Source organism: Paraburkholderia sp. BCC1876 (assembly GCF_902833695.1).
GTDB lineage: Bacteria > Pseudomonadota > Gammaproteobacteria > Burkholderiales > Burkholderiaceae > Paraburkholderia.
Genome location: NZ_CADFGI010000004.1, coordinates 517,797 through 575,467 on the forward strand (window position 1 = coordinate 517,797; position 57,671 = coordinate 575,467).

Consider the following 57,671-nt stretch of genomic DNA (forward strand, 5'->3'; position numbering starts at 1 on the left):
CGCGCTGGTCGCCGCAGTCTCGAATGCCGGCGGCCTCGGTTTTCTGGCGGGCGCCGCATTGCAGCCGGAGAAGATCGCGAGCGAAGTCGCGGCGATTCGCGCGCTGACGGATCGACCGTTCGGCGTGAATCTGTTCGTGCTCGATCCGGCCGCGCCGGACGACGCCACCGTGCGGCGCGCGCTCGAAGCCATCGACCCGTTGCGCGCCGAGTTCGAGCTGCCGCCTGGCCAGCCGCTCGAACGCTACGCGCCGGATTTCCGCGCGCAACTGGAGATGCTGATCGAGTTGCGCGTGCCGGTGGCGAGCTTCACGTTCGGCTTGCTGCCGGCGCACGACATCGCGCGTTTGCATGACGCCGGTCTATATGTAATAGGCACGGCAACGCATACCGCCGAAGGCGTCGCCTGGCGCGACGTGGGCGCGGATGCGATCGCGGCACAAGGCGCGGAGGCGGGCGCGCATCGCGGCACCTTCATCGGCGCGTTCGAAGATGCGCTGGTCGGCACCCTCGCGCTCGTGCCGCAACTGGTCGACGCGACCGGGCTGCCGGTGCTCGCGGCGGGCGGCATCATGGACGGCCGTGGCATCGTCGCCGCGCTCGCGCTCGGCGCGCAAGCCGCGGCCATGGGCACCGCGTTTCTCACCTGTCGCGAGAGCGCAATTCCCCAGGCCTGGAAAACCCGCGTGCGCGACATGTCGGATACATCGACCTCGGTGACGCGCGCCATCACCGGTCGACATGCGCGCGGCATACGCAATCCATTGATGCAGCGTTTGAGCGATACGGCGCAAAAGGTCGCGCCGTATCCGGTGCAAAACGCATTGACGCAGGAGTTGCGGCAGAGTGCGGGTCGCGCGCAGAACGCCGATTATCTGTCGCTCTGGTCGGGGCAGGGCGCACCGCTCGGCCGCGCGCGCCCGGAGGGGATCGGTGCCGCCGAACTGATGGCGCAACTCGAACAGGAGTGGCATGCGGCGACGTCGCGGATCGCCGCGCAACAACGCTGATTCGGCATGCATCAGGCGCGCCCCGCGATGCCCGGCGGCGCGCCTTATTTTTAAGCACAAAGCCTATTTGAAACATTAACGGTTTAAGTCGCGAAAAGCTTTAGGCCGCGCGGTTAGACGAAAGCCCGACATAGCGGAAACCCGCATGGGCTGGTGCTCTCCAGCGAGTCTCTCCAGGCGGAATCGGCGCCTGTTGGATAAACGCTATTAGTGTTGATCCCACTTCCTCAAAAAAGTCCCACAATTTAATTTGATGGCCTACACTTGCGCGCAAGTACGGTTTGCCGCCTGCCACAAACAGGTTGGCGGGCGTGCTGGCCAAGTGCATGAACGATGCAACCGGCGTGGTCGTCCACGGGACTGAGCGACACGTGTAGGGGAAGCGGGGGCACAGGGCGATTACGTTGTTTTTGGGACCGAAACTGGAGACTTACATGAACATCAAGATTCAAAAGCTGTTGCCGATCAGCGCTGCGGCGATGCTGTTCGCAACGTTGGCAACTTCCGCGGCAGCTGACCAGGTCGTCAAGATCGGCCACGTTGCACCGCTGACCGGCGGTATCGCTCACCTGGGTAAAGACAACGAAAACGGCGCGCGCCTGGCGGTTGAAGAAATCAACGCCAAGGGCCTCACGATCGGTGGCCAGAAAATCACGCTGCAACTCGACGCACAAGACGACGCAGCCGACCCGCGTACTGCTACGCAAGTCGCGCAGAAGCTGGTCGACGATAAGGTCGTCGCCGTGGTTGGTCACTTGAACTCGGGTACGTCGATTCCGGCTTCGAAGATCTATAGCGATGCAGGCATCGTTCAGATCTCGCCGTCGGCAACGAACCCGGCTTACACGCAACAAGGTTTCAAGACGACGTTCCGCGTCGTCGCGACCGATGCGCAACAAGGTCCGGCACTGGCTAACTACGCAGCCAAGGGCCTGAAAGTGAAGAGCGTCGCCATCGTCGACGACTCGACCGCTTACGGCCAGGGTCTCGCCAACGAATTCGAAAAGACCGCCAAGTCGCTGGGCCTGAACGTGATGTCGCATGACGCGACGAACGACAAGGCTGTCGACTTCCGCGCGATTCTGACGAAGATCAAGGGCGAAAACCCGGACGCGATCATGTACGGCGGTATGGACGCAACCGGCGGCCCGTTCGCGAAGCAAGCCAAGCAGCTCGGCCTGCGTGCGAAGGTGCTGGCTGGCGACGGCGTGTGTACCGACAAGCTGGCTGACCTGGCGGGTGACGCAACCGACAACATCGTCTGCTCGGAAGCCGGTATGGCGCTCGAGAAGATGGCTGGCGGCCCGGCGTTCCTCGCCAAGTATCAGAAGCGTTTCGGTCAGCCGATCCAGATCTACGCACCGTTCACGTATGACGCTGTGTACATCATCGTCGACGCTATGAAGCGTGCTAACTCGACCGATCCGGCGAAGATCCTGGCAGCAATGCCGGCAACGGATTACAAGGGTGTGATCGGCGAAACCACGTTCGACTCGAAGGGTGACCTTCAACACGGCGTGATCTCGCTGTACAACTACAAGGCCGGCAAGAAGACGCTGCTCGACGTAGTGAAGATGTAAATTCGCGTGACCGAAGACGGCTTTGTGCCTGTCTTCGATCCGCTGATTAAAAGGCACGCGCGCCGCAAGGTTCGCGTGCCTTTTCTTTTGAGGGAGAGCGCCGTGACGACCGTGACCCGTTCATTCGACGACGACTGGCGCCGCTGGATCGCCGAGAATCTGATGCTCGACGCCCAGCCGGATGCATTGCATGGCGCGCTACTCGAACATGGTTTCGACGCGGAGGAATCGGCTCGGGAAATCGATGCGGTACTCGCGAGTCCTTATTTTCACGGGGCCGCGCGTTTGCGCAATCGTTTGCGTAAGCGCGACTGGATTTTGTCGGTGTACGGCACGCTCAATCGCATGCGTTCGGGTAGCGGCGAAATCGAGCGGCGCGAGCGTTTGCCGCGCGATGTGTTCTTCGAGCAGTACTACTGTCAGAACCGGCCGGTGATCATGACCGGTGCATTCGATTTCTGGCCCGCGCGCACGCAATGGCGGTTCGATTATTTCCGCGAGCGTTGCGGCGATTGCGAAGTGGAAGTGCAGTTCGGCCGCGAGTCGGATGCGAACTACGAAATCAATCAGCCGAAGCTCAAGCGCATGATGCGGTTCGCCGATTATGTCGATCTGGTCGAGCGCAGCGGCCCGACCAACGATTTCTACATGACCGCGAATAACACCTCGCATAATCGCGCGGCGCTCGCCGCCTTATGGTCCGATGTGCCGGTGATTGACGAGTATCTCGATCCCGCGTCGGCCGATACCGGATTCTTCTGGATGGGACCGGCCGGGACGCGGACGCCGTTTCATCATGACCTGACCAATAACTTCATGGCGCAGGTGATCGGCCGTAAGCGGATCAGGTTGGCGCCGTTGTCCGATACGCCGCATATGGCGAACCATCTGCATTGTTATTCGCAGGTGGACGGCGCCGCGATCGACTACGAGCGTTTCCCGTCGATGCAAAACACGCAGTTACTCGACTGCACGCTCGCGCCCGGCGAGTTACTGTTTTTGCCGATCGGCTGGTGGCATTACGTCGAAGGACTCGATGCGTCGGTGACGATGACGTTCACCAATTTTCTGCGTGGTAACGATTTGTCCCGTCATTACGCTACGTATCACGAGCTGTGATGCGACTCGGTGCTCACGGTGCCGACTGCGCGTGATGGGCTCTTAAGCCACGTGACTTGACCACTCGCGCTGGCACGCGCCGATAAAAAAACGGCGAACCGGTTGCCCGGTTCGCCGCCCCCCTTCGACGCTGTTTCTTTCGCGTCGTTATTTGCTGCCGTTATTCGTCTTCGTTACTTCTTGGTTCCGAGGCCGCCGAGACCGCCGAGCAATCCACCGCCCGTGGCGCCGCCGGCCGAAGTCGCCGCGCCGGTCAAGGTGCCGGTGACGCTGTTCAACAGACCGGTGACCGGCGCGAGCGGGTTGCCGCCACTGCCACCGCTGCCGCTACTACCGCCCGAGCCCGCTGCCGAGCCGAGCGCGCCCGTCAGCGATGACACTGCCGACGTCACAGGTGCAAGCAGATTGCCGCCGCCGGCCGCGCCGCTCAGTGCGCTGGTGACCGAACTCACCACGCCGGTCAGCGGCGCAAGCGGACTGCCGCTGCCTGCTGCGCCGCTCAACGCGCCGGTCACCGAACTGACGACGCCGGTCAATGGTGCAAGCGGACTGCCCGTCCCGCCGGCGCTGCCGGTCAAGGTGCTGATGACGTTGGTCAGCGGCGCGAGCGGGCCGCTACCGCTGCCGCCCGTCAGGCCGCCGCTCAGTGTGCCGGGCAACGCGGTGAGGATGCTGGTCAACGGCGCGAGCGGCGTGCCGCTCAGCGGATTGCCCGAGCCGCCGCTGCCGGGATTCAGAATGCCGGTGAGGCCGCCGAGCGGATTACTGCCGCTGGTGCCGCCGGCCGTCAGCAGACCGCCCGCCGACGTGACCGTGTCGCCGAGTTTGGTCACGACGTTGCCGAGGTTCTGGCCGATCGGATTGCTGGTCGCACCGCTGATCTGGCCGCCGGCACTGTCGAGGCCGTGACCGATGGTCGACAGCAGACCGTTCAGCGGCGCCCCGAGACCGGTCGTATCGCCGACGGTTTGCGTGGTCTGCGCGAGCGTGCTCGTGATCGGCGTGATCGTGGTGCTGAGGGTCTGCGTGACCTGCTGGATCGGGCCGTTCGTCAGTTGCGAACCGAGCTGCGTGCCGAGACCGCTAACCGCGTTGCCGACCGTCGAGACCGTGCTGCCGAGCGGCGTGGTCAGCGGGCTGAGCGGCGCGGTGGGGCCGCTGCCGAGACTCGTCACGAGCTGGCCGGCGCTGTTGACGGCCTGGCCGGTATCGACAACCAGATTGCCGCTGCTCGCGAGCGTGGTGCCGAGCGGATCGGTCGAATTGCCGAGCTGGCCGAGGCCGTTCGCCGCGCCCGTGCCGACCGCGGTGACGCCGTTGCCGAGATTCGACACGACATTGCCGAGCGCGGTGGTGGTGGCCGGATTCGTGCCGGGGATCGGCGTGAGGCCGATCTGGCTGCCGACCGCGGCGACGGTTTGGCCGGTGGCGGTGATCACGTTGCCGGTGTTCTGGACGACTACGCCGATGGGGTTGGCGCTGGTGGGTGTTGGTGTCGGCGTCGGTGTTGGTGTTGGCGTTGGCGTTGGCGTCGGTGTTGGGGTAGGCGTCGGAGTCGGAGTCGGCGTCGGCGTCGGTGTTGGGGTAGGCGTCGGCGTCGGCGTCGGCGTCGGCGTCGGCGTCGGAGTGGGCGTAGGTGTAGGTGTGGGTGTGGGTGTGGGTGTGGGTGTGGGTGTGGGCGTGCCACCACCCGATCCGCCGCCAGCTCCTCCGCCAGTTCCAGCCCCCGCACCAGCGCCCCCGCCAGCCGCCCCGGCGCCGGTCATCCCCGCGCCGGTCAACGTGCTGCCGCATCCTGTGAGGATGATCATCGACGACACGCACATAGCGATCGCCGACAGTTTGAAATTGCGATTCATGATTGGCTCCCCCGTAGTTTGAAGACTGTTGGGGAAGCTAACTGCAAGGCCTATGCCATTTTCATTTTCGCCGTTGCGTGGCCAAATAAATTCATATAAATCAACGACGTGTAGAAGCGCCGCCAGAATACGCAGTAGCCCGATATCCGCGATGTGTCGCGGAACAACTCAGGCCGTCGGCGGTGCGTAACGTAACGTAAGGCGCGTGTTTTCGCATGCCTGTCGCACGCGCCGACGCCTTCACGAGGCGCCCGCGCCTCAGATCTTCAAACGCCGCAGCACCTTCGGCCCGGCAATTGCGATCAACGCGGAACACACCGCCACCACCGACAACCCAATCGGCAAACTGGTCGCCTGCGTCACCGCGCCGATAATCACCGGCCCAAGCATCAGCCCGAAGTACGCCAACCCCGCGACGTGCGCGAGCCCTTCGGCCGCGTGGATGCCCTTGACGCTCGCCGCCGCCGCGAACAGCACCGGCATCATGTTCGCGAGGCCGAGTCCCATCAGCGTGAAGCCGATCAGCGCGGCCACCGAATTCGGCAGCAGGAGCGCGCCGACCATGCCGGCGCAGGCGAGCGTCGCGCTGGCCATCACCAGTTGCGGTGCGCCGAAGCGGGCGCGAACCACGTCGCCGGCAAAACGCGCGGCCGCCATGCCGCCGGAAAACGCCGCGTAGGCCGCACTGGCAAGCGCGGGCGTGGCAAGCACGACGTCGCGCATATAGACGGTCGCCCAGTCGTACATGGCGCCTTCGGCGATCAACGCGACCAGCGCCATCGCGCCGAGCGCCCACAGCGCCGGCGAGCGCCAGCGGTTGGCGCGCGGCGTCGCGGCATCGGGATGATTCTCGTGCGGCACGTGCGGCAACACCGACGGGCAGGCGACGACCAGCACCAGCGCGCTAACCGTCGCGGCCAGCGCGAGATGCACCGCGGGCGCCATGCCGTGCGCCAGCAAGGCACCGCCGACCGCTGCGCCGACCATCCCGCCGACGCTGAACATGCCGTGCAGCGACGACATGATCGGCTTGCCGAGCGCTTTCTCGACAGCACTGGCTTCGGCGTTCATCGCGACGTCGAGCGTGGCCATGCCCGCGCCGAAAATCGCCAGCACGATCAGCAGCATCCAGTAGGCCGGCACAACCAGAATCAGCGCTGCGCAGACCGCCATCACCAGCCCGCCGGTCAGGCACGCGCGCCGTGTGCCGACCCGCGCGATCCACGAAGCATTGGCCGCCATCGCGCCGATCGAGCCGCCCGCCACGGCCAGCAGCGCGAACGACAGCAGCGCCGCGTTCAGATGGAAGCGGTCGCGCACCGTCGGCACATGCACCCCCCACGACGCGTACATCATGCCGGCGATGAAGAACACCGCCATCGTGGCGACGCGCGCGCGTTGGCGAGCGGTGTCGGTGAGCTCGCGGTGAGCGGCGGGGAGGGCGGCGAATTCGGCGGAACGGTCGGACACGGACATCTCTTGGAGGGTTGAAGCGGGAGAAAGCGCTTTGAAAGCGAATTTTCGATTCTAACGAAGCGTGCTGTCTTATGCTTGGAACCGGATGATCCAACACTGACAAGAGGGCGGCTCGATGCGTTTCGAATCAAGGCGATTCGACTCCGCTTGAGTTGTCCTGAGTTGCCGTGACTACGACATTAAAAGAGCCGTCAGCCGTCAGCCGTCAGCCTTCTGTCTCGACGACCCGTCGGTCTCACCGATATCCGCCGCCTATCTATCGAGGAACGCGCACTTGAATATCCCCGCTCACGCTCCGCTCCATCTGTTGCACACGGCCGCTGTCGGCACGCTGGCCACTCACGCGCGCCAGCCGGAAGGTTTTCCTTATCCGTCGGTGTTGCCGTTCGCGCCTGACTTGCAGCATCGGCCGACGATTCTGGTGAGCCGGCTCGCCGAGCATACCCACAACCTGCACGCCGATCCGCGCGCCGGTTTTCTGGCGGTCGACGCACCCGACGGCGATGTACTGAGCGGCCAGCGCGTCACCCTGCTGGGCACCTTCGAAGCGATCGATTCGAGCCCTGAAATCGTGCGCCGCTACCTGCGCTATCACCCCGACGCGGAGCGCTATCTGGTGCTCGGCGATTTCACGTTCTGGGTCATGCGGCTTGAGCGTTTGCGTTATATCGGCGGCTTCGGCGCGATGGGCTGGCTGGGCGGCGCAGAACTCGATCCGTTGCCCCCGCTCATTTTCGATGAAGAGAACGCGCTAATCGATCACTTCACCCGGCATGCGGGACACGTCGACGGATTGGAATTGCTCGGTGTCGATCGATATGGCGCCGATCTGAAACGCGATGGCGCGCGCAGCCGGTTCGTCTTCGACGATGCCAAACTGAATACTGAATCCTTGCATGGGGCGCTAGAAGATTGCATCCAGCGCTACGCGAATTAGGTTTTATTGCGATTCGGGGAAAACACTCATGCGGCAATAACAGCGCGGCGCGCGGGCCGCAATATGTTCCGACATTTCATGTTGAAGCTCTCATGCCATGAAATGTTGATGCTGGATCGCCATCGTAATTTTCATGTTTTGCTAGTTAATCCCATAATTAAGGATGCGGACTAGGAACTTTTAGCGAAATACGGAATGGGCTAATTGAAAGGGAACATGTAACAGCCGCATGTCTTGGAAATTTTTTGAAACGTTTCTGGATTAATTTTACGCGGACGCTTTTGTAGTCTTTCTATTTTGTGTTAATCTCGCCATCAAATTCCGAGGCATGATCACCTTCAAAGGGCAAGCTGGCTTAAGACTGGCAGTCATTTATCCATACCACAAGGGAACCTATGTCTTCCTACAAGGAACTACTCGCTCAGCGCGAGAAGCTTGAAAAGCAGATCGAAGAAGCGAAGTCGCGTGAATACGCGGAAGTGTTGAATGAGATCAAGCAGAAAATGGCCGACTACGGCATTTCGCTGACTGAACTCGGCGGTGGCCGTGCCGCAAAGGGCGCTAAAGCCGGTCGTCCGCGCGCAGGCGTCGCACCGAAGTATCGCGATCCGGATAGCGGCAGCACGTGGTCCGGCCGTGGCAAACCGCCGCGTTGGATCGCAGGTCTGGATCGTGAGAAGTTTCTGATCCAGAAGTAATGCTCTGGGCTGGCGGCTAATTCCGCTGGTCTATAGGTATTACGAATCACGTCACTCAGTTGCGCCAATAGCGCGCAACGGTGACGAACCAGAAAACCGCGTACCTGTCAGGGCGCGGTTTTTTTATTGCGCTTGAAAACGCTGCGGGGGTTTTGTCACAAGCACTTCAAGGAACCGGAACGCGAATGCTTTTCATTTTGATAAGCGGCTGATTTAAAAGGATTTTTTAAGGTTATTCCGATGCTTTGCGAGATGCGCCGGGTAGAATGCGCGGATTGAGTTTCTGCTACGGCTTCTTCGATGCCTTCCCTCGCCGCCGGCCAGTCCGCCGAAAAACATCGCGTTGCGCGCAAAAGTACCTTCGTCAGTATTGCGCTCAATACAGGGTTGATGACGCTGCAAATCGTCGTCGGGATCGTTGCGCATTCGCAGGCGCTGGTCGCCGACGGGTTTCATTCCCTTGCCGATCTGATTTCCGATTTTGTCGTGCTGATTGCCAATCGGCATAGCGGCGTGAAGCCCGACGCGGATCACAATTACGGACATAGCCGCTATGAAACGGTGGCGTCATTATTTCTCGGCGCGCTGCTGATTGCGGTCGGCGTCGGGATGTTGTGGCGTGCCGGAACGCGCCTCGCCGATTTGCAGAGTATCCCGGCCGTGCATATGAGTGCGCTCGCGGTCGCGGTGTTCGTCCTGATTTCGAAAGAAGGACTGTTTCGCTACATGCTGCGTGAAGCGCAACGTGTGCGTTCCGCTATGTTGATTGCCAATGCATGGCATGCGCGTTCCGACGCCGCATCTTCGTTGGTGGTCGCGATCGGCATTATCGGCAGTCTCGCCGGCGTGCGTTTGCTCGATCCGATTGCCGCGGCCATCGTCGGTTTTATGGTGGCGCGCATGGGTTGGACCTTCGGTTGGGACGCGCTGCAAGATCTGTCCGACCGCGCGCTCGACGACGCCGCCACCGCCGACATGCGCACGCTTTTGCTGTCCACGCCGGGTGTACGCGATGTGCATGAGTTGCGCACGCGCAAGATGGGCGATTTCGCGCTGGTCGATGCGCATATCCTGGTCGATCCGCTGATCTCGGTGTCGGAGGGGCATTACATTGCCGAGTCGGCGCGCATGCGCGTGTTGAGCGACAGCCGCGTGCTCGACGCGCTGATCCATGTCGATCCGGAGAACGATGCGTTGGCGCGTCCGCCGGTCGATCTGCCGAACCGGGAGCAAGTGACGAGTGAGATCGATGCGGCGCTGGCTGGGGCCGGCCTGAAGGCCGCCGCAGTCGACATTCACTACCTGAGCACGGGGCTTGATGTCGATCTGGTGCTGCCTTCGCGCACATTGAGCGGTAGCGCGCCCGATCTCGCGAGCGTCGATCTGGCGGCGCTTAAGAGCCGCCTTGGCGCCCGCAAGCTGAACGTGCTACAGGAATGGGATGTGAGGCTGGATGAAAACGGTCCTGCGAGAGCGGCCGGTGCTGATCCGTCCGCCGATCTCGTCAAAAATCATTAAGCGCATAGCGCCGGGTAACTCACCGCTCAACCGGCGGCCGCCGCTCAAAGCGGCAATTGCGTATCGAACTTGATCTCGCGCAGCACGACGCTCGTACGCACCTGCGCGACCGCCGGAATCTTGAAGATGCGTTCGTGCAGAAAGCTGTCGTACGCCTTGATGTCCGGCGCGACGATCTTGAGGATGTAATCGGATTCGCCGGTCGTGCTGTAGCACTCGGTGACTTCCGGACAGGTGGCGATTTCCCGCTCGAACTGCTCGACGCCGCCCTCGGTGTGGCGCGTCAGGTGAATATGCGCCAACGCGCACACATGCAATCCCAGCTTCTCCCGATCGAGCAGCGCCGTGTAGCGCTGGATCACCCCCGACTGCTCCATGTCCTTGATTCGCCGCCAGCACGGCGTGCTCGACAGCCCGACCTGGTCGGAAATTTCTTGCACGGAGCGGCGTGCGTCGAGCTGCAGCAGGCGCAGGATTTTTTGTGAGAACGTATCGAGTGTCAACTGCGCCTCCGTTAGCGTCGCCTATCAACGCATGGTAGAGGGCTCGAAAACGAAACGCAATGTAAAACGGCCTGGTCGAGGGAGATTACCTAATTTGCCGGTTTCTCAGCGGCGTTTTGTCCTGAGCCGTCCCCATCTTTGGCGGCGGCCAACAAAGCCTGACCGGCCCGCAGGTCCTTGAGCATGTTGCAGAAGAGCGCGCCCTGTTCGATCGCGTCGTCGAGCGCGACGTGCGTGTGCGGATGCTCGTCGAACCAGTGTCTCGGGAAGCGCGGCTTGATGTTCTTGCGATACGGCAGGCCGGTCATCGCGAACGCGAGCGTCTTGATGTCGAGCGCCGACCACGAAAACGGGCAACGGCCGACAAAACGCATCATGTACCAGAACATATAGGTGAAGTCGAAGCCGGCCGGCATCGCGACGAACACCGGCTTGCCCGGCAGCGCTTCAACCCAATCCACATAGGCAGTCAGCGCGGCGGCGGGATCTTGCAGGTCCTTACGACAGGCGATCCACGCTTCGGGCTGCGTCTTCCACCACGCTTCCTGCACCGGATGCGGTCTCGCGCCGTTGAGCAACGCCAGGTTCGCCGAGAAAGTGGCGATCAGTTGCTTGTCTTCGGTATAGGCGGCCGAGGCGAAACTCAGCATGGAATGGGGACCGGGAATTGGGCCGTCCGCTTCGACGTCGGTGCTCACATAGATTTCGCTGCTCATGCCTCGACTCCGTCGGCGACGTAGGGATTGCTGCGGCGTTCGGCGCCGAACGTCGACGTGGGTCCGTGGCCCGGCACGAAGGTGACGTCGTCGCCGAGCGGCCAAAGTTTTTCGCGGATCGAGCGCACCAGATCCGCGTGATTGCCGCGTGGAAAATCCGTGCGGCCGATCGAACCGGCGAACAGCACGTCGCCGACCAGCGCGAGCCGGTGCGCGCGGCTGAAGAACACCACGTGACCGGGCGTGTGCCCGGGGCAGTGATAGACCTCGAGGGTTTCGTCGCCGAACCGCACGGTCTCGCCGTTCTGCAGCCAGCGGTCCGGCTCGAAAGCCTCGGCCGCGGGAAAGCCGAAGCGCGTGCTTTGGTCCGGCAGCTTGTCGAGCCAGAAACTTTCGTCCGGATGCGGGCCTTCGATCGGCACGCCGTAATGCGTGGCCAGCGTCTTCGCGCCGGCGCAGTGATCGATGTGGCCGTGCGTCAGGAACACTTTTTCGACCGTCACGTTCTGACGCGCGATTTCGCCCTGGATGACGTCGAGATCGCCGCCCGGATCGACGACGGCCGCGCGTCCGGTTGCCTCGCAAACGAGCAGCGAGCTGTTCTGCTGAAACGGCGTGACGGGGATCAAAGTGACTTTCATGGATGGGGGCGCCGCTGGAAAAACGTTGATTGTACCGGCCTGCGCGCTACGCCCGCCCAGGGCCCGAAACGCCCGGCCCAGCGGGCTTTGGCGCGCCTATTTTTGCAGCAAGCGTGAAAATTCATCAAGGTTTTCAAGCGCTTGTCATCTCAAAAATTTCTTTTGGGTATAATGCACCCCATGCCTAGGGAACTGGGCATGCCACAAGGCGATGCGTCCCCATCAAAAATGGGCACGCGGATCGCCACTCAAGTTTGGGCTGTCGCACTGCTGGACAGCCATCAAGTATCGAGCTTTCGATGCACACGTCTTGCCCAGCCAGGTGCCACGCGCCTGCTACGGACTTAACTGCCGTGACGCTGGGTGGGGCCTACGCCGCCGTTCCTGTGCGCTGAGTTCCGCGCGCAAGAACGTGTTTGCCACGTTCGATGGCGGCATGTGGGGTCTGGTCAGGCTGCCGGGGACAGGTTGCGCCAGACGTGAAAATTAACCGTGCGGTAGCGGCCGATTGGGCCGCATCCGGGCTTTGACGTTCTGCGCAGACTTGCGCGGCGCGTTGTCGTCCATTGCCGCCGGAGTCGCAGGCAACACGCTCAACTTCGCGTGATGCGGCTCGACATTGTGATTGCACGTCTTATGAAAACTCGGTTATCCCGTGGTCTGGGGACTCTTTTTGCCTTTTTTGTGCTGGCTGGTTGCGCCACGCCTCCGGGCACCGCGAACACGTCCGCCAACGACACGCCGCTGAGCACCAAAGCGGCGCAGGCAGGGTCCTTCGGGCCGCAAGCCTTCGGTAGCGCGCCGGCCTCCGGCGCAAGCGCTGCGGGCTCGTCGCTGGCCGACGCCAAGCCGCTAACGGACGATGGTTCGGACATTTCGGACTTTCATCAAACCGGTCGCGCTTCGTGGTACGGCCGCGGCTTCCACGGCCGTCGCACCGCCAACGGCGAACGCTACGACATGCATGCGCTGACCGCCGCGCATCGCACGTTGCCGCTCGGCTCGTATGTACGCGTGACCAACCCGGCCACGTCGCGCTCGGTCGTCGTGCGGATCAACGATCGTGGCCCGTATGCTCGCGGCCGTGTGATCGATCTGTCGATGGCCGCCGCAAGCGTGCTCGATATGCGTCATGCCGGCACGGCGCGCGTCAAGATTGAAGGTCTGACGCAGCAGGAAGCACGCGCCGAGATGAACGAAACGCTGGCGTCGAACTCGGGTTCGAGCAGCGATAAGTGATCGAAAATTGATGGTGAGGCTACGGGTGGGTGCGAGATGGGCGCGCTCGTAGCATGACGGCGGCGGCAGTCCATGCCATCTCTGTCAAAAAAGAAAGGGCCGCGAGGCCCTTTTCTTTTTGTCCGACTGCTTATTCCTCTTCGGGGTCGTCTTCGGCTTCGTCGTCTTTCTTCAATGCCAACGCGCGCGTGTACAGCGCGTTGCGCGACACCCCGGTGATTGACGCCGCCACCTTCGCCGCGCTGCTCACCGTCAACTCTTCTAGCAGGATGCTCAGCAACGCGTCGTGATCGTGTTCGCCGGTGGCCTCCGGCTGCGCGCCTTCTACTACCAGTACGAATTCGCCGCGCTGCCGGTTCGGATCCGCGGCGAGCCACGTTGGCCCTTCGGCCAGGGTGCCTTGGTGCAGCGCTTCGTGTAACTTTGTCAGCTCTCGCGCGATCAGCAGTTTGCGTTCGCCGCCGAACGCGTCGGCCAGCGCCTGCACCGTTTCGACGATCCGGTGCGGGGCTTCGTAGAACACCATCGCGTGAGGATGGCGCGCGAGCTCCTGCAATGCGGCGGCGCGGGCCTTCGGTTTGGGCGGCAGGAAGCCGAGGAACGAGAACGTCGCGACCCAGTCGCCGGCTGCGCTCAACGCCGTGGCGAGGGCGCTCGCGCCGGGCAGCGGAATCACGGGGAAGCCCGCTTCGCGCACGGCGTCGACCAGTTTTGCGCCGGGGTCCGAGATGCCGGGCGTGCCCGCGTCGGATACGTAGGCCACGCGTTCGCCTGCTTGCAGGTGTTCGATCAGGCGCTGCGCCGCGGCCCGCTCGTTGTGCTGATGCACCGCGACGAGCGGCTTCGAGATGCCATAGCGCGCGAGCAGTTGGCCGGTGTTGCGGGTGTCTTCGGCAGCGATACGGTCCACCAGTCCGAGCACATGCAACGCGCGCAGCGTGACGTCGGCGACGTTGCCGATCGGCGTGGCCACCACATACAGCGCGGCGGTGGGGTAATGCTGCCCTTGCGCGAGTTCGGAGAGAGGAGTCATGAGGCAGAAGACACAAACAGACGGAAAGAGGCCGCCATTGTGCCACGCAGCGCCGGGCGTTCTGGACGCTGCGGATGGTGAGCGGCGGGCGAGGGCATCGCCGTCCGCCACCCCGCACAACTTTTCAAGACCGGCGGGGTCCAAACTCGTCGGCGCGGCTTTCGAGTTGCGCGCGCAGGAGTTTTTGCAGCGGCAGCGTTTGCGGTTCGTCGCGCGTAATGTGTCGTGCCGCGGCGGCGAGATCGATCTGGTGATGAGCGACCGTGACGGCGCGCTGGTGTTCGTCGAAGTCCGCGCGCGGGCGCAAGGTCAATATGGCGGCGCGGCGGAGAGCATCGACTGGCGCAAGCGGCAGCGCATCGTGCGTGCGGCGCAGCATTATCTGGCCACTCGCGGCCGCTGTTCGCGCGATCAACCCGCGTGCCGTTTTGACGTGATCGCGTTCGAAGCCGGCCGGCTCGTCTGGTTGCGTGACGCGTTTCGCGCCGACGAAGTCTGAGGTCGCGCGCGGAGAACCCGCGTGAGTACGATAAACTTGCGCTCGCGTCCGGGCCACGGGGCGACGCGGATTACGCGACACGTAGGGTACTTTGCGATGCATCGACGCTACGGCACCACGTTACCGGCCAGCTTCAACGGCGCAACACGACTCGCAATACGACTTCACAACACGGCCGCGCAGTGCGGCTCATTCGCGGTAGAAGATAGAGACTCGATGTCAGTCGAACGCATTCAACAACACTTCCGCGACAGCGCGGCAGTCAAACTCGAAGCCCTCGAAACCCTGTCGATGCCGATCGCCGCAGCGATCGACACGATGTTCGGCGCGCTCGCCAACGGCAACCGTATTCTGGCGTGCGGCAACGGCGGCTCGGCTGCCGACGCGCAACACTTCGCCGCCGAGCTGATCGGCCGCTTCGAACGTGAACGGCCGGGCTTGCCGGCGATCGCGCTGAGCACGGATACGTCCGTGCTGACCGCCATCGCCAACGACTATTCGTTCGAGCAGATTTTCTCGAAGCAGGTCTGGGCGCTCGGCCAGCCGGGGGACGTGCTGCTGGCCATCACCACGTCCGGCAATTCCGCCAACGTGCTGGCCGCGATCGACGCCGCGCACGAACGCGAGATGATCGTAGTCGCGCTGACCGGCAAGGGCGGCGGCCGCGTGCAGGACGGGTTGAGCGATACCGACATTCACGTTTGCGTGCCGTCGGATCGCACCGCGCGTATTCAGGAAGTGCATTTGCTGACCATCCATTGTCTGTGCGACGGCATTGATGCCATGTTGCTGGGCGAAGACTGAGATTGATTCCGAAGGAGAGCTAGTTGATGAGCGTATTCCGCGTCAAGAAGACACTGGTGAGAACCGTGCTGGTGGTTGGGTTCGCGGCGGGCCTGTCCGCGACGTTGCAGGGTTGCTTTCTCGCCGTTGCCGGCGCGGCGGGCGGCGGCGCGCTGGTGGCGACCGACCGGCGCACGCTGGGCGCGCAGACCGAAGATCGCGAGTTGCAGGTGAAGGCGCTCTCGCAGATCAGCCAGAATCTGCCGGACAACGCGCACGTCAACGTCGCGGTGTTCAATCGTCGGGTGCTGCTGACCGGCGAAGTCGCCGGCGACGTGTCGAAGCAGCGCGCCGAGACAATCGTGCGTGGCTTGAACAACGTCAACACGATCGTCAACGAACTGGCGATCATGCCGGCCAGTTCGTTCTCGTCGCGCACCAACGATACCTATCTGGAAACGCGCGTGAAGACCGCGCTGATCGCCGAGAAGAATATTTCGGCGAACAACTTCAAGGTGGTGGCCGAGCGTGGCTCGGTGTACCTGATGGGTCTCGTCACGATGGACGAAGGCAATCGCGGCGCCGACGTCGCGAGTCGCGTGCCGGGCGTGGTGCAGGTCGTGAAGCTGTTCCAGTACATCCAGCCGCAGGAAGCTGCAGCGGCGGCTGCGGCAGCAGCGACTGCGCCGGCGACGGGCGCGTCGCAGCCGGACGCGAATGCGCCGACGGTCGGCGCGATTCCGGATTCGTCGGTGAGCTCGCGGCCGCTCGATCAGCAGGCGCCGGCGCCGGTCACCAATTCGAACGCGGTGCATCCGGGTAATCCGAAGGCGACTGCGCCATGAAGCGGGGTGTGATCGTTGTTGGGTCGGTATTGGTTGGGGCGGTGGTGGGACTGTTTGTGTCCAGCGCGCATGCTGCGGATGCGCCGGGTGGGCAGAGTATCGCTAATTCGAATGCTTGTATGGGATGTCATGCCGTGGACCGCAAACTGGTCGGCCCGTCGTTTCAGCAGATCGCCGCGAAGTACAAGGGTGACGCGCAAGCGCCGGCTAAGTTGGCGAGTAAGGTGAAGAACGGTGGGTCCGGTGTGTGGGGCATGATTCCGATGCCCGCGCATCAGTCGATGAGCGATGCGGATATTCGGACGGTGGTCGATTGGGTGCTGAAAGGGGCGCCGTCGAAGTGATGGTTTGGTGGGGGTTAGGGCTAGGCAAAAGGGAAAATGCCTGTGCTAGAATTGTTCGCACGTTGGGGGGGTAGCTCAGCTGGGAGAGCGTCGCGTTCGCAATGCGAAGGTCGGGAGTTCGATCCTCCTCCTCTCCACCACTCAAATCCTTTAAAACCGGCCACTTAGGCCGGTTTTTTCTTTGTGCGTCGCTTCCGTCGTCGTTGGCTCGACACCCCGCAGGGTGACATCAGGGTGACAAGACGGGTGTCGCCTGTCTAGTAGAAGGATGGCATACGCTTAACGACGGGGTCAACAGTTGGACCCGACTGTGGCGGTTGGCGGTGAATGGTGCGGGACCGGTGCGTCCCGGACTTTTGGCAATGGATCGCATAGAACTAACAGCCATTACACGCCGTTCAATAAGCGGCCAACGGCGGATAGCGAAAGGCCGACTGTCGGGCGGTTGGTCGAATCGAAGGTAGCATCCGCCGCTGTTTACGCCGACCGAAAATTCAGCCACATGTAGGGATCGCGCCGACTGAAAATTGAGCCGGGCAATCAACCTATCCTGCTAGTTTTTCTGGCAGGGTGTTTGGGGATGATCCCGATGACGATGATTGGCAAGGTGCGGCGGATGTTCCACCGCCAGAACAAGTCGGTACGCGAGATAGCGCGTCTCACAAGCCTGTCGCGCAACACGATTAGTAAATATCTGAACATGGATGTTCAGGAGGAGCCGAAGTATCAGCGGCGCTCGCAGCCGACCCGGTTGACGCCGTTTCATGAGGTGCTGGTGCAGGCGCTCAGTGTCGACGCGCGGCGACCGAAGAAGGAACGCCGCACCGCCTGGATGCTGTTCCAGGAGATCAAGGCTGGCGGCTACGACGGCTGTTACTCGCGGGTGACCGATTTCATCCGGGCCTGGCGGCAAGGCGAAGGCAAGGCGGTTTCGAAGTCGGCGTTTGTGCCGTTGCGATTCGAGCTGGGCGAGGCATTCCAGTTTGACTGGTCCGAGGAAGGACTGGTTGTCGGCGGCATTTACCGCAAGCTGCAGGTGTCGCACATGAAGCTATGTGCGTCGCGGGCGTTCTGGCTGGTTGCCTATCCGAGCCAGGGGCACGAGATGCTGTTCGACGCCCATACGCGCTCGTTCGCGGCCTTCGGCGGAGTGGCACGCCGAGGCATCTATGACAATATGAAAACGGCCGTAGACAAGGTTCACAAAGGCAAGGGTCGCACGGTCAATCCGCGTTTCGCAGTGATGTGTTCGCACTACCTGTTCGATCCGGACTTCTGCAACGTCGCCAGTGGCTGGGAGAAAGGCGTCGTCGAGAAGAACGTGCAGGACAGCCGTCTGCGTATCTGGATTGAGGCGCGTGCGCAACGCTTCGGCAGTTTCGCTGATCTGAATGCATGGCTGGCGACCCGGTGCCGGTCGTTGTGGGATCAGGTGAAGCATCCAGACTATCGTGAGCTGAGCGTCGCCGACGTGTTCGAGCAGGAACGCGCCCATCTGATGCCGATGCCAACACCGTTTGACGGTTATGTTGAGCGTGCGGCACGAGTCTCGTCGACCTGCCTGGTGGTGATTGGCCGCAATCGCTACTCCGTGCCATGCGAATTCGCAGGCCAGATGCTCAGTACGCGGCTCTATCCTGGCCGTGTTGTGGTGGTTGGCGACGATGCTGTGGCGGCCGAACACGATCGACTGGCCGACGAAGGACAGGTGCGATACGAGTGGCAGCATTACATCCCGCTGATCCAGCGCAAGCCAGGAGCCCTGCGCAACGGTGCGCCGTTCCATGATATGCCCGAGCCGCTGCAACGGCTGCGCCGGGCGTTACTACGCGAGCCAGGTGGCGACCGGGTAATGGCTAAGGTTCTGGCGCTGGTACCGGAAAGCGGTCTGGATGCCGTAGTGGTTGCAGTCGAACTCGCATTGGAGCAGGCACCGCCCTCCGGGCGCGTGAGCGTCGAGCATGTGGTGAACGTGCTGTCGCGCATGCGCAGCGTGCAGATGCCGCCGAAGATCGATACTGCGCTACAACTGACGACACCGCCGCTGGCCGACACATCGCGCTACGACGGGCTGCGCCCGGCACTGCAACAGCCGGAGGCCGATCATGCGTGATCTGATTGTCGAACTCAAACACTTGCGGCTGCACGGCATGGCTGCCGGCTGGGCCGAACTGCTCGAACAGGTGAATGTCGAGGCGGCGTCTTCGCAATGGCTGCTCGACCGGCTGTTGCAGGCCGAGGTAGCGGATCGGGCCGTGCGTTAGGTCAGCCACCAGATGAACGCGGCGAAGTTCCCGGTGCATCGCGACATCGCGGGCTTCGACTTCGATGCCTCGCCGGTCGACCGCCAGCTCGTCACGCAACTGGCTGGCATGACGTTCACCGAGGGCGCGCACAACCTGGTTCTGGTCGGCGGCCCGGGCTCGGGCAAGACGCATCTGGCGACCGCCATCGGCGTGTCCGGCATCATGCACCACGGCAAGCGGGTGCGCTTCTACTCGACGGTGGATCTGGCCAACGCACTGGAGCAGGAGAAGGCGCAGGGACGCGCCGGGAGGATCGCGGCGAGCCTGCTGCGTCTTGACCTGGTCATTCTGGACGAACTCGGATATCTGCCCTTCAGCCAGGCCGGCGGGGCGTTGCTATTCCACCTGCTGAGTCGCCTGTACGAGCACACAAGCGTTGCGGTGACAACGAATCTGGACTTCGCCGAATGGTCCAGTGTGTTCGGCGACGCGAAGATGACCACGGCGTTGCTGGATCGGCTGACGCACCACTGCCACATCGTGGAGACTGGCAACGAAAGCTACCGTTTCCGCCACAGCAGCGCCAGTGCAAAGAAGCGTATCCGCTTGCGTGAAGCGGCGCGCAGAGCCGACAGTGCAAGCGAGAACGAATCAGTCTGATCGTCGCTTGCCGCGCAGTGGAAGCCGCTACGGGCTACGCCCTTCGCAGCTTCCACTGCGCAATGAGGCCTCACACGAAAGAGGACAAGTACTCTCGAAACCCATACACTTATCCACAACCGGTCCTTCTTCAGACCGGTCTCCACCCCGGCTCAAAGCTCGGTCGGCGCGGTGGCTCAAAATTCATTCGGCGCGGACAGTACAGTCGCATCTGATGGGCGTCGTCGCGAGCCAGTATTCGAAAATGATGCCCGATCAGCCTTCGCCAGATGACGCGTACAACTTGTTTGGTAGAGCCGAAATTGTGATGGACTGGCGATACGCTCTATGGCTTAACAACACGCCCACTATTGCGAGGCGTGGCGCGTATCTTCGAGCCCCGCTTCTATAAGCGCTATTGCCATATGCATTGACGATCGGTGCGTTCACCGAGCGATTAGCGTGCACATTAGTGTGTATCTCGGAGGACTGCGATCATATTCGATGATCCCAACAGTCGCCCATTGATTTTCTGCCGCGAAGACGGCCCGTATCTTCGATCCCGTAGACTGCTGCGCGTCGGCATCACGCGCGCACGACATCAAGTACTGATGCTTTACCGCCCGTCCCAGTTATTTGACGGTGACCTCCTTTCGCGACAAAACATATGGGACCCCGCATGGCGTTTCGAAATTGCTATCAAGTACGTCCACTACTAGACTAGAGCGTCAGGCAGAAAATATTGCCAGCAGCCTGCGACACGCGGCAGCTATGCGTCTGAGTAGGTGAGCGAGTATGGCAACGATTCCGCGCAGACATTTCGAGGCGGTACGCATTGTGAAGCGGCCTCCGTTACAGATCGCGCCAATCATGCTGCGAAACAGATAGGAACTACGCCGTAGCTCCTGTGGAGAACGTTTCTCTATTGCTGCCAGCTTGGTCGTTGCGCCGGCGATCTTTCCGCCGATCACGAGAGAGAACAGCAGGTAGTAAATCCACCGGAAATGCTTTGTACGACGATCCTGTTCGACTTTTCCCCACAGCGCTTCCTGCTCGGTCCGGTACATAACCAGCGTCGGGATGATTCCCTCACTGTCTAGGGCGAGCGGAATCTGGAATGTGCTGTTATTTACCTTTCCGTCAAGAGGCTCATGGTAAGCGCGACTAAAATTGGCTGGAGTTGTGAGGCAATGCCTGGAAGGCGCGGCCAGTTGCTGAACCCCGTGACCAAGATCTGCCACTGGGCAGAGTTCGCGGTTATAGGCGGCAATCTCGAGGCGTATCTGTGTCATAGCCCGCTCGGTGATATTTCGTCTGGGAATCGAATAAACCTCTGCCGACGTGGTCGGTCCGAAGCGCCAGAACAGTGCGGGTTCTTGCCATGAATAGTCCAGTAGCTTTTGTTGTACTGTTGATGCCCAGCGGCAGGAAATCTGGTTTACGCGTCCGTTGTCTTCGCACCACTGCTCGTAGGCCGCTGTCTGCCCGCGCAGATACGCACTCGCCTGCCGTGAATACTGCGAACTCTCCTGCAATCTTCGCGCGTGTTCACTAACTTGGGAGTCTGCGACAAAAACTATCCCAGCCAGTAGGCCCGCTACATACCAGACGTGATCGTATGCGAGCCAGAAGCGTGATCCGGATGAAAACAGATCTGCGTAGATCAGTAGCAGACACCACCCCGCAGTAGCTCCTAGACACACGAGCGGAAGCATCCCCCAACCGCTACCTAACACGCCAGTCCCGTCGATAACGAAAGTGTCCGGCACGCTGGGTACGATCGGCCAAAGGCCCACCATATTAAGCACGCCAGGCAGAATTATTACGGCCAGGGCGACAAGTGCCCCTTTCTTTCTTGCCAGGATGTAGCCCGCCCAGAGAACACAAATGAACACGCAGATCATTGCGACGAACAGCAGACCGAAAATCGCCATGACGTGCACGCCAGGAGACCAGCTACTTACCAGTGCGGGACCGGTCGGGTCTGAGCTCACAAAATACGATGACGATACTCCTAGACCCTCGAGGCTTTGCTGGATATTCCACGCTGCGCCGTATAGCGGCAGAAGATATGGGGTGAAGAATGTGATGTGCATTCTGCTCTAGTGATTTTTCAAATTGGAGGCTTACTTTAGCACCCGATAGCCGACACTAATGACGACGTCCAAGTTGTAGAACTTCACTGGCTTATCCGAACCAGTAATGTGCAAACTTTGCACATTACTTACTTTAGTGGACGCGATGCCCCCAAGACCTTCAATGCAACTCAAGGTGGGTTGCCCGGACGCTTACCGTCCGCTGCATATTGGCAGAGACCCGTCGGAACACGTCATGAATGCCGGCCTCCGCTGGCACATCGATTTTTCTCTGCCAGATTCTTGGTATTACCTCAAGGTCATGAGGAGCCGTCTCAGCGCGGGAGGCCGTATGCTGGATTGGGCCGCATTGCATGAATATGATTGGATGCTGGCCGTCCCGGCGGATCGGCGTCGCCGTTAATCCCAAAACGTACCTCGCCTTGACCCGCTTGAGTAGTGCTTCGAACGAAACCGCCGATATGTGGTGGCACTCGTCCACAATCACGTGCCCATAGTGTTCGACCAACCTGCTGAGAGATTAACGCGAGGTGTCCGTCTGGCGTGCTGTGTTTGCGAAGGCGCTTGTCCGGGTGGATCAGGTTGCGTGATTCGCGCAAGGCCCGTGCATGCCGTGCAAGACTGGCATCGATGTATTCGAGTTCGGCCGCGACCGTGATCAAAGACTCCAACGACCAGCGCGAGAGTGGCAGCACTGTCTGCTTCTGTCTGTCACGCGTAGCGTTTATCGCGCTGTAGCGCTTGGGCTTCGTCGTGTAGTAGCAACCAATCGGGTAAAACTGCCTCAAGGATGGAGCCATAAAGTCCGGCAGCGGCTACCGGCGGGAACGGACACGCAGCGGAAAGCGCGCCCGGAAATTGTGCCAGTTCGCCGAGTCTACGTGCTCTTGATCTATACGTCGTAGCCAAGGTGAGAGTGATGTCTACTGGGCTCGTTCGTTACGCGCAACTGTCGCACGCCTCACGCTCTGCGGCTGAACAACAGCTCGCTCGTCAAACGCCATGACGATCATCAATCACACGGCGACACTGAGTGCGGGCGAGGGTTTCATCGGCAACAACTTCGGCTCGTTCCGGACCGTCGGTCTCAATGGCACGTGCAAATTTCTCTGCCATCGTTTCCCATCGTGGGCTGATAGGCATCCAGTCTCGGTAGCCGCCCGACCACATCTCCTTGATTCGGCTCACTATCCCCGCGTTGCCACTTCGGATGCAGCATGCAATTGCCGCATCAAGCATTGATACCATACGTGACATTTGAAGGTTGTAGTTATCACGTGATAGTGGCACAACGCAAACCTGTCCAAAGAGTCGGCAGGCAAGCTCGGTGTGCTTGTCGACCAGGTTCGACGATGACCACAACGCCAGTGTTCGAGAGAAGGAGTCGAGGTTCTCATTCAAGGCCCATAGCTCCCGAATTTTGTCGGGCTCAGATGTCCGTTCTATGTAGAAATTGGCCTCATTCGCCAGGCGGAAGACGGTATCCTCGGAGACCTTGGGCAGGTTGCGAACACAGAGAAGCTTGAGTGAGTGTGTTAGGGCTAAACCATTGAGCTGTGCGACAGACTCGCGCTGGTCTTCCGGGACGCTTGCAACGACCCTGAAAACGAACCTCATGGCACATGCAGCCCGCGTAATTACAGACTGCCAGGCATCCGGATGACGGCTCGAAGCGAACGGTATTGCAGTTATGCGATTGGATGCGCTGGCGATGCCGCTAACCAGATCACTAGTGCTTTTACCTACTCCGCGATTGACCGATTGATACAGCAAGACCGCGGATTGAGCGGCCCAGTCGGCAATTTTCCCAAAGCTGGCTTCCTCTGGAGAGAAGTAGTCTTTTGAGATCGCACCGGGGTCGCACTCCAGGCCAATAAATGTCCTTAGAAGCTCGACATTCCGCTTGAGCAACCAGGCACGATTCGCCTGATGCGAAACCTTGACTGCCAGCCGGTGTCGAACGTCCGCCGCATCCACAAACACCGAATCAAGGGCCTCCATTTGCTGCTCGTTGAGACCGTCGGTGGGCCAGTCTGCTGCGGTATCGACGAGCAGTTGCTCGAGTGTGACAACAAGCTTTTCGTAGTCTGCGGCATTTCGCTCAATCTGTTCTCGCAGCCTCTCCATTTCTTGCACGGCATACCGAAGGCCTCCGATAGCCTTCTCCGGAACCCGTTCTATATAGCCTAGTCTTGCAGCGTTCTGCTGACGCCCGTGTTCACTCCGATTGCGCGCGTACACAGCCTCTCTAATGCGTACCGCAGCCATCCAAATTGCATCCGCCGCTGTAAAGCCAGAGTTGATAAGCGTTCGGTGGCAGTCTCGAAGGTTCATCGGCTCCTGAACACCTACAGGAAACACGACTGCCGCAGCGCCGAGGTACTTGATGGCAACGTTACTGCTTCGAAGAAGCGACTGAACTGCAGTGTCTTCGTCGAACGGAAAGACCATGCTGAGGGCCGCGCCTCCGATGACGGAGCAGGCCGCATCATCCGGATTGGCCGATATCCAATCGTCGACGACAGAGGGATCCGCCTTGAGGACAATTCTGGTAACGAAGGTTAGGCCGTAGCCGCCGAATACGCGATCGGGATGCCCGAGTCGCGCGACCGCCAGTTGGAATGTCTCCCGCCCAGGTGTCGAATGGGAAATCCACTGTCCCAGGGACAGTTCGTCAACCCGAGTTTGACGACGAATTACATTGTTGCACTCGATTGCCGCTTCGAAGGCCCGAGCTAACGGAGTAAGTGCTTTGCGCTCCTCGATGGCGCATGCAATCAACTCGGAGAGTCCTTGTGCGTGGCAATGCGCGCGTATTTCCCCTAGGCCGTGGAGGAGTTGCCCGAGGCGTTCAGCGTCTGCGGGTAGTTGCTCAATTCCAGCTTCTGCTAGCCGCAATACAGCTTCGCCGTCAGCTGTCCAATGTGGGTCGCCATCCGGCAGAATCAGTTTTGCTGCCTGAGCGATCGAGAGGATGAGCTCGGCGGGGCTTCCCTCTTTAACGTCCAGCAACCAACCCAAGGCAACATGTACACTGGGCAACTCCTGCAGGGTAGGAATGTTAAGTCGCATTTGATGGCCATTCGAAGGTGATATTCAATGCCCTGTTTCGAGCGCTATCCGTGCCTGCCAGCAGCGCCTCAACATATCTCTGCACCTCACGCCCTACGTCGGGTGCAAGCAGGCTCATTGCAAACGGCCAATTCCCGGCGAGCTTGTTGATGCTGTTTGATAGCAGGAATGCCTTTGGCGGGGTTTCGTACGGATAGAGTACGAGATATCTGTCATGGAACGCTTGTGCCTTACCATCGACCACGTTAATGATTTTCAGGCTGGGTGCCAACAGAGGTTCGATTCTCTGAAGTACTGTCTCGAGCTTTGCCGTCGGACTCTTGTCCCGTTGGAAAGGGGTGCCGGTGTCGGGGTCTTCGCCGGTCCAGCTCGTGAGAATGGTAAATCGCACATCGTGGCTTCTAAGCCGCAACGCAAATCGTTGAAGCGCGTCGGCGCCGAACCATGGATCGACGAGAACGGCGTGGGTAACGCGCCCCCCGTCGATAAGACCAGCAATGTGTGCGATGGCACCGACCTCGCTATCTATGCCGCGCGTAAACCACTTGTCTTCGCCGGATTTTGGTAGCTGATCAGCCACCCGACGTTCCATATCTTCCACAAACTTCTGCCAACTTCCCTCGCGCGGAGCCCCGACAGCGGACCGATGCGATGAGTGTGTCACCACACTCGCCGCTTTCTTGCCTAGTTCCCTGTTTTGGCTCTTGGCGCGATGGGTTAGCTCATCCTCGATGGTTAGTTGGCGCGCAACCGGTGCCATGACAAAGTGAATGCGATTCAGAAACGTTTGCTGCTCGGAGTGAAGTAGCTTGTCTCCGCTCGCAGAGAAAAGGCGAAAGTGCAGGCGACTAGGGGTTTCGGGCAGCTCGAAAGATGTCTTTCGTTCACCTGCAGGGAGCTTGATGAGCTTGTCAAAAATGACTTCGCCGTTTACCTCGCTTACGAGGTGCGCAATGTGCTCGTCTCGGCAGAACTCGATGCTGCGAGAGATTTCTTGGGTCTGAGGCCCACTGCTATCTTTCTCCCGGTCTTGGGCTCCATCTACAAGAAATGGTATGGGCCTGTCCAACCAAGGGTGCAGTTCGAATATTTCAAAGTTCCCCAGATGCGTCGCATATCGCCCTTTGAAGGGAAGATTAAGCTGATCCTGCAGCGCGGTCAGAACGCAGTCGAGCGCACCGTCAGCCGTGCCGACGATGTCTTCGACATTCGGTAGGGTATGGTGGAGTCGCGTACGGACGCCTGATTGTCCGAAGCCTTCCTGAAATATGAATCGAGAGGCGCGAATTTTCGCGTGAACAACCTTCCCTGCATGCAGTGACTCTGTATCTACCACCCCGGCGTCAAGTGCACCCCGTAGCTTGACCCAAAGCTGCTCAGAAATAATGCACTGGTAGACGCATAGCTTGGCGTCCCCCGGAATGTCGATGCTCGTTGTCTCATGCCAATCCGAGCGCGCGGAGGCAGGCGACGCACATCCGTAGACGAACCCGCCGCCACCTTCGTATTCCGTCCAGGTAACGAAGACGAACCAAGAAGTGTCTTGGCCTGATGAGCCGTCTGCCGGGAACGACGGTGGTTGAATTTGCAATTTCTCTGTCCTTAGAGGATTGGGGCTGCAATGGGACGTGCCGATGAATGTTCTATCCCGACTTATGTGAGTCAAGCAAGGTCTATCGCTTCGCGTACCCGGTTAGCAAAAAACACATTAGAACAACCTTGTCACATTCCGGGCTGCACTTTGCGTAGTAGTCGTGCTGATGGCTACGCGATTCGGTCAAGAGGACGGCGACAACTCAAGAAATGCTCGTTGTCGTTAGCACGACCTGGCCCCGGATCATAATAGCTGCTCAGCCTGGCGCACGCTTTCTACCCTATACCCCATGGCTCGATAACCCGTCTGGCGCTTGTCCCACATCCGCAGCAGTCCCGGGTGTCCAGCGTCTACGAAGTCGATGACACGCACATCGACCTTGGTCGCATGTTCTCTGTGAAGGCGGCCGGCATATTGCTGCAGGGTCCCTTTCCACGAGATTGGCATCGCAAGAACGAGCGTGTCGAGTGGCGGATGATCAAACCCCTCGCCGACCAGCTTGCCTGTCGCGAGGAGCACCCGTGGTGCATCAGCCGGTAGCGCATCGAGTTCGGCGGTCACCAGATTGCGCTGCTTCTTCGACATCCGACCATGCAGCGTGAAAATCATTTCGACTCTTCCCACCAAGGCTTCCTGGATGGCCGCAATATGATCGGTGCGCTCAGTCAGAACGAGAATCTTCCGCCCGCGGGAAAATGCATCGGCGACCTCACTTGCAATGGCGATCGTCCTCTGAACATCGGCGGCGACCTGTCGGAACACGTCCTGAATGCCTGCCTCGGCAGGCAGGTCGATTTTGGCCGGCCGGATCCTCGGTATGACCTCAAGATCGTGCGGGGCCGTCTCCGCGCGGGAGGCCGTATGCCGGATTGGGCCGCACTGCATGAATATGATTGGATGCTGGCCGTCCCGGCGGATCGGCGTCGCCGTCAGCCCCAGAACGTACCTCGCCTTGACCCGCTTTAATAGTGTTTCGAATGAAACCGCCGATGTGTGGTGACACTCGTCCACAATCACGTGCCCGTACTGTTCGACCAACTCACTCGTCTCGCCCTGTCGCGACAGTGACTGCATGACAGCAATATCAATTTTCCCACTACGCTTCGCCTTGCCGCCACCGATTGTGCCGACGATGCCCTTGCCGACACCGAGAAACGACTGCAGCCGCTCACGCTCTAAGGGAGCCGCGCGACGAGAGGTTGATATGCTCGAGGACGTGTCTTTCCGACCGCGGCTTCTTCGTTTTGGGCGAGATCTTCGTTCGCAGATGCTCCGAGTAGTGCTCCCACGCTGCGCCGATCACTAACGCCCCGTCCTCCTCAATCTTCAAACTAGCTACTGGGTCAATCGATTGCCCAGGAAGATCGAACGCCTCATCAACGTAATACCCCAAGGGCCGCACCGCCTCTTCCTGTCACCCGTTCCAAAGGGGAGGTTGAGAGGGCGATCGAGAAAATCGGCTTTCGCTCACTCACGATCTGCAGACCGAGCCTCATGGGCGGAGAGCGAAATGAAGCGAGGTCGGCGGAAGGCGCGATGCTGGTTCGGCTGTTAGCTCCGATCCTGCCGAATAAATGCATTGAAGTCCTTACGCGAAAACCGCCTACGACAAGCCGGTTTTCGCATTTCTACCCAAGCGCTCTCAATCAGAACTTATCCCACCCATCATCGCCGCCCGCGCTCGCCCCAGCCAGCGCAACAACCGGCGCAACAACCGGCGCAGCGTTCCGCACAACCCGACGTACCGGCGCAACAGTCGTGCTCGCCATCACCGCGCGCCGCGGCGCCTCTCTATGCGAAGACGAAACCGAAACCGAACCCGAACCCCCGCCCCCCTCCCCACTCAAAATCTGAAAAAACGCCACCACCTCATTCAACTGCTTCCCCTGATCTTCCATCGACTTTGAAGCCGCCGCCGCTTCTTCCACCAGCGCCGCATTCTGCTGCGTAACATTGTCCATCTGCGTAATCGCGAGATTAACCTGCTCAATCCCACGGCTTTGCTCCGTCGAAGCCGCCGCGATCTCCGCCATGATGTCCGTCACCTGCGCGACCGCCTGCGTGACTTCGGTCATCGTCTTACCCGCTTCACCCGCCAGCGCGGAGCCATCGCGAATCTTCTCCACCGAGTTGGCGATCAGATCCTTGATCTCCTTCGCCGCACTCGACGAACGTTGCGCCAGACTTCTCACTTCGCTCGCCACCACCGCGAAACCACGCCCCTGCTCACCAGCACGCGCCGCTTCAACCGCCGCGTTCAGCGCCAGAATATTGGTCTGAAACGCAATCCCTTCGATGATGCCGGTGATCTCCGCGATCTTCGTCGAGCTATCGCTGATGTCGTGCATCGTGCTCACCACCTGGCCGACCACCGTGCTGCCCTTGTGCGCCACCGACGAAGCATTCGCGGCCAGCGTGCTGCCTTGCTGCGCGTTGTCGGCGTTCTGCTTCACCGTCGAGGTCAGCTCTTCCATGCTGGACGCCGTTTCCTGAAGCGACGCGGCCTGCTGCTCGGTGCGCTGGCTCAGATCCATATTGCCCGCCGCGATTTGCCGCGCCGCGCCGGCGATGCTGGCGCTGCTGTCGCGCACGCGCCCGACGATCGCCGTCAAGCGTTCGTTCATCTCGCGCAGCGCGCCGAGCAGCTTGCTGGTTTCGTCGCTACCTTCGACGGCGATACGCGTGCGCAGATCGCCTTGCGACACGGTGCGCGCCACGTCGATCGCAAAACGCAAGGGGCCGGTCACCGCGCGCGTGATCATCACGCAGGCGCCGATCGCGAGCGCCACAGCGATCAGGCAGATCGCGATCAACAGATTGCGCTGGCTCACGTAGTGCGCCGCGTAGTCGTTGATCATCTGTTCCTGACGGCTACGTGTGTACTCGGCGTACGCATCGGTCGAGCGGATCAGCGCGGCGAGCAGCGGCCGGCATTGGTCGTCCATCTTGACGATGGCGTCGTCGCGCTTGCTGGTCAGCGCGAGGTTGACGATGTCGGTGGCGACCGGGCCGTACAGGGCCTCCACGCGGTTGATCTCGGCGACGAGGCTGCGCGCTTTGTCCGAGGTATCGGACGCGGACGCGGTCATGTCGTTGAGTTTCTTCAGGTCGCTCTGCACGTCTTCATGCGCGCGCATCACGTCGGCCTTTTCTATTTCGAGGTCCTGAGGTTTGGTGACGAGCACCAGGTTGCGCGCGGCAATTGCGCGCCGGTCGACCGCGGTGCGTACCTGCACGGCCATGTCGGCGCGCGCGTTAATGCCGTGGACAAAGTCGGAAAAACCATCGGTCGAATCGCTCAGCGCCTTCAGAGACAGGCCGGAAACGGCGACGACGATAACGGAAAGCATGCCGAAACCGGCAATCAGTTTGGCTTTGATAGACAGGTGCTGAAGTGTCACGGTTGTTTCTCCAAAAACGAAACGTTAGAAAGCGTTCGCAATGGACTCTCAGGTCCGGGCATGGGAGCGTCTATGTGACCGCTTCAACTGAAAAGCGGCCCTGCGCGGTTGATTTCCCCAAAATGGGTATCCCATTTACCGGATATCGGACTGGAGGCTCGAGGACTTAAGGGGTATCGGGTATGTCTCTATAAGCTTGCACGCGATGAGCGAAGAAGACGTAATTTCCTCAGGAGATGAGTAAATTTAAGCACTCGGTGACAGCATTGGCACGAGGTTTCTTGCCTGCTGAAATGGGCGGCGGGGCGCAACCGTCTGTTCGAGAAACGCGAAGCGAAAAAAACGGCTTGAACAGGCGTCGCTTCGTCGTTATGATTGAGCAATCACTCATTTAATGCCGTTAGCCGGATCGACTCAGCATGGCCCGTCCCAAAAGCGAAGACAAACGTAACGCCATCCTTGCCGCCGCCGCTGCGGTGATCGCCGAGCAGGGGCTGGGCGCGCCGACCGCGCGCATTGCCAAGCTGGCGGGCGTGGCGGAAGGCACGCTGTTCACGTACTTCGACAGTAAAGACGACTTGCTGAATGCCTTATACCTCGACATCAAGGCTGAACTGCGCGAAGTGATGATGACCACGTATCCGCAACACGCGAGCGTGAAAGAGCGGGCGCAGCACGTGTGGAACCAGTTCGTCGACTGGGGCGTCGCGCAGCCGCAAAAACGCCGCGCCATGGCACAACTGGCGGTCTCCGAGCGGCTCACCGACCATACGCGGGCAACCGGCATGCAGTCGTTCGCCGACATCAACGGAATGATTCAGGCGAGCGTGGCGAGTGGTGCGTTGCGCGACCATCCGCCGGCGTTTCTGTCGGCGATCATGAGCGCGCTCGCGGAAACCACCATGGATTTCATTGCACGCGAACCGGACCAGGCCGCGCGCTATCGGGCGGCTGGTTTTGACGCGTTCTGGAACGCGATCGCCAGGCACTAAATTTTTTGTCTAATTAATGAGTGATTGCTTGCTCATTTAACTGAAAGGAACGCATCATGTCGAAAGTCTGGCTGGTTACTGGAAGTGCTCGCGGCCTAGGGCGCGAGATCGTCGAAGCCGCGTTGCAAGCGGGCGAGCGGGTCGTCGCCACCGCGCGCGATCCGGGCCGCCTGCAGGATCTGGTGGCGCGCTACGGCGAGCAGGTTCGCGCGGTCGCGCTGGACGTCACCGATCCGGCGGCGGCGCGCGACGCGGTGCAGAGCGCCGTCGACGCCTTCGGCCGCCTCGACGTGGTGGTCAACAACGCGGGCTTCGGCCATCTGGTGCCGTTCGAGCAAACCAGCGAGGACGATTTCCGCGCGCAAATCGATACGAACTTCTACGGCGTGGTCAACGTGACGCGCGCCGCGTTGCCGGTGCTGAGGCAGCAGCGCGCCGGGCACATCATCCAGATTTCGTCGGTCGGCGGACGCGTCGGGATCGCGGGGCTGGGTGCGTATCAGGCGGCGAAGTGGGCGGTCGGCGGTTTCACCGAAGTGCTGAGCCAGGAGCTCGCGCCATTCGGCGTCCACGTCACCGCACTCGAGCCGGGTGGCATGAAAACGGAATGGGGTAACGAGGCGTCCGGCGCGACGCCTGAATTGCTGCCGGACTATGAGCCGTCGGTTGGCGCGATCGTCGGGATGCTGAAGCAGTACATCGGTCGCGAAGCCAGCGATCCGGCGAAGGTGGCGCAAGTCGTGCTGAAGCTCGCCTATCACGACGCGCTGCCGGCGCATCTGTTGCTGGGCAGCGATGCGTTGCACTATTGCGGCGAAGGCGAGAAGGCGCGCGCGGCGAACGCTGAAGCGTGGCACGCCGTCAGTCTGTCGACGGATTTCTCCGCGCCGGCGCAACTGCCCGCGTTTCCTGTCGCGCCGGCGAAAGCCTGAGCGTCTATCGTGATGAGCGTGACCAGCGCGCAGGCCCCAGCGGCCGGCGCGGCACCTGATGCAACGACACAGGCTGGCGGCTGGCGTGGCGCCTGGCGCAACGACACAGGTCAGCGCATTCATCGCGGCAATCGGCACGGCGGCGTCGAATCGACGCCGCACCAATGAGGACACACTCCATGCCTAACTGGACCACTGCGGACATTCCCCGTCAGACCGGCCGCCTCGCGGTGATCACCGGCGCGACCGGCGGGCTCGGTTTCGAAACGGCGCTGGCACTGGCCGGCGCGGGCGCCGAGGTCGTGCTCACCGGACGCAACGAGCAAAAAGGCCAAGCCGCGCTCGACGCGATTCGCGCGCGGCATCCCGCCGCGTCGATCCGCTACACGCATCTCGATCTGGCGAGCCTCGCGTCCGTGCGCCAGTTCGCCGATCAATTCGCCTCCGGACACGCGGCGCTCGATCTGTTGATCAACAACGCAGGCGTGATGACGCCGCCCACGCGGCAAACCACCTCGGACGGTTTCGAACTGCAATTCGGCACCAACTACCTCGGACACTTCGCGCTGACCGAAGGCTTGCTGCCGTTGCTGCGTGCAGGACGCGAGCCGCGCGTGGTCAATCTGAGCAGCGGCGCGCACAAGATCGGTGCCGCGATTCATTTCGACGATCTGCAATGGCAGCACGGCTACAAGCCCTGGCCCGCGTACGCGCAGTCGAAGCTGGCGATGCTGATGTTCGCGCTCGAACTGCAACGCCGCAGCGATGCGAACGGCTGGGGACTGCTGAGCAACGCGGCGCATCCCGGCTACGCGCGCACCGATCTGATCGCCAACGGCCCGGGCGCCGACACGCTGCTGCAGGCGATCAACCGCATGACATTCGAGCCGCTCGCGAGCCAATCGGCCGCGGACGGCGCATTGCCGACGCTGTTCGCCGCGACTTCGCCCAACGCCGAACCCGGCGGTTACTACGGACCGACCGGCCTGTTTGAACTGAAAGGGCCGCCGGGCGACGCGCAGATTTCCCGCCTCGCACAAGACAAGGCGATCGCCGCGCGCCTGTGGGCGGTTTCCGAAGCACTCACCAACGCGCGCTGGCCTCGCGCGACCATGGAGCACGCATCATGAAGGTTCTGATTTTTGGCGCGACCGGCATGGTCGGACAAGGCGTCTTGCGCGAATGCCTGCGCGCACCGGACGTCGAGGTGGTCCAGACGGTCGGCCGCACGCGCAGTGGCCAGCTCGATCCGCGTCTCATCGAAGTGATCCAGCCGGACCTGATGGACTACAGCGCGCTGGAAAGCCAGCTCACCGGTTTCGATGCGTGCTTCTTCTGCCTCGGCGTTTCGTCGGCGGGCATGAAGGAGGCGGACTATACGCGCCTCACCTATGACCTGACGATGGCGGCGGCGCGCACGCTCGCGCGTCTCAACCCGCGCATGACCTTCGTCTACGTATCCGGCGCGAGCACCGACAGCACCGAGCGCGGCCGCAGCATGTGGGCGCGCGTCAAAGGCCGCACTGAGAACGCGCTACGGCAACTGCCGTTCAAAGCCGTCTACCTGTTCCGCCCGGGCGTGATCGAACCGCTGCACGGCGTCCGCTCGAAAACACGTTCATACCGGCTGTTCTACACGCTAGCCAAACCCATCCTGCCGATGCTGCGCGCGCTGCTGCCGAACTACGTGCTGAGCACCGAAGACATCGGCCTCGCCATGCTGACCGTCGCGCGCCACGGCGCCGCCAAGGCCGTGCTCGAAACTGTCGACATTCGCGCGCTCAGTCGCCCGGCGTCCGCCCCCGCGCTCGATCTGCACGCCGGCTAAGCGCTCCGGTTTTCGTTCAAGCCCGGAAAAAGCCGCCTATTCAATCGTTTGACGCATTGCCGTGTCTGGTACGCTACGGGCAAACGGGACGCGCTATTGCGGACGCGGCCTCCTTCTTCACGCGCGTGACTCAGCGCATGCTTGAACGAACCTGCCATGGTGACGCGCCGACCGAACATCGTGATTGCGATCAGTATCGTGCTGGCCAGCGCGATACTCGCGATCGCCGTGTGGGTGCTGGCCCAGATGCGCGATGACGCGCTGCGGCGCGCCCAGGACTCCGTCTTCAACGTTTCCCTGCTGATCGAGCGCGACGTGTCGCGCAATCTGGAGATCTACGATCTGTCGCTGCGCGCGGTGATCGACGGTCTGAAGCAGCCCGGCGTGCTGAACCTTGATCCCGCCATGCGCCAAATGGTGCTGTTCGACGGCTCGGCCAGTGCCAAAGACCTCGGCTCGCTCCTCGTCGTCGACGAAGCGGGCAACATACGCTTCGATTCGCAAGCCTCGCCGCCGCGCAAGATCAATGTCGCCGATCGCGACTACTTCAAGGTGCAACGCGATTCTCCCAACGTCGGCCTGTATCTCAGTCACCCGTTCATCCCGAAGGTGACCGGCAAGGAAGTCAGCATCGCGTTGAGCCGGCGGATTTCCAAGCCGGACGGCAGCTTCGGCGGCGTGGTGGTCGGCACGATGCGCCTCACTTACTTCCGCAGCCTGTTCGCCGGCATGAACCTCGGCACCGGCGGCTCCATGGCGCTGATGCTGAGCGACGGCACGATGCTGATGCGGCGTCCTTACGATCCGAAGATCATCGGTATCGGCCTCGCCGGCACCGCCAACTATTCGCGCTTTCTCACCCAGCCGAGCGGCGACTTCTTCGGCACGGCGGCGATCGACGGCGTCGAGCGCTGGTACGCGTTCCGCCATATCGACATGTATCCGCTGATCCTCGACGTCGCGCTGTCCACGCGAGACATCTACGTGGAATGGCGGCACCGCGCTTGGATCATCGGTTCGCTGATCGCCGCGCTCGATCTGACGATCATCGCGCTGGCTTTGCTGTTTTCGCAGCAGTTGCGGCATCGCCGCGCCGCCGAGGAAGAGTTGCGCATGCTGGCGCGCACCGACGGGCTCACCGGCCTGAACAACCGCCGCACCTTCGAAGAGGAGGTCGACGCGGAATGGCGCCGCGCGCAACGCAATGGCTGGGCGCTGTCGATGCTGCTGATCGACGTCGACAATTTCAAGGGTTTCAACGATCTGTACGGCCATTCGGCGGGCGACGATGCGCTCGTCACGGTGGCCCGCAGCATCTCGCAGAACGTGCGGCGTCCAGGCGACACGGCGGCGCGCTACGGCGGCGAAGAGTTCGCGGTGCTGCTGCCGGATACCGACGCGGCCGGCGCGGCGCACATCGCCGAGAAGATTCGCGCGGCGATTCACGCCCGCGAACTGCGCCATGTGGCGAGTTCGCATCATGTGCTGACGGTGAGCGTGGGCGTCGCCACGACCCACGGCCACGCCTTCGCAACGAGCCGCGCGCTGATCAACGCCGCCGACGAGGCGCTCTACGAAGCCAAAGACGCGGGCCGCAATCGCGTGATGGGTTATCGCGCGACGGTTCACACGCATGCTCGCCATGCGGCGGTGACGCCGGGGCACTAAAGCGATTAAGCGACTAGAAGCAACTAAGGCGACCTGAAGCGCGCGCGGTCAATCGCAGACCGCAAAGGTGTTCTTGAATTTCACCCGGATAATATGTTGCGTCCAAATTTCACCCGGGTATAATTCGGCAAATCCTCTTTCAGGAGTTTGTCGTGACCTCGTCCATCTCCACTTGCACCGCCTTTGAAGGCCATCGCCGCATCGCGTCGGGTTCACTGTCGGACGTCGCGCTAGCGGTCAAAGCGGTGCTTGCGCGCGGCGAACAGGCGCCCGTGCTGATCTTCGACGACATCACGAGCCAGCCGATCGAATTCGATTTGCGCGGCACGTCGGAGGAAATCGTGGCGCGGCTGGCCAGCCAGCAGCGAGACGGTGAACCGACCGCCGAACCCGCCGCCGAACCGACCGCCGCGACCGAGGACGGCACACCGCGTAGCCGTGGCCGGCCCAAGCTCGGCGTCGTGGCCCGCGAGGTCACTTTGCTGCCGCGTCACTGGGATTGGCTGAACGGACAATCGGGCGGCGCGTCGGTGGCGCTGCGCAAGCTGGTCGAGGCGGCGCGCGTCGCGGCTGAGGACAAGGATCGCCGACGCGCGGCGCAGGAAGCCGTCTATCGCTTCATGACCGCGCTGGCCGGCAATCTGCCGGACTACGAAGACGCGACGCGCGCGCTCTATGCGAACGACCAGCCGCGTTTTGCGGCGATCGTCGCGGCATGGCCGGACGACGTCGGCGCTCACGCGTTACGACTCGCCGAAAGCGCCTTCGCCGCGAGCGTATAACGCCAGACGAAAAAAAACCGCTCACGCCGGGGAAGCGTGAGCGGCAAGTCGGAGAGTTACAACATCGCATGCAGTTCATGGGGTGAACGCAGCAAACGCAGTCTAAGAGACCGGTTTACCCCAATACATCGGACGAATCCCAAACGCCCCTGCGGCGAGCGGCCGCACAGGCGTGGCGCCGCGATCCGGCCCCGCTCAACGGGCGTTGCTTACATCATCCTTTCCCGGTTATTCCTGCCATTTGTCTGATCAAGACTCCGCCCTGACAGCCGTAAAAGAGAAGGAGCGTCGCTACGTACCCAACTGATCTCGAACGGGGTCGCTACGGCGCGATGGCGAAACAGCCTGTCGAGACCTTGTGAAGGGATGATGAGATGAAGTGGTTCGACCGCATGACCGTATTCCGCAAACTGTTGCTGGCGTTCGCCGTGGTGATCGGCTTTTGCGTCGTGATCGGCGCGACGGCGTTAAGCACGCTGTCGTCGATGCATGACATTACGACCGTGATCGGCGACAAACACATGAACGGCCTCTACTGGATGGAAGAGGCCAATCGCCACAAGATCGATTCCGATCTGGCCGCCGCGAATCTCGGCTATGCCACCGACGACGCCGGCCGTCAAAAGTTGAAGGACGGCATCGTCGCGTCGCTGAAGACCATGCACAGCGCCTACGACGAGTATCGCAAGACCGCCGGCGCCGGCAAGGGCCAGGAGATGTTCGACGGCGTGCTGCGTGAATCGGCGGTGTGGGAAGGCATCGTGCATCAACAGATCGGGCTCGAGCCGATTCCGGCCGGCGTCGACAACAACGAACTCGTGCGTCGCGCGATTGCCGCCAGCGAAGCGCTGCGCGACCGCATCACGGCGCTGATCGACTATCGCCGCGAGCAAGCCAACGAGGCGCAGCAGGAAGCGAGCACCGACTACCAGCACATGCGGATCGTGATGAGCGTGCTGGTGCTGGGCGCGATCGTCGTGGGCATGTTGCTCGCCACGCTGATCGCGCGCCGTCTGGCGCGTCAGCTCGGCGGCGAGCCGGACTACGCGATGCAGATCGCCAACCGGATCGCCGATGGCGACCTGAGCGTGCGCGTCGACACGCGCGCCGGCGACACCGACAGCATGCTGTTCGCGCTGCGCAACATGCGCGAGCGGCTGGCGGGCATCGTGTCGGGCATCAGCGAATCGAGCGAGTCGATCCTGATGGCGTCGGGCGAGATCGCGCAGGGCAACACCGATCTGTCGCAACGCACCGAAGAGCAGGCCGCCGCGTTGCAGGAAACCGCGTCGAGCATGCAGGAACTCACGTCGACGGTGAAGATGAACGCCGAGAATGCGCAGCAGGCGGGCGGCGTGGCGCATGGCGCGTCGGAAGTCGCGGCGCGCGGCAGCAGCCTGGTGGGCGATGTGGTCGAGACCATGCGCGAGCTGGCGGCCGGGTCGAAGCGCATGACCGACATCATCGCGGTGATCGAAGGGATCGCGTTCCAGACCAACATTCTCGCGTTGAACGCGGCCGTCGAAGCGGCGCGTGCCGGCGAGCAAGGGCGCGGCTTCGCGGTCGTGGCCGGCGAAGTGCGCTCGCTCGCGCAACGCAGCGCGGTGTCGGCCAAGGAGATCAAGGAATTGATCGAAAGCTCGACGGCCCGCGTGGGCAGCGGCGCCGAACTCGCCGAGCGCGCCGGCCAGACCATGGCCGAAGTCACACACGCGGTGAAGCGCGTGACCGACATCATGGGCGAGATTTCGTCGGCGTCGCAGGAGCAGAGCACCGGCATCGAGGAAGTGAATCGCGCGGTCGCGCAGATGGACGACGTGACCCAGCAGAACGCCGCGCTGGTCGAGCAGGCGGCGGCTGCGGCGGCGTCGATGGCGGATCAGGCGCGGCAACTGCAAACGGCCGTGACGGTGTTCTCGCTCGAAGCGCGCGCCGCTTGAGGGGCATTCGTGCGAGCCGCTGGAGCCGCTTGAGCCGTGCGCATTACGGCTCGCAGCGCGCTCGCACACCAGTGAAAGCCACGCGTTTAACCTCCCTTGCCAGGCCCATTGGCACTCCGTACACTCGCGCCTGATTCTTGAGCGGCGGCGCCTCGTTCCGGCGTCGTCCACGATAAAACACGCCGAACAGAGGAGAACCCCCGCCATGGCCGATTCCTATTTCCCCCGCTGGCGCCGCCAGTCTGCCGGCGTCGAAGGCCGCATCGTCAGCACCGACGAACGGCTCGCGTGGCCGCAAATGGTCGCGATGGGCGTGCAGCACGTCGTCGCCATGTTCGGTTCGACCGTGCTCGCGCCGCTGCTGATGGGCTTCGATCCGAACCTCTGCATCTTCATGTCGGGCGTCGGCACGCTGCTGTTCTTCGTGCTGGTGGGCGGCCGCGTGCCGAGCTATCTCGGTTCGAGCTTCGCGTTCATCGGTCTGGTGATCGCGGTGACGGGCTACGGCGGTCATGGTCCGAATCTGAACATTCCGTTGGCGCTGGGCGGGATCATCGCGTGCGGTGTGGTGTACGCGATCATCGGGCTGATCGTGTCGGCGGTCGGCACGCGCTGGATCGAAACGCTGATGCCGCCGGTTGTGACGGGCGCGATCGTCTGCGTGATCGGTCTGAATCTCGCGCCGATCGCGGTACACGGCGTGAGCGGCAGCAACTTCGAATCGTGGATGGCGCTGGTCACCGTGCTGTGCGTCGGCGCAGTCGCCGTGTTCGCGCGCGGCATGCTGCAGCGTCTGCTGATTCTGGTCGGCTTGCTGATGGCGTATGTGATTTACGCGATCGTCACGAACGGGCTCGGCATGGGCAAGCCGATCGACTTCGCGATCGTCGCGAACGCCGCGTGGTTCGGCATGCCGCATTTCACGGCACCCGTCTTCAATTTGCAGGCCATGACCTTGCTTGCGCCGATCGCGGTGATTCTCGTCGCGGAAAATCTCGGCCACATCAAGGCGGTCAGCGCGATGACCGGACAGAACCTCGACGGCTATGTCGGCCGCGCGTTTCTCGGCGACGGCCTCGCGACCATCGTGTCGGGCTTTGCCGGCGGCACCGGTGTGACGACGTACGCCGAGAACATCGGCGTGATGGCTGTCACCAAAATCTATTCGACGCTGGTGTTCGTGATCGCGGCCTTGATCGCGTTGGTGCTGGGTTTCTCGCCGAAGTTCGGCGCGGTGATTCAGACTATTCCGGGGCCGGTGTTGGGCGGCGTGTCGATCGTCGTGTTCGGGCTGATCGCCGTGACCGGCGCGCGTATCTGGGTCGTCAACAAGGTGGACTTCTCCGACAACCGCAACCTGATCGTGGCCGCGGTAACGCTCGTGCTGGGCGCGGGCGATTTCTCGTTGAAGCTCGGCGGATTTGGGCTCGGTGGCATCGGGACCGCGACGTTCGGTGCGATCATTCTGTACGCGCTGCTGCGTAGAAAACCGGCGCAAGGGCCGGTCGCGTGATCGAGTTTTAGACCGGCGCTATGCGCAGTCCTGCCGGCGGTGTTGGTTGAAAGGCAGTCTTCAAACCAACGCCGCCGCGATTGCAAACCAGGCTTTACTTCTTGCGCGCGGTCAGCGCCGTCTCCGACAGATCCACCTCGCGCATCAGCTTGTTCAACGTCTCGTCGTTGATCTGCTGACTGTTGCGTAGCGCCAGCAAGGTCTTGCGTTCGGCGCGCATCGCAGCCAGTTTCATTCGGAACTCCAACGCATCGGCGAGGCGCGCCAGTTCGCGCGGTTCCTGTTCGTCGTCGAGCGTGGCGAGGCGGCGCCGGTACAGATCCATCACGCGTGCGGTGACATCTGCCGCGTAGGCCGAAGCCGATTCTTCCAGACCGGCGCACTCTTTATCGTGCATCACGTCGATCGCGCGAATCGCGGCTTGCGCCGCCATCGTGCGGGCGAGCGCTTCTTCGGCCGCATGCGGATCGCGGCCCTTGCGCCAGCCGCGCAGCAGCAACGGTAACGCCACGACCGCCACCAGCAGCGACACCAGAATCACGCCCGAGGCGATGAAAATCGCCAGATCGCGGCCCGGCAGCGGCGCGCCGCCCGGCAACATTTCCGGCAACGACAACACGCCCGCCAGCGTCACCGCTCCGCGCACGCCAGCGACGGTCGTCACCGTGACCGTGCGCAAACCCGGCACCGCGTTCACCATGCCGCGCTTCGTCGCGCCTCGGCTCGCGAACCAGCGCAGCAACCACACCCACACGAAGCGCATCGCGTAGAGCGCGAGCGCGACCGCCGCGATGTAACCGACCAGCAGCCCGACCTGGGCGTCGCTGGTTTCGTGCGCGTCGAGCAGCGCGCGGCCGAGAATGTGCGGAAACTGCAGCCCCAGCAGAATAAACACCATGCCGTTGAAGACGAACTCGATCATGGTCCAGGTGCTGTTCGAGCGCACCCGCGACGACACCGGCCCCGCGTTCGCAATGCTCGCGTAGTTCATCATCATGCCGGCGGCGACCGCGGACAGAATGCCGGACAACTCGAAGCGCTCGGCGATCAGATAGGCGGCGAACGGAATCAGCAAGGTCATCACGACGCCGGGCGCCGGATCGCCTTCTTCGTTGAGGCTCAGAAAATGCGCCGACACGAAGCTGAACAACCAGCTCACCGCCGCGCCCGTCGCGAGTCCGCCGGCGGCGATGATCACGAAGCTGATCGACGCGTCGCGCAGCGAGAACACGCCGGTCAGCGCGGCGGCGATCGCGAACTTCAGCGCGACGAGGCCGGACGCGTCGTTCATCAACGCTTCGCCTTCGAGGATATGCATCAGCCGGCCAGGAATCTTGCCCTTGCCGACAATCCCGGACAGCGCCACCGCATCGGTCGGCGACAACACGGCGGCCAGCGCGAACGCGACCGGCAGCGAAATCGCCGGCACCAGGGCGTGCACGAAATAGCCGACCACGAGCACTGTCATGAAGACGAGGCCGAGCGCGAGCATCAGGATCGAGCGGCGCGCCATGAACAGCTCGCGCTTTGGAATGCGCCAGCCGTCCGCGAACAGCAGCGGCGGGATGAACAGCATCATGAAAATGTCCGGATCGAACGTGACGTGCAACCCGAGCTTCGGCCACGCGAGCATCGCGCCGATCGCGATCTGCACGAGCGGCAGCGGCAACGTGAACGGCAGCAAACGGATAACGATGCCCGACGCGGAGACGGCCAGCAGAAGAATCAATACGGTAAAAACAATATCCATCGGTCTGTTTCTGGGGCTATGACGGGAGTGACTTTAGCGATGCTTGACGCTGCCGCCGCCTGGGCTTTGCGACGACGCGACGTCGAAGTGTAGCCCGCGAAGTTTAGCCCGATGAGGTCGCGCCCTCTTGCGAGCCCGGCAACGCGAAGAGGCGTGCGGTCACCCGCGGCCCGATCCACCGCAATCGCGCCACGCACCGTAACGGTGCGCGCTGCGCCCACGTGCGGCGCATTGGCCCTTGCGCCGTGCAATCTCCGATGCAAACTTCATTCGAATGTGCGCCAGCGTGCGCATGGAGCTTGCTTAAGAGATATCGATGACGCACATTTTGAGAATTGGCGCCGCCGTTGTTCGCTTCCGCGTTCGGACCGGCCCGGCTCTCGCGTGAGAGGATTGCATGACGATTGCGCAACAGGAAAGAACGGCCAGCGTGCCGCATGGCTTCGACGTCGAAGTGACGTCGGGGCTCGAACGTTATTCGGTTCAGCATGGCGAACTGACGCTGACCAGCGTGTTTCAACCGATTTTCAGCCTGTCGCATATGCGGGCGGTTGGCTACGAGGGACTGCTGCGCGCGCACGACGCGCTCGACCGTCCCGTGTCGCCGCTCGACGTCTTCGGCGAGGCCGCCCGTCTGGGCGACGTGCTGCAAGTGGACCGGCTGGCGCAGACCCTGCATCTGGAGAACTTCAAGGTGCTCGGCGCCGAGCGCGAATGGCTGTTCCTCAACGTGCATCCCGGCGCGCTCACCGATCCGTATCTGTCGGCGGCGTTGCTCGCCACGCTCAAGCGCCTCGATCTGCCGCCGCGCCGCATCGTGCTCGAAGTGCTCGAACATCGCGCGGAAGATCTCGAACGTCTCGCCGATGCCGTGCGTCAATTCCGCGAGCGTGGCTTCCTGATCGCGCTCGACGATTTCGGCGCGGGACACTCGAACGTCGAACGGATCTGGCAATTGAATCCCGATATCGTGAAGCTCGACCGCATCATGCTGTCGCATGCGGCGCATCGCGCGGATATGGCGACGATTCTGCCTGGGCTCGTCGCGTTGCTGCACGAGGCGGGCAAGCTCGTGCTGATCGAAGGCGTGGAAACCGAACACGAAGCGCAGATGGCGCTCGCCTGCAACGCGGACTTCGTGCAGGGCTTTTTCTTCGGCCGGCCGAATCCGGCCGCGGCCGATGCGGCGCATGCCGCCGAGTGCATCAGCGAACTCACCGAACGGTATCGCGATCAGACCGAAGCCCACGAGCGGCGCAGCGCGAGCCGTCTCGTGCCGTATCTGCGGGCGTTCGAGCGCGCGGCCGAGCGGCTTGCGGCCGGCGAACCGCTGGAAGAAGTGTGCTGGAATTTTCTCGCGCTCGATCACGCCGCGCGCTGTTTCCTGCTCGATGCCAAAGGCAAGCAGGCCGGCCGCAATGTCGTGTTGCGCGCGGATCGCGCGGCGCATGAAACGCGCTTTCTGCCGCTGGCGGACGCGCAAGGCGCGAACTGGTTGCGTCGTCCGTATTTCCGCGACGCGATCAATGCGCCGGAACGCGTACATGTGACGCGACCGTATCTGTCGATCAACGAGGCGTTGCCGTGCGTGACGCTTTCAGTGGCGACGCGCGTGGGTGAGCAGACCTGCGTGCTATGCGGCGATATCGATTGGGTCGAGGAATAAGCCGGATACGCCAGTCTGAGATGATGTCGTTTTCAACGACGACACTCAGACGCGCCTATGTCCGTTCTACTCGAAGTGATTGCCACGACCGTTGCCGATGCGCGGCTCGCCGCGCAGACGGGGGCCGACCGTCTCGAACTCATCACCGCGATGGGCGAGGGCGGTCTGACGCCGAGCGTTGGTTTGATCGAAGCGGTGGTGGCGGCCGTTGAGATTCCCGTGAACGTGATCGTGCGGCCGCATAGCCGCTCGTTCGTCTATGACGCGGACGACTATGCGGTGATGTGGCGCGACGTGCGCGCGGTCAAAGCGGCGGGTGCGAACGGCGTGGTGATCGGCATGCTGAACGAAGCGGGGGAGATCGACCGCGAAGCGCTTGCGCGAGCGATCAGCGCGGCCGACGGATTGGCCATCACCTTCCACCGGGCGTTCGATGAAACGCGCGATTTACGCAAGGCGTTGGATGTGCTGCTTGGCTTTCCTGAGGTGACTAACGTTTTGACGTCGGGCGGACAGGCGTCGGTATTGAATGCGGAAGCCACGATCCGCGAGTTGATACAGCAAGCGTCGGGATCGCATTGCACCGTGCTGGCGGGCGCGGGGTTAACCGTCGATGCTATCGGCGGCTTTGCGAGCCGAACGCGAGTCGAGGCGGTGCATTTCGGTTCGGGCGTTCGGGTGGGCGGCAACGGCCTCGCGCCGGTCGACGCGGATCGAGTCGCGAAGGTCCGGGCGTCGTTAAACGCGAACGCATGAGGATGAACGCGTAACGTTCGGCCACTCAATCCAAACCCAAACAAAAATGCCGCTTCGAGTCCAGAACTCGAAGCGGCATTGTTTTTTCTACGTTCCAATCACTGCGCGCGAAACCTACTTCGCGACAACCACCGGAATCCCGCGCAACTGCCCAGCGCCCTTCACCTCATCCAACGACTGACGCACCGCCGCGCTGGTCGCCGGATCGATCTGCAAGCGAGCCGCCAGATCACGCTCGCCGCGCTTCACACCCGCCAGATTCGCCAGCTTCACATGACCGTAACCGCGCACACGCGCATGCAGATCGGCGAGCTTTGCGACGTCTTCCAGCGTAGTCGTATCGAGCTTCGCGAACGCACGTTGCAGCGTGGTTTCGTAATCGCCGGCCAGGTCGCGTTCCATCTTGCGTTCCAGCGTACGGCCGAACGGATCGAGCATCGTGCCGCGCAGGCCACGCCATTTCGCCATCATGCCGAGTACCGGCCACATCCATTGACCGAAAACTTTCTTGGTCGGATTCTTGCCGTGCTGCGGACGCGCGATGGTCGGCGGCGCGAGGTTGAACTTGATGCCGAAGTCCTTGCCGGCCACGCCTTCGAATTGCGCTTCGAGCGCTTCGCGGAACGCCGTGTCGGTATGCAGACGCGCGACTTCGTATTCGTCCTTCACCGCGAGCAGACGGTAGAACGTCGTCGCGACCGCACGCGTCACGCGCTCGCTTTTTGCATCGACGGCGGTTTCGGCGCGGCGTGCCGCATCGACCAGCGTGCGATAACGCTTCACGTAGCTTGCGCCGCCGTAAATCTGCAAACGGCCTTCGCGATGCGCGATCAGTTCATCGAGCGTATCGACCTTGACGGCCTGTTTCGCCAGATGCCGCGCTTGCCACAACGCGTCGAGCGCGGCCGGATCTTCCGCGGCCAGACGGCCAATCGAAAACGCCAGTTGATTCATCTGCACCGCGACGTTGTTCAATTCGATCGCGCGCATCATCGCGGCGAACGACACCGGCACCAGACCGAGTTGCCATGCGTAGCCGAGCATCAGAATGTTCGCGCCGATCGTGTCGCCGAGAAAACGCGTAGCGAGTGCCTGAGCGTCGCAGGTCGACATGCGTTCCGCACCGGCCGCGTGACGCATCTTGTCGATCAGCGCGTCGGCGTGCAGCGTCGCGTCCGGGTTCGTCACGAAGGTCGCGTTCGGAATTGCATGCGTGTTTACGACGATGCGCGTGCGGCCGTGACGCACCGTTTGCAGTGCATCGGCGCTCGCGCCGACCACCATGTCACAGGCGAGCAGCACGTCGGCCTGCTGCGTGTCGATACGCACCTGGTTCAACCATTCGTCACGTGCGGCGAAGCGTACGAACGACAGCACCGAGCCACCCTTCTGCGCGAAGCCCATGAAGTCGAGCACCGACGCGCTCTTGCCTTCCAGATGCGCGGCCATGCTGATCAACGCGCCGACCGTCACGACGCCCGTGCCGCCCACACCGGTCACGAGAATGTCGTAGGGCGCGGCGTCCAGATGCGTCGCGGGAATCGGCAACGTGTCGACGCGCGCGGCCAGCGCTTGCGGATCGAACGCGGCGCCTGCGGCCTTTTTCAGCTTGCCGCCTTCCACGGTGACGAAGCTCGGGCAAAAACCGTTCACGCAAGAAAAGTCTTTGTTGCACGACGATTGATCGATCCGGCGCTTGCGTCCCAACGCCGTTTCGACCGGCTCGACCGACAGGCAATTCGACTGCACGCCGCAATCGCCGCAGCCTTCGCAAACTTCCTCGTTGATGAAGAGGCGTTTGTCCGGGTCGGGAAACTCACCTTTTTTCCGGCGACGGCGTTTTTCCGCGGCACAGGTCTGGTCGTAGATCAGCACGGTCACGCCGTCGGTGTCGCGCAAGTCGCGCTGCACGGTGTCCATTTCGCTGCGATGGTGGAACGTCGTGCCCTTCGGAAACAGATCGTGATGGCCGTCGTATTTCTCCGGCTCGTCGCTTACCACGACGAAGCGCGACACGCCTTCGGCTTCCACCTGACGCGCGATCTGCGGCACCGAGATGCTGCCGTCCACGGGCTGGCCGCCGGTCATCGCGACCGCGTCGTTATAGAGAATCTTGTACGTGATGGTGGTTTTCGCGGCCACGGCCTGGCGGATCGCGAGAATGCCCGAATGGAAGTACGTGCCGTCGCCGAGATTCTGGAACACGTGGCGCGTTTTCGTGAACATCGAATGCGAGGCCCAGTCCACGCCTTCGCCGCCCATCTGGATCAGACCGGTGGTGTCGCGCTCCATCCACGACGCCATGAAGTGACAGCCGATGCCCGCGTGCGCGATCGAGCCTTCCGGCACTTTCGTCGACGTGTTGTGCGGGCAGCCCGAGCAGAAGTACGGCGTGCGCTTCACGCTGTCCGCGGCGTTCGAAAGAATATGCGGCGCGACCAGCTCGACCACGCGGTCGCGACGGTCCAGCGCCGGCTTGTGCTTCGCGAGCCAGTCCGCGAACACCGGCAGAATGCGCGAGGGCCGCAATTCGCCGAGCGACGACAGCAGCAACGTGCCGTCTTCGGCGTTCTTGCCGACGACGATCGGCCGCGTGCCTTGCGTGCGGTTGTACAGATAGTCTTTGATCTGCTGTTCGATGACCGGGCCTTTCTCCTCGATCACCAGCACTTCGGACAAACCGGAGACGAACGCGTCGATCCGCGTCACCTCCAGCGGAAACGACAGGCCGACCTTGTAGATCCGCACGCCGGCCGCTTCCAGGTCCGCGACCGTCAGATCGAGACGCCGCAGCGTTTCCATCAGGTCCAGATGCGCCTTGCCGCAGGTCACGATCCCCACGTTCGCGTGCGGGCTCGGTGCGATCCATTTGTCGATGCTGTTCACGCGCGCGAAGTGACGCACCGCGTCGAGCTTCGCGTGCATCCGCGATTCGATGGTCAGGCTCGGCAGATCCGGCCAGCGGTTATGCAGGCCGCCGGCGGGCGTGACGAAATCTTGCGGGACAGTCCACTCGGTTTGCAGCGCGTCGAGATCGACCGTCGAGCCCGATTCGACCGTTTCGGAGATCGCCTTGTAGCCGACCCAGGCGCCCGAGAAGCGCGACATCGCCCAGCCGTACAGGCCGAATTCGAGCATGTCGGCGATATTCGACGGATTCACCACCGGCATATGCCATGCCATCAGCGCGAAGTCGCTCTGATGCGGCATGGACGACGACACGCAGCCGTGGTCGTCGCCCGCCACCACCAGCACGCCGCCGTGCGGCGACGAGCCGTACGCGTTGCCGTGCTTGAGCGCGTCGCCCGCGCGGTCCACGCCCGGGCCCTTGCCGTACCACATCGCGAACACGCCTTCGACGGTGCGCTCCGGGTCCGATTCCACCCGCTGCGTGCCGAGCACGGCGGTGCCGCCGAGTTCTTCGTTGATCGCGGGCAAAAAGCGAATATCACTCGCCGCGAGCAGTTTTTTCGCTTTCCACAACTGCTGGTCGACCATGCCGAGCGGCGAGCCGCGATAGCCGCTGATAAAGCCGGCGGTGTTCATGTCGCGCGCCTTGTCGGCGGCGCGCTGCATCAACACCAGCCGCACCAGAGCCTGCGTGCCGGTCAGGAAGATCCGGCCGCGCGTCGCGGTGAGGTTGTCGGACAGCTTGTAGTCGGCGAGAGCGGGCGTGCCGTCGATGGGCAGGCGAGCGGTCATGGGTGAGTCTCCAATATTTTGCATCCGCGCGCGGTGGTGGGGACCACGGAGGTGACGCAGCGAAAGAGACTCTATTTTTTAGCGCCGATTAGAGTGAATTTTTTCTAGTTTGATGAGCATGCAACGAATGGGCGAGAAGAGCCGCGCGTTTTAATGAAGTTTTGAGGTGGATCTTCCACGCGGCAAGCGGATTCGGGTATGCCCTGGTGCGTTCGAGCGGTGCTCAATACCCGGTCCAGACGGCCAATGCCAGCGCACCGCCCGACAGCAGCAACAGCACGACGAACAACGGCAGGATGAAGCGCAGCCACTGGCCGAAGCCCACGCGCGCGGTGGCGAGATAGGCGAGCAGCATGCCCGAGGTGGGCGTCACCATGTTGGTCAAACCGCCGCCGAGCACGAACGCGAGCACGGAGGTTTGTCCGCTCACACCGGACAACTGCGCGATCGGCCCGATGATCGGCATGCTGACGGCGGCCTTGCCCGACACCGAAGGAATGAAGACGTCGAGCACCATCTGCACGGCCATCAAGCCGTTGGCGACCCACACGGCGGATTGGCCGCGCGCAAGCCGCGTGAAGTGATCGATCAGCGTGTCGAGCACGAGACTGTTCTGCAGAATCAGTTCGACCGATGCCGCGAGTCCGATCAGCAGTCCCGCGAGAATCATGCTCTTCATCCCGTCGACGAACGCGTCGGCCGCGCTGCGCGAATCGAGCCGGCCCACCACCGACGTGACGATGCTGATGAACACGTAGAACGCGGACAACTCGACGTTGCCCCAATGCAGTTCGCGCGTGCCGATCACCAGCATCGCGGCGGCGACGCTCAGCACTAGCAGCGTCGCTTTATGGCGGCGCGAGAGCCGCGCGTGCGGATGTGCTTCAAGGCTCGCGCGCGCAGCGGCCAGCCGGTACCCGCTCAACCGCACATGCGCGAGCAGATACAGAATGCCGAGCGTCATGAACACCAAGAACACGCCGATCCGCATGCCGATGCCGCTAAACAGCGGCACGCCGACGATCGGCTGCGCGACCGCGAGCGAGAGCGGGTTGGTCACCGACGCGATATAGCCGATCTTCGCCGCGATCGCCACGAGCGCGACCGCGAACAGATTCGATAGCCCGAGGCGGCGCGTCAGCACCATCACCATCGGAATAATCACGAGGTATTCGGAGATGAAGCCGAGCAGTGTGCTGCCGAGCCCGATCAGCAGCATCAGCAGCGGCGCGAGCACGTAGACGTTGCCGGCGGTGAGCTGCAACAGCCGATCGATGCCCGCGTCCACCACGCCGGTTTTGCGCATCACGCCGAACATGCCGCCGACGAACATCACCATGAAGATCAGCGGCGCGTTCTTGATCAAGCCATTCGGCACCGCGACGAAGGCGGACACCAGACTGGCCGGCGCGGCCTGATCCGCCGTACTTTTGCTGACGGACGGCGCGACCAGCGTGGCGAGGCTGTGGCTTTTCGGCACGACGCGATAGGTGCCCGGCACGACCAGTTTGTCGTGGCGCTCGAAGCGGCCGGCGTCGATCAGATACGTCATTGCCACGGCGGCGAGCAGCACCCAGATCATCATCACGACCGGGTGCAGCATCTTGCCGTGCGGTTTCTTTTCTTCTCCACCGGCGCCGTTGCCGGCGTGCCGGTCGTGCGGATGATCGTCGTCGGCGGTGGCGGGCACGGAGGGTGCGAGCGTGGTCATGTGGGGATCCTGTGCGCTCACGCCGGTTGCGCCGCCGCTTGCGGCGCGGTGTAGCCGAGTTCGGCGGAAATCGTGCGGCTGCAGGCCTGCAAACGTTCGAGGTAATCGGGAATCTCGATCCGGCTGATGCGCATTTCCGGCCCCGAGACGCTGATCGCTGCCACGGCCTCGCCGCTTATATCACGCACCGGCACCGAAATCGCGACGGCGCCCGCCGTCACTTCGCCAACGCTCACCGCGTAGCCTTTACGCGCGATCGCATCCAGTTCGTCGACCAGCTTCATCAGATCGGGCGGCTGCGGCAGCTTCTTAAGACGCGCGAGGTATTCGGTCTTGACCGCGTCCGGCGCGAACGCCAGCAGAATCCGGCCCGACGCGCCGCTATTGAGCGAGCGACGATTGCCGACCGCGCCGATGGTGCGCATTTCATGCGTGGTTTCGCAACGCGCGACGCACACCGTCTCCAACCCTTCGCGCACTCGCAGCACGACGTTTTCGTTGATGGCCTGGTTGAGCACGAGCATGTGCTTCTGCGCCGAGCGCACCAGCGTGTTCTGCTGCGCGGCGGCGACGCCGATCACGAAAGCCTGCGGCCCGAGCGAGTAGGTCGACGCGCGCGTGTCCTGCACGACGAAGCGATGCAGTTCGAGCGTACACAGCATCCGGTACGCGCGCGATTTGTTGATGCCGAGTTGATTGGCGAGTTCGGTGACGCCCAGACCCGGATGTTCGGCGACATGGCTGAGCAGCTTCAGCGCACTGTCGACGGAATCGACGATGTAGTTCACGGTCATTCCTTCATTGCGCCGCGCGCGGCGCGGCTAGTTGTGCGCGCACGTAATCGGCGAGCGCGGCGACGAAGGCGTCGAGCGCGCGTTTGAGCGTGTCGAAGCCGGCGTGTTTGACGAACGCGGCTTCGTCCATATACAGCCCGCGATTCAGTTCGATCTGGATGCTGTGGCGCCGCCGTGCCGGATCGCTGACGGCGGTGAGCAAATCGCCACCCTGATACGGCTCGTTCACCTGCACGCGATAACCGGCGTGGCTGAAGTAGTCGGCGACCCATTGCGTGAACGCCGGGTCGGCGGTGCTGCCGAGGCGGTCGCTGATCACGAAGTCGGGGCGCGCCGCGCCCGCGTCGACGTTCATTTCGTTGCCGCGCGATTTCATCGAATGACAGTCGACGTGCCACAACGCGCCGTGTTCCGCGACCGCGCATTTGGCGGCGGCGGCGAGCGCCGCGCGATACGGCCGGTAGTACGCGTCGATTCGATGCCGCACCTCGGCCACGGAGAGCTTGCGGTCGTACATCGGCAGGTTCGGCAGCGCGTCGCGGCGGATCAGACCCATGCCGCGCAACGTGTACTTCTCCGGCGCGAGTGGTTCGGGCCACGGCTCGCCAAGCAACTGCGCGTCGATGTCGCCGATCGCGCGGTTCGGGTCGATGTAGGCGCGCGGGAAATGCGCGCCGATCAGCACGCCGCCCTGCTCGGGCACGGCGCCCCACAACTCGTCGACGAAGGCGTCCCACGAACTGTGGATCGCCGAGAGCGGCGCGCAGGCGCCGAAGTCGGCCGGCAGCGCGATGCCGCTATGCGGCGAATCGAACAGGATCGGCAGCCGCGCGCCGGCAGGTTCAGCGACGAAGTACGGCGCAGAAGCAGGCACGGAAGCAGGCACGGAAGCAGGCACGGCAAAAGTGTTGCTGGCGGACGTCAAAGCAAATTCCTTTCGGGTGGCCGACGCGCTGTAAAAGGCCGTCTTGACCGGGATAAGTGTGAGTCGTGTTTTATTAAATAAAACAGCATATCAATATTTAACGACGAACCTTATTGTTGGTCAAGTGAGTCGTTAAAAGCCTCGCTATCCGGGTCCTTGAATATCAGCGCCTTGATGGGTAAGACTTTGCGCCGTATTGGCTATTAAAACCCCCAGCACCGGCCATTAGCGTCAATGCGGGCAAACCAGTATTTTTATCGAACCTTGACCGGCCAATTTTGCTTTTCGAATAATAAACGATACGTTGTTTTATTCAATAAAACATAGAAGCCAGGGCGATTTATCCGATGAATACCGGCTTCGGCGTGCGAGCTCACACACTCACAACAAAGGAACGCAGATGAACAGCAAAGGTTTGGCGATGACGCTCGCGGGCGCGGGGATCGGTGCGGCGCTATGCGGTAACGCGATGGCGCAGTCGAGCGTGACGTTGTACGGCATCGTCGACGCGGGCTTCACCTACACGAGCAACCAGAAAGGCAGTGCGACGTATCAGGCGACCGGCGGCAACGAACAGGGCACGCGCTGGGGCATGGTGGGCACGGAAGACCTGGGCGGCGGCAACACGGCGATCTTCAAACTGGAGAACGGCTTCAACATCGAAACCGGCACGGCCAGCGCGAACGGCCGCATGTTCGGTCGGCAGGCGTGGGTCGGTTTGTCGAATCCGCGCTGGGGGACGTTCACGATGGGTCGGCAGTACAACGCCGCGCAGGATTCGCTGGCGCCGTTGCAGATCGGTGCGAGTACCTCGCTGACGCAGTACGCGCTGCATCCGTTCGATACCGACGACCTGAACAACTCGTTTCGCACCGACAACTCGGTGAAATACGTGACGCCGACGCTGGCCGGCTTCCAGGGCAACGCAATGTACGGCTTTTCCAACTCGACGAACTTTGCGGCGAACCGGAGCTGGAGCGTGGGCGGCACGTATGCACAAGGTCCGTTGCGGGTGGGCGTGGCGTATGTGGTGCTCGACAACCCGGCGCTCGACACGACCGGCGCGATTCCGTCGGACAACTACTTCACCTTCCTGAAGGGCATCACGAAGCAGCAGATCTGGGGCGCCGCGAGCACCTACGATTTCGGTAACGCGACCTTCGGCCTGTTGTACACGAGCTCGCTGTTCAATCTGCAAACGGGCGGGTCGCAGCGCTTCAACAATTACGAAGGCAGCTTCCGCTATCGGTTCACGCCGTCGGTGCTGTTCGCGCTCGGCGAAACCTACACGCAGGTTCATACGACGCAAGGCGCCACGCCGAGCGTGCATTATCTGCAGACCAGCGCGGGCGTGCAGTACTACCTGTCCAAGCGGACCGATCTGTATGTGAACGCGATCTATCAGCGGTCGTCTGCGAATGCGGTGGCGGCGATCGAGGGGATCAGCAATCCGTCGAGTTCGCGCACGCAGGTGGTGGGCGTGGTGGGGATTCGCCAGAAGTTCTGAGGGCGGGGCCGCGTAACGCGCGGCATCTCATCGGCGCAACGTGATCGGCGTAATCCGAGCGCGTTGCGCAGTTTATTGCCCTTTGGTTTTGGCCACATTAACGACATTAACCGCGAGCGGCGCCGCGTCGAGCGGCACGATCTCGTCGAAGTGCGCATAGTCGATGTGGCTCACGCCGTCCCGCTCGCTCATGATGTCGACGAAACGGTAATGCCAGCGAATCTGATCGCAGCTCCACATGTGGCGCGCCTGCATGGTTTGCGAGGTCGATTCGTCAACGCCTTCGAGCGTCAGCACCAGCGACGTATCGCTGCCCTTGAGCGACTCAGCGGTCTCACCGAATAGCGGGCTGCTTTCGTCGATGATATGCATCAGGCTCCAGCCGAGTTTGAAAACCGGATGCTGATCGCGCACGAGCGTCAGGTCGTAGAGCTTGCGCAGAACAAGACCTTCGGCGGTGGTTTCCTTGCGCAGAATGCGCAGCCTCGCGTGGGCCTCGGCGATCACGTTTTGACGCGCGTTGGCCGAGCGCACCATCAGCGTCATGCGGCCGTCGAGCGGCCGGATGATCGCGTAGCGGGCAAACATGATCTTGGCGTGCGGGCGTGAAAAGCGCGCGAAGATCAGCCCGGTCGCCAACGCGACGCTGGACATGCCGAAGAAAATTTCGAGCGTCGCGATCCAGTGCGCGTAGACGGTTTGCGGATGCATGTCACCATAGCCGACAGTCGCCAGCGTCTCGACGCTAAAAAAGAAAGCGCCGCCGAAACCCTGCGGATACTGATTGGCGATCGGCGCTTTGCCGAGCATGTACAGGCCGGCGAACGCCGTGTTGAGCAGCAGGAACAGCACCGCGAGCGAGGCGAAGAACATCGGCCAGCGCGCCACCACCGCGCGATGGTAGAGATCCTGCCAGAGCGGCGTTGGCATGCCGTGCGCAATGATCACGCGATCGTCGAGACGTAATTCGCGGCTGCCGCGCGCGCGGCGCTTCGGCGCGCTCTCCTTGGCGTCGCCAAGGCCGGCCATTCGGTCTGACGGTTCGGTAGCCATCACTTGCTCGTGGGATATGAAAACGCGCAAAGCGTAGCACGCCGTTTCGCGAGTGCAATGCCGCGATGCCGCAACCCTTGATCCACGTTCCGCGCACCGCTTGGGGCGGTCGGAACGTGTTTGCCGGCAGCTTACGGAAACGCCCGCGGCTTCGGAATGCCCGCGCCGTGTTCGATATCGTCGACGGCTTGCTGATGCGCTGCGGCGATCGCTTCGGTCGCGTCGCCGTAGCCGTTATCGCCGCCTACGGTCGTCCACGATTTCACCGCTTTGTCGCGATGGCGGATTTCGTATTCCGCATCCCAGCGTGCGCCGTTGAGTTCGAGAGGGCGGACGTGTATCGAGTACACGCCGTAGAGGAAGAGCTGTTCCGCCATGATCGCCTCCAGCCGGTTGGATCAAGGTGGCGCGGCGCGCTTCGGCGCGCGCGGCGCCGGACTGCCTAGAGTTCGATGCTGCCGAGAATGCGGTGAGCGAGCGCCTTGGCTTCTTCGAGCGCTTCTTCCGGCGTCGATGAGGTGGCGTCCACTTCGTAGACCGTGGTTTCCTGATCGGCGGTGATGTCGCCTTCGTCGCGGGAGAGTGTGACCACGCCCTGCCAGGTGTCGCTTTGTACTTCTTTTATCGACGCCGTGGCCGTGTAGATGCCTTTGGTGTAGGTGATGTCTTCCATGACGACGCTCCTGGTTCCAAAGGTTACGGATTTTTCATCGTAGCACGATGACGGAGCGCCGGCTTTCGCGCTGGCGGCGCGCCTTGTCAGTGACAATGCACGCCGCACAAGGCAGCAGAATTACAGCAGCGCGACGACTTCATCGAGCGTGGGCGCGTGCGCGCCGGCATGGCGGCAGGCCGCCGCGCCGGCTGCCAGCGCGAACGCCAGATGCTCGGGCCACGCACGCTGCGGCGCCGTCATCAGGCTGAACAGCAGGCCGCCGATCGACGCGTCGCCCGCACCGACCGTGTCGACCACTTCGACGCGCGGTGGCCGCGCTTCGACCATCATCGCGCCGTCAATCAACAGGGCCGTTTCCGGTCCGCGCGTGACCAGCACGGTGGCGGCCGGATTCATGGCTTGCAGTTGCGCGAGCGCGGCGGCTTCGTCGTCGGTCTTGAACAGCAGACGCAAATCTTCGTCGGAGACCTTGATCAGATCGGCGAGCGCGGCCATCTTGCGCAAGGTCGGCTCGTAGCCGTGTTCCATCAGATTGCGGTAGTTCGGATCGAAGCTGATCTTCACGCCTTGCGAACGCAACTGCGCCGCGAGCGCCGCGAGCGTGTCGCCGAGCGGCTGACGCACGAGGCTGATGCAGCCGAAGTGCGCCCACTTCACCTGCTCGCTCCAGCCGGCCGGCAAGTGCGCCGGATCGAAGGCCAGATCGGCGCCGTTTTCGCCCATGAAAAAGTATGCGGGCGGATGCGTCTGATGCACGATCGCCAGCAACGGCGGCCGCGTGACGCGCTGCATGAAACGCATGTCGAGCCCGGCGGCGACGCTCGCGTTCCACAGTTCGTCGGAGAAATTGTCGACGCCGAGCGAGCCGGCGCAGGCGGTCGGCAAACCGAGCCGCGCGACGCAGCGCGCCACGTTCCAGCCGGCGCCGCCCGGCCGCGACAGCCATTGCGAGGTGCCGGTGCGCACGAGATCGGTGAGGATGTCGCCGGCCGAGACGAACAGCGGGAATTCGGCGTTTGCGTTGGCTTGGCTCATTTCGTGTGCTCCGCGGATTCGGCTGCAGCGGCGGCCGCGCCGTCGGACAGGGCGTGCGCGAGCACTTCGTAGCACGCGCCCATGGTGTGGTAGTCGGTCTTGCCGGCCGGACTCTTTTCGTCGCTGTATTTGCGGTTGTCGCAGGTGAGGATGCGATACCACGCACCGTACTTGTGATCGACGAAATGCGCCCAGCTATAGCGCCAGATCTCGTCGTACCAGTCCCAGAAACGCTCGTTACCGGTGCGCTTGCCGAGCAGTGCGGCGGTCGCGAAGGTTTCGGCCTGGACCCAGAAATACTTGTCGTGGTCGCACACGGTGCCGTCCGGGCCGAAGCCGTAGTAGAGGCCGCCATGGTCTTCGTCCCAGGCGTGCGTCATGGCGGCGTCGAACAGTTCGATCGCGCGCGGCAACAGCCACGGCAACGGACGGAAGCGTTCGAGAATCAGCAGCAGCTTGGCCCACTCGGTTTGATGCCCCGGCTGGAAGCCCCACGGACGGAAGATGTTCGAACTGTCTTCCTCGTTGTAGTGCCAGTCGACCGACCAGTCCGCGTGAAAGTGCTCCCACACCAGGCCTTGCGAAAGCTTCGCCTGACGCAGCGTGATATTCGACGCGACCCGTTCGGCGCGATCCAGATAGACCAGATGGCCGGTCGCTTCATGCGCGGCGAGCAACGCCTCGGTGGTGTGCATGTTCGCGTTCTGGCCACGGTACGAACTGACGCGCCATTCGGGTGACGCTTCGTCGGCGTAGAGGCCGGCCGCGGCGTCCCAGAAGCGGTGCTCCATCAATTCGAAGGTCGCGCCGATCATCGGCTTGGCTTCTTCGATGCCGGCCATCGCCGCATGCGAATACGCGAGCAGCACGAACGCGAGGCCGTAACAGTGGCGCGTGGCGTCGAGCGTGCGCTTGTGGCCGTCGCGCCATTCGAGTTCCCAGTCGTAGCCTTCGTGCTGGGCGTCCCAATGCGCCTCACGCAGAAAACGCAGACCGTGGCGCACGTACTCGAGATGCTGCGGGTCGCCGAACTGGCGATACGCCATGGCGTAGTTGAACACGTAGCGGCAACTGCTCACCAGATGCCGCGTGGTCCTGTCGTAGATCGACCCGTCGTCGCGGAAAAAATGGAAGAAGCCGCCGCTCGGATCGAACACGTTCGGCGCGTAAAAACGCAGCGTGTCCTCTACGTGCGCGAGCAGAAACTCGCGGCTGCGGAAATCGTCGACGGACGGCGCGGCAACGCCGTTGGCGGGATGAAGCGAATCGGATTGCGTCATGGCGTTTTCACCAAAGTACTGGCACGGGCAATGAGATGGACGGGCAAACGGACTTCGAGTTCGGCAGGGGCGTCTTCGAGCAGCAACTCGACGCCGCGCCGGCCGAGCGCTTCCTTGTCGACCGAGATGGTCGACAGCGGCGGGGTAGCATGCGCGGCGGCGGGAATGTCGTCGAAGCCGATGATGGCAATGTCCTCGGGTACGCGCAGGCCGCGCGCGAGGCACGCGCGCAGCGCGGCGAGCGCGGCGGCGTCGTTGTACGCAAACACCGCGTCGGGGTGCGGGCCCGGCGCGTCGAGCAACTGATGCATGGCGCGCGCGGCGCCGCTGTCGGGGTCGAGGCCGGCGTCGATCGTGAGTTCCAGCGACGGATCGAACAGCAGCCCCGCTTCGAAAAACGCGCGCCGGTAACCGAGCGCGCGTTGCGCGATGCTGAAGTGCGCGAGCGAGCCGCCGATAAACGCGACGCGCTTGCGCTGCTGCGCGAACAGATGCCGCATGGCGAGGGTGGCGCCGGCGGCGTTGTCGAGATTCACCGAGCGCAAGCCCGGCGCCCACAGATCGATCAGCACGAGCGGGCGCTGCATCGCGACCAGCGTGGTGAGCGTTTCGGGCTCGACGAAACCGGCAATCGCCACCGCGTCGGGCGCGTGCAGGCGGAGTTGCTGGATCACGTCTTCGGTAGGGCCGGCGGTCAGCACCGACGGCACGATGCCGCGTTCGCGACAGGCGTCTTCGACACCGTGCAGCACGTGCGAAAAGAACGGGCTGACGGCGAAGTTGTTGTGTTGACGGTGCAACAGAAAGGTGAGCCGGCGGATGCGCGGCCGCAATTGCGCGGCGTCATAACCAAGCTGCCGCGCTGCTTCGACGACCCGTTCGCGGGTCGCCTCGGACAACCCCGGCTGGTTTTTCAAGGCGCGTGAGACGGTGCCGATCGACACGCTGGCCGCACGGGCGACGTCGCGGATGGTTGTGGCCATCGAAAGAAGCGGCCGCGAGACGGCGACCGCACGGTGTTTGAGTCCGGCGATTGTATAGTAAAACGTGCCTTCGACCGCCGGAAAAACACTCGCATGACACCCGGAGATACCCCTGGGTGTTGAGGTTGGCCCGAAATATGCTGTTTAGTAAAACAAGCTAAACAATGGCGTGAAAGGGCGCTTCAGCCCCGTTTGCTCCCTCTGCCGCCGTCTGGGTCCTTCAGTCGATATGCGCGTGCGCGGCTTCGGCCTGGCCGCGTAGCAAGACCAGGCTTTCGTCCGCGTCGATCAGCACGAAGCCGCTCGCGTCGTGTTTCGCGCGACGCTTGGC

At 62.4% G+C, this 57,671-nt stretch carries 47 protein-coding genes, 1 tRNA gene and 1 pseudogene (2 of these 49 cut by a window edge); 25 read left to right on the plus strand and 24 right to left on the minus strand.

Translation table 11 applies throughout. The annotated features are described in order from the left end of the window. The 3 genes from HWY05_RS17680 to HWY05_RS17690 all read left to right on the plus strand — a co-directional run. A protein-coding gene (locus tag HWY05_RS17680; RefSeq protein WP_176059069.1) for a nitronate monooxygenase crosses the window boundary here: on the plus strand, positions 1-1,009 show its 3' portion. The gene continues 95 nt to the left of window position 1, outside the view; only the last 1,009 of its 1,104 coding nucleotides appear in the window; its start codon lies off the left edge, out of view; it ends in the stop codon at positions 1,007-1,009. Between the two features lie 434 nt (positions 1,010-1,443). Next, positions 1,444-2,589, plus strand: coding sequence for a branched-chain amino acid ABC transporter substrate-binding protein (locus HWY05_RS17685; RefSeq protein WP_176059070.1), 1,146 nt, complete (start codon positions 1,444-1,446; stop codon positions 2,587-2,589). 102 nt (positions 2,590-2,691) lie between these two features. Then, positions 2,692-3,708 (plus strand): cupin-like domain-containing protein, encoded by a 1,017-nt coding sequence (locus HWY05_RS17690; RefSeq protein WP_035562500.1) that lies wholly within the window; start codon positions 2,692-2,694, stop codon positions 3,706-3,708. Between the two features lie 173 nt (positions 3,709-3,881). On the opposite strand, the gene HWY05_RS17695 is transcribed toward HWY05_RS17690, so the two are convergent. Together HWY05_RS17695 and HWY05_RS17700 are read right to left on the minus strand one after the other, a co-directional pair. After that, a complete protein-coding gene (locus HWY05_RS17695; RefSeq protein ID WP_347880809.1) occupies positions 3,882-5,567 on the minus strand; it encodes a collagen-like triple helix repeat-containing protein in 1,686 nt (561 codons plus the stop codon). 258 nt (positions 5,568-5,825) lie between these two features. Continuing rightward, positions 5,826-7,037: an MFS transporter gene (locus HWY05_RS17700; RefSeq protein WP_176059071.1), complete on the minus strand. Its 1,212-nt coding sequence runs from the start codon at positions 7,035-7,037 to the stop codon at positions 5,826-5,828. A gap of 280 nt (positions 7,038-7,317) precedes the next feature. Between HWY05_RS17700 and HWY05_RS17705 the strand changes: the two genes are divergently transcribed. The 3 genes from HWY05_RS17705 (at position 7,318) to HWY05_RS17715 (ending at position 10,196) form a co-directional block, all read left to right on the plus strand. Continuing rightward, positions 7,318-7,980: a pyridoxamine 5'-phosphate oxidase family protein gene (locus tag HWY05_RS17705; RefSeq protein WP_176059072.1), complete on the plus strand. Its 663-nt coding sequence runs from the start codon at positions 7,318-7,320 to the stop codon at positions 7,978-7,980. Between the two features lie 395 nt (positions 7,981-8,375). Continuing rightward, complete coding sequence (locus tag HWY05_RS17710; RefSeq protein WP_035553963.1) at positions 8,376-8,678, plus strand: H-NS histone family protein; 303 nt, start codon at positions 8,376-8,378, stop codon at positions 8,676-8,678. A 300-nt stretch (positions 8,679-8,978) separates the two neighbouring features. Next, on the plus strand, positions 8,979-10,196 hold the full coding sequence (locus tag HWY05_RS17715) for a cation diffusion facilitator family transporter (RefSeq protein WP_176059073.1): 1,218 nt from the start codon (positions 8,979-8,981) through the stop codon (positions 10,194-10,196). Between the two features lie 44 nt (positions 10,197-10,240). Here the strand turns inward: HWY05_RS17715 and HWY05_RS17720 are convergent, their stop codons facing one another. The 3 genes from HWY05_RS17720 to HWY05_RS17730 all read right to left on the minus strand — a co-directional run bounded on the left by HWY05_RS17720 (position 10,241) and on the right by HWY05_RS17730 (position 12,056). Beyond that, positions 10,241-10,699, minus strand: a complete 459-nt coding sequence (locus HWY05_RS17720) for an Lrp/AsnC family transcriptional regulator (protein WP_012431468.1) — start codon at positions 10,697-10,699, stop codon at positions 10,241-10,243. 89 nt (positions 10,700-10,788) lie between these two features. Next, a complete protein-coding gene (locus HWY05_RS17725) occupies positions 10,789-11,415 on the minus strand; it encodes an exonuclease (RefSeq protein ID WP_176059074.1) in 627 nt (208 codons plus the stop codon). Beyond that, positions 11,412-12,056 (minus strand): MBL fold metallo-hydrolase, encoded by a 645-nt coding sequence (locus tag HWY05_RS17730; RefSeq protein ID WP_176059075.1) that lies wholly within the window; start codon positions 12,054-12,056, stop codon positions 11,412-11,414. The genes HWY05_RS17725 and HWY05_RS17730 overlap by 4 nt, the downstream gene beginning before the upstream one ends. Before the next feature lie 606 nt (positions 12,057-12,662). Between HWY05_RS17730 and HWY05_RS17735 the strand changes: the two genes are divergently transcribed. Further along, positions 12,663-13,295 carry a septal ring lytic transglycosylase RlpA family protein gene (locus HWY05_RS17735; RefSeq protein ID WP_035553955.1) on the plus strand — a complete coding sequence of 211 codons (633 nt, stop codon included), beginning with the start codon at positions 12,663-12,665 and terminating at the stop codon, positions 13,293-13,295. A gap of 130 nt (positions 13,296-13,425) precedes the next feature. Here the strand turns inward: HWY05_RS17735 and rsmI are convergent, their stop codons facing one another. After that, entirely contained in the window at positions 13,426-14,328 is a 903-nt protein-coding gene (rsmI, locus tag HWY05_RS17740) for a 16S rRNA (cytidine(1402)-2'-O)-methyltransferase (protein ID WP_176059076.1), read from the minus strand. On the opposite strand from rsmI, the gene HWY05_RS17745 reads away from it, so the two are divergent. The 7 genes and pseudogenes from HWY05_RS17745 to istB all read left to right on the plus strand — a co-directional run bounded on the left by HWY05_RS17745 (position 14,327) and on the right by istB (position 19,705). Continuing rightward, complete coding sequence (locus HWY05_RS17745; RefSeq protein ID WP_035553950.1) at positions 14,327-14,827, plus strand: YraN family protein; 501 nt, start codon at positions 14,327-14,329, stop codon at positions 14,825-14,827. The genes rsmI and HWY05_RS17745 overlap by 2 nt on opposite strands. 216 nt (positions 14,828-15,043) lie before the next feature. Continuing rightward, positions 15,044-15,631, plus strand: coding sequence for a phosphoheptose isomerase (locus HWY05_RS17750; protein ID WP_035553948.1), 588 nt, complete (start codon positions 15,044-15,046; stop codon positions 15,629-15,631). 26 nt (positions 15,632-15,657) lie between these two features. Beyond that, positions 15,658-16,455: a BON domain-containing protein gene (locus HWY05_RS17755; RefSeq protein ID WP_035553945.1), complete on the plus strand. Its 798-nt coding sequence runs from the start codon at positions 15,658-15,660 to the stop codon at positions 16,453-16,455. Continuing rightward, positions 16,452-16,799: a c-type cytochrome gene (locus HWY05_RS17760; RefSeq protein WP_035553943.1), complete on the plus strand. Its 348-nt coding sequence runs from the start codon at positions 16,452-16,454 to the stop codon at positions 16,797-16,799. Before HWY05_RS17755 ends, HWY05_RS17760 begins: the two co-directional genes overlap by 4 nt. Before the next feature lie 64 nt (positions 16,800-16,863). After that, positions 16,864-16,939: transfer RNA gene (locus HWY05_RS17765), tRNA-Ala, on the plus strand. 449 nt (positions 16,940-17,388) lie between these two features. Further along, entirely contained in the window at positions 17,389-18,912 is a 1,524-nt protein-coding gene (gene istA, locus HWY05_RS17770; protein WP_176059208.1) for an IS21 family transposase, read from the plus strand. Further along, positions 18,905-19,705 (plus strand): annotated as a pseudogene (istB, locus tag HWY05_RS17775) (IS21-like element helper ATPase IstB). Before istA ends, istB begins: the two are co-directional and overlap by 8 nt. Before the next feature lie 707 nt (positions 19,706-20,412). Here istB and HWY05_RS17780 read toward each other — a convergent pair. The 6 genes from HWY05_RS17780 to HWY05_RS17805 form a co-directional block, all read right to left on the minus strand. Beyond that, on the minus strand, positions 20,413-21,780 hold the full coding sequence (locus tag HWY05_RS17780; protein WP_176059077.1) for a hypothetical protein: 1,368 nt from the start codon (positions 21,778-21,780) through the stop codon (positions 20,413-20,415). Between the two features lie 160 nt (positions 21,781-21,940). Beyond that, positions 21,941-22,288, minus strand: a complete 348-nt coding sequence (locus tag HWY05_RS17785; RefSeq protein ID WP_176059078.1) for a DEAD/DEAH box helicase family protein — start codon at positions 22,286-22,288, stop codon at positions 21,941-21,943. 485 nt (positions 22,289-22,773) lie between these two features. Next, positions 22,774-24,852, minus strand: a complete 2,079-nt coding sequence (locus HWY05_RS17790) for a hypothetical protein (protein WP_176059079.1) — start codon at positions 24,850-24,852, stop codon at positions 22,774-22,776. Continuing rightward, a complete protein-coding gene (locus HWY05_RS17795; RefSeq protein WP_176059080.1) occupies positions 24,842-26,443 on the minus strand; it encodes a VPA1262 family N-terminal domain-containing protein in 1,602 nt (533 codons plus the stop codon). The genes HWY05_RS17790 and HWY05_RS17795 overlap by 11 nt, the downstream gene beginning before the upstream one ends. 246 nt (positions 26,444-26,689) lie before the next feature. Then, positions 26,690-27,715, minus strand: a complete 1,026-nt coding sequence (locus HWY05_RS17800) for a DEAD/DEAH box helicase family protein (RefSeq protein WP_176059209.1) — start codon at positions 27,713-27,715, stop codon at positions 26,690-26,692. 377 nt (positions 27,716-28,092) lie between these two features. After that, entirely contained in the window at positions 28,093-29,847 is a 1,755-nt protein-coding gene (locus tag HWY05_RS17805) for a methyl-accepting chemotaxis protein (RefSeq protein WP_176059081.1), read from the minus strand. Between the two features lie 419 nt (positions 29,848-30,266). Here HWY05_RS17805 and HWY05_RS17810 point away from each other — a divergent pair, with 419 nt between their 5' ends. The 8 genes from HWY05_RS17810 to HWY05_RS17845 all read left to right on the plus strand — a co-directional run bounded on the left by HWY05_RS17810 (position 30,267) and on the right by HWY05_RS17845 (position 39,502). Then, positions 30,267-30,839, plus strand: coding sequence for a TetR/AcrR family transcriptional regulator (locus tag HWY05_RS17810; RefSeq protein WP_035553933.1), 573 nt, complete (start codon positions 30,267-30,269; stop codon positions 30,837-30,839). Between the two features lie 56 nt (positions 30,840-30,895). After that, on the plus strand, positions 30,896-31,771 hold the full coding sequence (locus tag HWY05_RS17815; RefSeq protein WP_035553930.1) for an SDR family NAD(P)-dependent oxidoreductase: 876 nt from the start codon (positions 30,896-30,898) through the stop codon (positions 31,769-31,771). Positions 31,772-31,950: 179 nt separating this feature from the next. Continuing rightward, a complete protein-coding gene (locus HWY05_RS17820) occupies positions 31,951-32,901 on the plus strand; it encodes an SDR family oxidoreductase (protein ID WP_176059082.1) in 951 nt (316 codons plus the stop codon). Beyond that, a complete protein-coding gene (locus HWY05_RS17825) occupies positions 32,898-33,599 on the plus strand; it encodes an NAD(P)H-binding protein (RefSeq protein ID WP_176059083.1) in 702 nt (233 codons plus the stop codon). The genes HWY05_RS17820 and HWY05_RS17825 overlap by 4 nt, the downstream gene beginning before the upstream one ends. A gap of 156 nt (positions 33,600-33,755) precedes the next feature. After that, complete coding sequence (locus HWY05_RS17830) at positions 33,756-35,267, plus strand: sensor domain-containing diguanylate cyclase (protein WP_176059084.1); 1,512 nt, start codon at positions 33,756-33,758, stop codon at positions 35,265-35,267. A gap of 152 nt (positions 35,268-35,419) precedes the next feature. After that, positions 35,420-36,049 carry a DUF2239 family protein gene (locus tag HWY05_RS17835; RefSeq protein WP_176059085.1) on the plus strand — a complete coding sequence of 210 codons (630 nt, stop codon included), beginning with the start codon at positions 35,420-35,422 and terminating at the stop codon, positions 36,047-36,049. A gap of 374 nt (positions 36,050-36,423) precedes the next feature. Then, positions 36,424-37,989, plus strand: a complete 1,566-nt coding sequence (locus HWY05_RS17840; protein WP_035553919.1) for a methyl-accepting chemotaxis protein — start codon at positions 36,424-36,426, stop codon at positions 37,987-37,989. Positions 37,990-38,194: 205 nt separating this feature from the next. Next, entirely contained in the window at positions 38,195-39,502 is a 1,308-nt protein-coding gene (locus HWY05_RS17845; RefSeq protein WP_176059086.1) for a solute carrier family 23 protein, read from the plus strand. Positions 39,503-39,596: 94 nt separating this feature from the next. Here the strand turns inward: HWY05_RS17845 and HWY05_RS17850 are convergent, their stop codons facing one another. After that, positions 39,597-41,252 (minus strand): Na+/H+ antiporter, encoded by a 1,656-nt coding sequence (locus HWY05_RS17850; RefSeq protein WP_035553913.1) that lies wholly within the window; start codon positions 41,250-41,252, stop codon positions 39,597-39,599. A 397-nt stretch (positions 41,253-41,649) separates the two neighbouring features. On the opposite strand from HWY05_RS17850, the gene HWY05_RS17855 reads away from it, so the two are divergent. Both HWY05_RS17855 and HWY05_RS17860 read left to right on the plus strand, forming a co-directional pair. Beyond that, on the plus strand, positions 41,650-42,918 hold the full coding sequence (locus HWY05_RS17855; RefSeq protein ID WP_035553910.1) for an EAL domain-containing protein: 1,269 nt from the start codon (positions 41,650-41,652) through the stop codon (positions 42,916-42,918). Between the two features lie 57 nt (positions 42,919-42,975). After that, a complete protein-coding gene (locus tag HWY05_RS17860) occupies positions 42,976-43,674 on the plus strand; it encodes a copper homeostasis protein CutC (RefSeq protein ID WP_176059087.1) in 699 nt (232 codons plus the stop codon). A 114-nt stretch (positions 43,675-43,788) separates the two neighbouring features. Here the strand turns inward: HWY05_RS17860 and HWY05_RS17865 are convergent, their stop codons facing one another. The 4 genes from HWY05_RS17865 to HWY05_RS17880 all read right to left on the minus strand — a co-directional run bounded on the left by HWY05_RS17865 (position 43,789) and on the right by HWY05_RS17880 (position 50,779). Further along, the gene (locus HWY05_RS17865; RefSeq protein ID WP_176059088.1) at positions 43,789-47,376 is read right to left on the minus strand and encodes an indolepyruvate ferredoxin oxidoreductase family protein; all 3,588 of its coding nucleotides are present in this window, start codon (positions 47,374-47,376) and stop codon (positions 43,789-43,791) included. A gap of 223 nt (positions 47,377-47,599) precedes the next feature. Further along, complete coding sequence (locus HWY05_RS17870; protein ID WP_176059089.1) at positions 47,600-49,087, minus strand: YfcC family protein; 1,488 nt, start codon at positions 49,085-49,087, stop codon at positions 47,600-47,602. Positions 49,088-49,104: 17 nt separating this feature from the next. Beyond that, positions 49,105-49,875, minus strand: a complete 771-nt coding sequence (locus HWY05_RS17875; protein ID WP_176059090.1) for an IclR family transcriptional regulator — start codon at positions 49,873-49,875, stop codon at positions 49,105-49,107. A 10-nt stretch (positions 49,876-49,885) separates the two neighbouring features. Next, positions 49,886-50,779: an N-formylglutamate amidohydrolase gene (locus tag HWY05_RS17880; protein WP_176059210.1), complete on the minus strand. Its 894-nt coding sequence runs from the start codon at positions 50,777-50,779 to the stop codon at positions 49,886-49,888. Between the two features lie 427 nt (positions 50,780-51,206). On the opposite strand from HWY05_RS17880, the gene HWY05_RS17885 reads away from it, so the two are divergent. Then, the gene (locus tag HWY05_RS17885) at positions 51,207-52,313 is read left to right on the plus strand and encodes a porin (protein WP_176059091.1); all 1,107 of its coding nucleotides are present in this window, start codon (positions 51,207-51,209) and stop codon (positions 52,311-52,313) included. Between the two features lie 72 nt (positions 52,314-52,385). Here the strand turns inward: HWY05_RS17885 and HWY05_RS17890 are convergent, their stop codons facing one another. From HWY05_RS17890 to HWY05_RS17920, 7 genes are all read right to left on the minus strand, one after another. Further along, positions 52,386-53,366 (minus strand): ion channel, encoded by a 981-nt coding sequence (locus tag HWY05_RS17890; protein WP_176059092.1) that lies wholly within the window; start codon positions 53,364-53,366, stop codon positions 52,386-52,388. 131 nt (positions 53,367-53,497) lie between these two features. Continuing rightward, complete coding sequence (locus HWY05_RS17895) at positions 53,498-53,743, minus strand: hypothetical protein (RefSeq protein WP_176059093.1); 246 nt, start codon at positions 53,741-53,743, stop codon at positions 53,498-53,500. A gap of 65 nt (positions 53,744-53,808) precedes the next feature. Then, on the minus strand, positions 53,809-54,039 hold the full coding sequence (locus tag HWY05_RS17900; RefSeq protein WP_176059094.1) for a hypothetical protein: 231 nt from the start codon (positions 54,037-54,039) through the stop codon (positions 53,809-53,811). A gap of 120 nt (positions 54,040-54,159) precedes the next feature. After that, entirely contained in the window at positions 54,160-55,077 is a 918-nt protein-coding gene (locus HWY05_RS17905) for a carbohydrate kinase (RefSeq protein ID WP_176059095.1), read from the minus strand. After that, positions 55,074-56,357: an AGE family epimerase/isomerase gene (locus HWY05_RS17910; RefSeq protein WP_176059096.1), complete on the minus strand. Its 1,284-nt coding sequence runs from the start codon at positions 56,355-56,357 to the stop codon at positions 55,074-55,076. The genes HWY05_RS17905 and HWY05_RS17910 overlap by 4 nt, the downstream gene beginning before the upstream one ends. Continuing rightward, positions 56,354-57,340, minus strand: a complete 987-nt coding sequence (locus HWY05_RS17915; RefSeq protein ID WP_176059097.1) for a LacI family DNA-binding transcriptional regulator — start codon at positions 57,338-57,340, stop codon at positions 56,354-56,356. Before HWY05_RS17915 ends, HWY05_RS17910 begins: the two co-directional genes overlap by 4 nt. 220 nt (positions 57,341-57,560) lie before the next feature. Then, on the minus strand, positions 57,561-57,671 hold the 3' portion of the coding sequence (locus HWY05_RS17920; protein ID WP_035553883.1) for a phosphodiesterase. It continues 1,740 nt past the right edge of the window; 111 of the gene's 1,851 nt are visible here — the last part of the coding sequence; the start codon falls outside the window, past its right edge; its stop codon occupies positions 57,561-57,563.

Bases quoted from the DNA above. Each gene is read 5' to 3' on its own strand.
- HWY05_RS17685 (WP_176059070.1), top strand. From the start codon at position 1,444: ATGAACATCAAGATTCAAAAGCTGTTGCCGATCAGCGCTGCGGCGATG.
- HWY05_RS17695 (WP_347880809.1), bottom strand. From the start codon at position 5,567: ATGAATCGCAATTTCAAACTGTCGGCGATCGCTATGTGCGTGTCGTCG.
- HWY05_RS17710 (WP_035553963.1), top strand. From the start codon at position 8,376: ATGTCTTCCTACAAGGAACTACTCGCTCAGCGCGAGAAGCTTGAAAAG.
- HWY05_RS17715 (WP_176059073.1), top strand. From the start codon at position 8,979: ATGCCTTCCCTCGCCGCCGGCCAGTCCGCCGAAAAACATCGCGTTGCG.
- HWY05_RS17725 (WP_176059074.1), bottom strand. From the start codon at position 11,415: ATGAGCAGCGAAATCTATGTGAGCACCGACGTCGAAGCGGACGGCCCA.
- HWY05_RS17730 (WP_176059075.1), bottom strand. From the start codon at position 12,056: ATGAAAGTCACTTTGATCCCCGTCACGCCGTTTCAGCAGAACAGCTCG.
- HWY05_RS17735 (WP_035553955.1), top strand. From the start codon at position 12,663: ATGCGGCTCGACATTGTGATTGCACGTCTTATGAAAACTCGGTTATCC.
- HWY05_RS17745 (WP_035553950.1), top strand. From the start codon at position 14,327: ATGAGGCAGAAGACACAAACAGACGGAAAGAGGCCGCCATTGTGCCAC.
- rsmI (WP_176059076.1), bottom strand. From the start codon at position 14,328: ATGACTCCTCTCTCCGAACTCGCGCAAGGGCAGCATTACCCCACCGCC.
- HWY05_RS17750 (WP_035553948.1), top strand. From the start codon at position 15,044: ATGTCAGTCGAACGCATTCAACAACACTTCCGCGACAGCGCGGCAGTC.
- HWY05_RS17755 (WP_035553945.1), top strand. From the start codon at position 15,658: ATGAGCGTATTCCGCGTCAAGAAGACACTGGTGAGAACCGTGCTGGTG.
- HWY05_RS17760 (WP_035553943.1), top strand. From the start codon at position 16,452: ATGAAGCGGGGTGTGATCGTTGTTGGGTCGGTATTGGTTGGGGCGGTG.
- istA (WP_176059208.1), top strand. From the start codon at position 17,389: ATGACGATGATTGGCAAGGTGCGGCGGATGTTCCACCGCCAGAACAAG.
- HWY05_RS17780 (WP_176059077.1), bottom strand. From the start codon at position 21,780: ATGCACATCACATTCTTCACCCCATATCTTCTGCCGCTATACGGCGCA.
- HWY05_RS17790 (WP_176059079.1), bottom strand. From the start codon at position 24,852: ATGCGACTTAACATTCCTACCCTGCAGGAGTTGCCCAGTGTACATGTT.
- HWY05_RS17810 (WP_035553933.1), top strand. From the start codon at position 30,267: ATGGCCCGTCCCAAAAGCGAAGACAAACGTAACGCCATCCTTGCCGCC.
- HWY05_RS17815 (WP_035553930.1), top strand. From the start codon at position 30,896: ATGTCGAAAGTCTGGCTGGTTACTGGAAGTGCTCGCGGCCTAGGGCGC.
- HWY05_RS17820 (WP_176059082.1), top strand. From the start codon at position 31,951: ATGCCTAACTGGACCACTGCGGACATTCCCCGTCAGACCGGCCGCCTC.
- HWY05_RS17825 (WP_176059083.1), top strand. From the start codon at position 32,898: ATGAAGGTTCTGATTTTTGGCGCGACCGGCATGGTCGGACAAGGCGTC.
- HWY05_RS17830 (WP_176059084.1), top strand. From the start codon at position 33,756: ATGGTGACGCGCCGACCGAACATCGTGATTGCGATCAGTATCGTGCTG.
- HWY05_RS17840 (WP_035553919.1), top strand. From the start codon at position 36,424: ATGAAGTGGTTCGACCGCATGACCGTATTCCGCAAACTGTTGCTGGCG.
- HWY05_RS17845 (WP_176059086.1), top strand. From the start codon at position 38,195: ATGGCCGATTCCTATTTCCCCCGCTGGCGCCGCCAGTCTGCCGGCGTC.
- HWY05_RS17850 (WP_035553913.1), bottom strand. From the start codon at position 41,252: ATGGATATTGTTTTTACCGTATTGATTCTTCTGCTGGCCGTCTCCGCG.
- HWY05_RS17855 (WP_035553910.1), top strand. From the start codon at position 41,650: ATGACGATTGCGCAACAGGAAAGAACGGCCAGCGTGCCGCATGGCTTC.
- HWY05_RS17860 (WP_176059087.1), top strand. From the start codon at position 42,976: ATGTCCGTTCTACTCGAAGTGATTGCCACGACCGTTGCCGATGCGCGG.
- HWY05_RS17865 (WP_176059088.1), bottom strand. From the start codon at position 47,376: ATGACCGCTCGCCTGCCCATCGACGGCACGCCCGCTCTCGCCGACTAC.
- HWY05_RS17870 (WP_176059089.1), bottom strand. From the start codon at position 49,087: ATGACCACGCTCGCACCCTCCGTGCCCGCCACCGCCGACGACGATCAT.
- HWY05_RS17885 (WP_176059091.1), top strand. From the start codon at position 51,207: ATGAACAGCAAAGGTTTGGCGATGACGCTCGCGGGCGCGGGGATCGGT.
- HWY05_RS17890 (WP_176059092.1), bottom strand. From the start codon at position 53,366: ATGGCTACCGAACCGTCAGACCGAATGGCCGGCCTTGGCGACGCCAAG.
- HWY05_RS17895 (WP_176059093.1), bottom strand. From the start codon at position 53,743: ATGGCGGAACAGCTCTTCCTCTACGGCGTGTACTCGATACACGTCCGC.
- HWY05_RS17900 (WP_176059094.1), bottom strand. From the start codon at position 54,039: ATGGAAGACATCACCTACACCAAAGGCATCTACACGGCCACGGCGTCG.
- HWY05_RS17905 (WP_176059095.1), bottom strand. From the start codon at position 55,077: ATGAGCCAAGCCAACGCAAACGCCGAATTCCCGCTGTTCGTCTCGGCC.
- HWY05_RS17910 (WP_176059096.1), bottom strand. From the start codon at position 56,357: ATGACGCAATCCGATTCGCTTCATCCCGCCAACGGCGTTGCCGCGCCG.
- HWY05_RS17915 (WP_176059097.1), bottom strand. From the start codon at position 57,340: ATGGCCACAACCATCCGCGACGTCGCCCGTGCGGCCAGCGTGTCGATC.